56 protein-coding genes (1 of these 56 running past the window's edge) are annotated in these 56,978 nt (G+C 59.0%); 42 read left to right on the top strand and 14 right to left on the bottom strand.

The features are described from left to right. From MK745_RS16590 to rfbA, 16 genes are all read left to right on the top strand, one after another. Positions 1–158, top strand: the final stretch of a protein-coding gene (locus tag MK745_RS16590) for a glycosyltransferase family 2 protein (protein WP_243614350.1). Its footprint begins 832 nt before the window's first position; the window shows 158 of its 990 coding nt (coding positions 833–990); the start codon falls outside the window, past its left edge; it ends in the stop codon at positions 156–158. 6 nt (positions 159–164) lie between these two features. Continuing rightward, entirely contained in the window at positions 165–410 is a 246-nt protein-coding gene (locus tag MK745_RS16585; RefSeq protein ID WP_243614349.1) for a hypothetical protein, read from the top strand. Continuing rightward, positions 410–964, top strand: a complete 555-nt coding sequence (locus MK745_RS16580) for a GNAT family N-acetyltransferase (RefSeq protein ID WP_243614348.1) — start codon at positions 410–412, stop codon at positions 962–964. Before MK745_RS16585 ends, MK745_RS16580 begins: the two co-directional genes overlap by 1 nt. Then, on the top strand, positions 961–1,722 hold the full coding sequence (locus MK745_RS16575; protein WP_243614347.1) for a WxcM-like domain-containing protein: 762 nt from the start codon (positions 961–963) through the stop codon (positions 1,720–1,722). Before MK745_RS16580 ends, MK745_RS16575 begins: the two co-directional genes overlap by 4 nt. Next, positions 1,719–2,804, top strand: a complete 1,086-nt coding sequence (locus tag MK745_RS16570) for a DegT/DnrJ/EryC1/StrS family aminotransferase (RefSeq protein WP_243614346.1) — start codon at positions 1,719–1,721, stop codon at positions 2,802–2,804. Before MK745_RS16575 ends, MK745_RS16570 begins: the two co-directional genes overlap by 4 nt. Positions 2,805–2,886: 82 nt before the next feature. Continuing rightward, a complete protein-coding gene (locus MK745_RS16565; RefSeq protein ID WP_279391835.1) occupies positions 2,887–3,399 on the top strand; it encodes an acyltransferase in 513 nt (170 codons plus the stop codon). Between the two features lie 83 nt (positions 3,400–3,482). Further along, on the top strand, positions 3,483–4,952 hold the full coding sequence (locus MK745_RS16555; RefSeq protein WP_243614345.1) for an O-antigen translocase: 1,470 nt from the start codon (positions 3,483–3,485) through the stop codon (positions 4,950–4,952). Beyond that, positions 4,949–5,926, top strand: coding sequence for a glycosyltransferase (locus MK745_RS16550; RefSeq protein WP_243614344.1), 978 nt, complete (start codon positions 4,949–4,951; stop codon positions 5,924–5,926). Before MK745_RS16555 ends, MK745_RS16550 begins: the two co-directional genes overlap by 4 nt. 212 nt (positions 5,927–6,138) lie before the next feature. Further along, on the top strand, positions 6,139–7,857 hold the full coding sequence (locus MK745_RS16545; protein ID WP_243614343.1) for a glycosyltransferase: 1,719 nt from the start codon (positions 6,139–6,141) through the stop codon (positions 7,855–7,857). After that, on the top strand, positions 7,854–8,912 hold the full coding sequence (locus tag MK745_RS16540; protein WP_243614342.1) for an EpsG family protein: 1,059 nt from the start codon (positions 7,854–7,856) through the stop codon (positions 8,910–8,912). Before MK745_RS16545 ends, MK745_RS16540 begins: the two co-directional genes overlap by 4 nt. Before the next feature lie 19 nt (positions 8,913–8,931). Next, entirely contained in the window at positions 8,932–10,116 is a 1,185-nt protein-coding gene (locus MK745_RS16535) for a glycosyltransferase (protein WP_243614341.1), read from the top strand. After that, positions 10,113–10,718: a sugar transferase gene (locus tag MK745_RS16530; protein ID WP_243614340.1), complete on the top strand. Its 606-nt coding sequence runs from the start codon at positions 10,113–10,115 to the stop codon at positions 10,716–10,718. The genes MK745_RS16535 and MK745_RS16530 overlap by 4 nt, the downstream gene beginning before the upstream one ends. Before the next feature lie 48 nt (positions 10,719–10,766). Beyond that, complete coding sequence (rfbC, locus tag MK745_RS16525; RefSeq protein WP_243614339.1) at positions 10,767–11,330, top strand: dTDP-4-dehydrorhamnose 3,5-epimerase; 564 nt, start codon at positions 10,767–10,769, stop codon at positions 11,328–11,330. A 3-nt stretch (positions 11,331–11,333) separates the two neighbouring features. Then, positions 11,334–12,386, top strand: coding sequence for a dTDP-glucose 4,6-dehydratase (rfbB, locus tag MK745_RS16520; protein WP_243614338.1), 1,053 nt, complete (start codon positions 11,334–11,336; stop codon positions 12,384–12,386). Then, entirely contained in the window at positions 12,383–13,252 is an 870-nt protein-coding gene (rfbD, locus tag MK745_RS16515) for a dTDP-4-dehydrorhamnose reductase (protein WP_243614337.1), read from the top strand. Before rfbB ends, rfbD begins: the two co-directional genes overlap by 4 nt. Beyond that, on the top strand, positions 13,249–14,124 hold the full coding sequence (gene rfbA, locus MK745_RS16510; RefSeq protein ID WP_243614336.1) for a glucose-1-phosphate thymidylyltransferase RfbA: 876 nt from the start codon (positions 13,249–13,251) through the stop codon (positions 14,122–14,124). Before rfbD ends, rfbA begins: the two co-directional genes overlap by 4 nt. Positions 14,125–14,130: 6 nt before the next feature. Here the strand turns inward: rfbA and MK745_RS16505 are convergent, their stop codons facing one another. Together MK745_RS16505 and MK745_RS16500 are read right to left on the bottom strand one after the other, a co-directional pair. Further along, positions 14,131–14,562, bottom strand: coding sequence for a hypothetical protein (locus tag MK745_RS16505; RefSeq protein ID WP_243614335.1), 432 nt, complete (start codon positions 14,560–14,562; stop codon positions 14,131–14,133). A gap of 334 nt (positions 14,563–14,896) precedes the next feature. Continuing rightward, on the bottom strand, positions 14,897–15,127 hold the full coding sequence (locus tag MK745_RS16500; RefSeq protein ID WP_347813657.1) for a hypothetical protein: 231 nt from the start codon (positions 15,125–15,127) through the stop codon (positions 14,897–14,899). Between the two features lie 601 nt (positions 15,128–15,728). On the opposite strand from MK745_RS16500, the gene MK745_RS16495 reads away from it, so the two are divergent. Together MK745_RS16495 and MK745_RS16490 are read left to right on the top strand one after the other, a co-directional pair. Beyond that, positions 15,729–16,532: a class I SAM-dependent methyltransferase gene (locus tag MK745_RS16495; protein WP_243614334.1), complete on the top strand. Its 804-nt coding sequence runs from the start codon at positions 15,729–15,731 to the stop codon at positions 16,530–16,532. Positions 16,533–16,577: 45 nt separating this feature from the next. After that, on the top strand, positions 16,578–16,919 hold the full coding sequence (locus MK745_RS16490; protein ID WP_243614333.1) for a TfoX/Sxy family protein: 342 nt from the start codon (positions 16,578–16,580) through the stop codon (positions 16,917–16,919). Here MK745_RS16490 and ndk read toward each other — a convergent pair. After that, complete coding sequence (gene ndk / locus MK745_RS16485) at positions 16,916–17,338, bottom strand: nucleoside-diphosphate kinase (RefSeq protein ID WP_243614332.1); 423 nt, start codon at positions 17,336–17,338, stop codon at positions 16,916–16,918. The genes MK745_RS16490 and ndk overlap by 4 nt on opposite strands. Before the next feature lie 132 nt (positions 17,339–17,470). Between ndk and MK745_RS16480 the strand changes: the two genes are divergently transcribed. Genes MK745_RS16480 through MK745_RS16470 form a run of 3 tightly spaced genes read left to right on the top strand, consistent with a single transcriptional unit; the run spans position 17,471 to position 20,583 of the window. Further along, positions 17,471–19,321 carry an ABC-F family ATP-binding cassette domain-containing protein gene (locus MK745_RS16480; protein ID WP_243614331.1) on the top strand — a complete coding sequence of 617 codons (1,851 nt, stop codon included), beginning with the start codon at positions 17,471–17,473 and terminating at the stop codon, positions 19,319–19,321. A gap of 16 nt (positions 19,322–19,337) precedes the next feature. Continuing rightward, positions 19,338–19,949 carry a MarC family protein gene (locus tag MK745_RS16475; protein WP_243614330.1) on the top strand — a complete coding sequence of 204 codons (612 nt, stop codon included), beginning with the start codon at positions 19,338–19,340 and terminating at the stop codon, positions 19,947–19,949. A gap of 52 nt (positions 19,950–20,001) precedes the next feature. Further along, positions 20,002–20,583, top strand: a complete 582-nt coding sequence (locus MK745_RS16470) for a retropepsin-like aspartic protease family protein (protein WP_243614329.1) — start codon at positions 20,002–20,004, stop codon at positions 20,581–20,583. Between the two features lie 16 nt (positions 20,584–20,599). Here MK745_RS16470 and MK745_RS16465 read toward each other — a convergent pair whose 3' ends face one another. Together MK745_RS16465 and MK745_RS16460 are read right to left on the bottom strand one after the other, a co-directional pair. Continuing rightward, positions 20,600–21,061, bottom strand: coding sequence for a DNA polymerase III subunit chi (locus MK745_RS16465; protein ID WP_243614328.1), 462 nt, complete (start codon positions 21,059–21,061; stop codon positions 20,600–20,602). A 2-nt stretch (positions 21,062–21,063) separates the two neighbouring features. After that, a complete protein-coding gene (locus MK745_RS16460) occupies positions 21,064–22,533 on the bottom strand; it encodes a leucyl aminopeptidase (protein WP_243614327.1) in 1,470 nt (489 codons plus the stop codon). 125 nt (positions 22,534–22,658) lie between these two features. On the opposite strand from MK745_RS16460, the gene lptF reads away from it, so the two are divergent. The 6 genes from lptF to rsmA are packed head-to-tail and all read left to right on the top strand — an operon-like array spanning position 22,659 to position 30,128. Continuing rightward, complete coding sequence (gene lptF / locus MK745_RS16455) at positions 22,659–23,777, top strand: LPS export ABC transporter permease LptF (protein WP_243614326.1); 1,119 nt, start codon at positions 22,659–22,661, stop codon at positions 23,775–23,777. Further along, a complete protein-coding gene (gene lptG, locus MK745_RS16450) occupies positions 23,774–24,871 on the top strand; it encodes an LPS export ABC transporter permease LptG (RefSeq protein WP_243614325.1) in 1,098 nt (365 codons plus the stop codon). Before lptF ends, lptG begins: the two co-directional genes overlap by 4 nt. After that, positions 24,868–27,045, top strand: coding sequence for an LPS-assembly protein LptD (locus tag MK745_RS16445; protein ID WP_243614324.1), 2,178 nt, complete (start codon positions 24,868–24,870; stop codon positions 27,043–27,045). The genes lptG and MK745_RS16445 overlap by 4 nt, the downstream gene beginning before the upstream one ends. A gap of 18 nt (positions 27,046–27,063) precedes the next feature. After that, positions 27,064–28,308 carry a peptidylprolyl isomerase gene (locus MK745_RS16440; protein WP_243614323.1) on the top strand — a complete coding sequence of 415 codons (1,245 nt, stop codon included), beginning with the start codon at positions 27,064–27,066 and terminating at the stop codon, positions 28,306–28,308. After that, positions 28,305–29,282: a 4-hydroxythreonine-4-phosphate dehydrogenase PdxA gene (gene pdxA / locus MK745_RS16435; RefSeq protein WP_243614322.1), complete on the top strand. Its 978-nt coding sequence runs from the start codon at positions 28,305–28,307 to the stop codon at positions 29,280–29,282. Before MK745_RS16440 ends, pdxA begins: the two co-directional genes overlap by 4 nt. A 3-nt stretch (positions 29,283–29,285) precedes the next feature. Beyond that, positions 29,286–30,128, top strand: a complete 843-nt coding sequence (gene rsmA / locus MK745_RS16430) for a 16S rRNA (adenine(1518)-N(6)/adenine(1519)-N(6))-dimethyltransferase RsmA (protein ID WP_243614321.1) — start codon at positions 29,286–29,288, stop codon at positions 30,126–30,128. Positions 30,129–30,186: 58 nt separating this feature from the next. Here rsmA and MK745_RS16425 read toward each other — a convergent pair whose 3' ends face one another. The 6 genes from MK745_RS16425 to MK745_RS16395 all read right to left on the bottom strand — a co-directional run bounded on the left by MK745_RS16425 (position 30,187) and on the right by MK745_RS16395 (position 35,946). Further along, complete coding sequence (locus MK745_RS16425) at positions 30,187–30,747, bottom strand: DUF4167 domain-containing protein (protein WP_243614320.1); 561 nt, start codon at positions 30,745–30,747, stop codon at positions 30,187–30,189. A 218-nt stretch (positions 30,748–30,965) separates the two neighbouring features. Continuing rightward, positions 30,966–31,808, bottom strand: coding sequence for a peptide chain release factor N(5)-glutamine methyltransferase (gene prmC, locus MK745_RS16420; RefSeq protein WP_243614319.1), 843 nt, complete (start codon positions 31,806–31,808; stop codon positions 30,966–30,968). Continuing rightward, a complete protein-coding gene (prfA, locus tag MK745_RS16415; RefSeq protein WP_243614318.1) occupies positions 31,805–32,860 on the bottom strand; it encodes a peptide chain release factor 1 in 1,056 nt (351 codons plus the stop codon). Before prfA ends, prmC begins: the two co-directional genes overlap by 4 nt. A 298-nt stretch (positions 32,861–33,158) precedes the next feature. Continuing rightward, a complete protein-coding gene (locus MK745_RS16405; protein WP_243614316.1) occupies positions 33,159–33,329 on the bottom strand; it encodes a DUF1499 domain-containing protein in 171 nt (56 codons plus the stop codon). A gap of 376 nt (positions 33,330–33,705) precedes the next feature. Beyond that, positions 33,706–34,665, bottom strand: coding sequence for an agmatinase (speB, locus tag MK745_RS16400; RefSeq protein ID WP_243614315.1), 960 nt, complete (start codon positions 34,663–34,665; stop codon positions 33,706–33,708). A gap of 114 nt (positions 34,666–34,779) precedes the next feature. Next, the gene (locus MK745_RS16395) at positions 34,780–35,946 is read right to left on the bottom strand and encodes a M20 aminoacylase family protein (RefSeq protein ID WP_243614314.1); all 1,167 of its coding nucleotides are present in this window, start codon (positions 35,944–35,946) and stop codon (positions 34,780–34,782) included. A gap of 63 nt (positions 35,947–36,009) precedes the next feature. Between MK745_RS16395 and mazG the strand changes: the two genes are divergently transcribed. From mazG to MK745_RS16375, 4 genes are all read left to right on the top strand, one after another. Next, positions 36,010–36,852, top strand: a complete 843-nt coding sequence (gene mazG, locus MK745_RS16390; protein ID WP_243614313.1) for a nucleoside triphosphate pyrophosphohydrolase — start codon at positions 36,010–36,012, stop codon at positions 36,850–36,852. Positions 36,853–36,931: 79 nt separating this feature from the next. Next, complete coding sequence (locus tag MK745_RS16385) at positions 36,932–37,945, top strand: Fe(3+) ABC transporter substrate-binding protein (RefSeq protein WP_243614312.1); 1,014 nt, start codon at positions 36,932–36,934, stop codon at positions 37,943–37,945. A gap of 192 nt (positions 37,946–38,137) precedes the next feature. Continuing rightward, a complete protein-coding gene (locus MK745_RS16380; protein ID WP_243614311.1) occupies positions 38,138–38,587 on the top strand; it encodes a GNAT family N-acetyltransferase in 450 nt (149 codons plus the stop codon). A gap of 3 nt (positions 38,588–38,590) precedes the next feature. Continuing rightward, positions 38,591–39,997, top strand: coding sequence for a protein adenylyltransferase SelO (locus MK745_RS16375; RefSeq protein ID WP_243614310.1), 1,407 nt, complete (start codon positions 38,591–38,593; stop codon positions 39,995–39,997). 2 nt (positions 39,998–39,999) lie between these two features. Here the strand turns inward: MK745_RS16375 and MK745_RS16370 are convergent, their stop codons facing one another. Further along, on the bottom strand, positions 40,000–40,875 hold the full coding sequence (locus MK745_RS16370; protein ID WP_243614309.1) for a DMT family transporter: 876 nt from the start codon (positions 40,873–40,875) through the stop codon (positions 40,000–40,002). 98 nt (positions 40,876–40,973) lie between these two features. Between MK745_RS16370 and MK745_RS16365 the strand changes: the two genes are divergently transcribed. The 3 genes from MK745_RS16365 to MK745_RS16355 are packed head-to-tail and all read left to right on the top strand — an operon-like array spanning position 40,974 to position 43,837. Beyond that, entirely contained in the window at positions 40,974–41,675 is a 702-nt protein-coding gene (locus MK745_RS16365) for an endonuclease/exonuclease/phosphatase family protein (protein ID WP_243614308.1), read from the top strand. A 57-nt stretch (positions 41,676–41,732) separates the two neighbouring features. Further along, positions 41,733–42,995 (top strand): cation:proton antiporter, encoded by a 1,263-nt coding sequence (locus tag MK745_RS16360; protein ID WP_243614307.1) that lies wholly within the window; start codon positions 41,733–41,735, stop codon positions 42,993–42,995. After that, positions 42,995–43,837 (top strand): PhzF family phenazine biosynthesis protein, encoded by an 843-nt coding sequence (locus MK745_RS16355; RefSeq protein WP_243614306.1) that lies wholly within the window; start codon positions 42,995–42,997, stop codon positions 43,835–43,837. The genes MK745_RS16360 and MK745_RS16355 overlap by 1 nt, the downstream gene beginning before the upstream one ends. Positions 43,838–43,840: 3 nt before the next feature. Here the strand turns inward: MK745_RS16355 and MK745_RS16350 are convergent, their stop codons facing one another. Next, positions 43,841–45,214: a DEAD/DEAH box helicase gene (locus MK745_RS16350; protein WP_243614305.1), complete on the bottom strand. Its 1,374-nt coding sequence runs from the start codon at positions 45,212–45,214 to the stop codon at positions 43,841–43,843. 320 nt (positions 45,215–45,534) lie between these two features. Between MK745_RS16350 and MK745_RS16345 the strand changes: the two genes are divergently transcribed. After that, on the top strand, positions 45,535–45,951 hold the full coding sequence (locus MK745_RS16345) for a Fur family transcriptional regulator (protein ID WP_243614304.1): 417 nt from the start codon (positions 45,535–45,537) through the stop codon (positions 45,949–45,951). Between the two features lie 162 nt (positions 45,952–46,113). Here MK745_RS16345 and MK745_RS16340 read toward each other — a convergent pair whose 3' ends face one another. Further along, positions 46,114–48,537 carry a GcvT family protein gene (locus tag MK745_RS16340; RefSeq protein WP_243614303.1) on the bottom strand — a complete coding sequence of 808 codons (2,424 nt, stop codon included), beginning with the start codon at positions 48,535–48,537 and terminating at the stop codon, positions 46,114–46,116. A gap of 246 nt (positions 48,538–48,783) precedes the next feature. On the opposite strand from MK745_RS16340, the gene MK745_RS16335 reads away from it, so the two are divergent. The 7 genes from MK745_RS16335 (at position 48,784) to MK745_RS16305 (ending at position 56,513) form a co-directional block, all read left to right on the top strand. After that, positions 48,784–51,201, top strand: a complete 2,418-nt coding sequence (locus MK745_RS16335) for a GcvT family protein (RefSeq protein WP_243614302.1) — start codon at positions 48,784–48,786, stop codon at positions 51,199–51,201. A gap of 90 nt (positions 51,202–51,291) precedes the next feature. Then, the gene (locus MK745_RS16330) at positions 51,292–51,888 is read left to right on the top strand and encodes a nucleotidyltransferase family protein (RefSeq protein ID WP_243614301.1); all 597 of its coding nucleotides are present in this window, start codon (positions 51,292–51,294) and stop codon (positions 51,886–51,888) included. 107 nt (positions 51,889–51,995) lie between these two features. Continuing rightward, on the top strand, positions 51,996–53,126 hold the full coding sequence (locus MK745_RS16325; protein WP_243614300.1) for an ABC transporter substrate-binding protein: 1,131 nt from the start codon (positions 51,996–51,998) through the stop codon (positions 53,124–53,126). Between the two features lie 61 nt (positions 53,127–53,187). After that, positions 53,188–54,108: a branched-chain amino acid ABC transporter permease gene (locus MK745_RS16320; RefSeq protein WP_243614299.1), complete on the top strand. Its 921-nt coding sequence runs from the start codon at positions 53,188–53,190 to the stop codon at positions 54,106–54,108. Further along, positions 54,105–55,088: a branched-chain amino acid ABC transporter permease gene (locus MK745_RS16315; RefSeq protein WP_243614298.1), complete on the top strand. Its 984-nt coding sequence runs from the start codon at positions 54,105–54,107 to the stop codon at positions 55,086–55,088. The genes MK745_RS16320 and MK745_RS16315 overlap by 4 nt, the downstream gene beginning before the upstream one ends. Beyond that, a complete protein-coding gene (locus tag MK745_RS16310; RefSeq protein WP_243614297.1) occupies positions 55,081–55,830 on the top strand; it encodes an ABC transporter ATP-binding protein in 750 nt (249 codons plus the stop codon). The genes MK745_RS16315 and MK745_RS16310 overlap by 8 nt, the downstream gene beginning before the upstream one ends. After that, complete coding sequence (locus MK745_RS16305) at positions 55,827–56,513, top strand: ABC transporter ATP-binding protein (protein WP_243614296.1); 687 nt, start codon at positions 55,827–55,829, stop codon at positions 56,511–56,513. The genes MK745_RS16310 and MK745_RS16305 overlap by 4 nt, the downstream gene beginning before the upstream one ends. The last annotated feature ends 465 nt before the right edge of the window (positions 56,514–56,978 follow it).

Here is a 56,978-nt window from a genome sequence, read left to right as displayed (position 1 = left end):
GGTTCCTACGACTTCCGTTTAATGTGGTCTATTTGCCGCATAAGCTTGTGCAGGCATTCCGGTTAGCTCTGCGCCAACGTGACCCGAACTATCTTCTGGGCTACGTCGACGCGCTCACATCGACCCGCACCGGCGGGAAATGGCAGCGACAGGGCTGAGCGAGCATGGAAGGGAATGCGATGAATTCTCACCACCCCTGGGCAGATACGGACAAGGCGCAGCACAAATACTGGCTGGACCTGAACGGCCCGCCCGAGGCCAGTGCTTACGACGTTATCGTCCTGACCGTGGTACATGACGCATTCCGCGCGGCAGGACCGGACGCTTTGCGCAACCATGGCCGCGGCGGGGCCCTGTTCGGCGAAGTCAAAAGCGTGTTCGCGCGCGACGACAGAGATTTGAGGCTGTGATGGTTCCCGAAAACCTCGCCCGGGTCGAAGGGCCAAACCTGAATCTTCGCCTGATCTGTCCCGATGATGCGGACTATGTCCATGCTCTGCGCACCGATCCGGCCTACAACCGGCATCTCTCGGAAGTACGCGGCACGGTAGAGGATCAGCGCCGCTGGATCGAAGGCTACAAGGTGCGTGAGGCCGAGTTACGCGAGCTATACTATGTGATCAAGCGCAAGGACGACACCCGCTGCGGGCTGGTCCGGCTCTATGACATCGTCGCCGACGGTTTTACTTGGGGGAGCTGGATTCTCGATCACAACAAAACACCCAAAGCCGCGCTGGAGAGTGCGGTTTTATCCTTTGGTGTCGGATTCGATTGCCTAGGGGTGTCGCAAGCACTGGTCGATGTGCGAATCGGCAACGATAAGGCGCTTGCCATTTACCAGAGGCTCGGAATGACCATACTACGTCGCGACGATCATGACATCTATTTAACATATTCGCGCAACCGTTTCGAGGCTGACCGAGACGAATATCTGGCGATCCTTGAAGATGAGCGTGCGAGATGACCAACCAACCCGTTGACTGTATCATCCCCCACAGCGCGCAGATTGCCACAGGGGTGACACTCGGCCCAAGAGTCGTGCTAGCCGGTAACGGAATCGTCCTTCGCCAGAATGCACGGCTGGACGCTGCCGCCGTGATCGGGGCCGATGTAACGATCGGCCAGGGTGCATGGGTCAGGGCAGGCGCCGTTGTGCTTCGGTCAGTCCCACCGAATGCCATCGTCGAAGGCAATCCAGCCCAGGTCGTAGGCTATCTTGACGGTGATGGTTCCCGACGGAAACCCGATCCCAAGCACATCGACATTCACGCCTTTGGCCATCTGCCGCGTCCATCGAAGTTCGACCTTGACGTCGGAAAAAGTGCCTTGTTCCTCATGCGGCGTATCACCGATGCGCGGGGTGCCCTGACCGTGGGGGAAGTCCCGACCGAAGTCCCTTTCTCGCCTGCGCGATATTTCGTTGTGTTCGACGTCCCATCCATGGAATTGCGCGGCGAACACGCGCACAAGCAGTGCCAGCAGTTCCTGATCTGCCTGCATGGCTCCTGTCGTGTCCTCCTCGATGACGGTCAGTCCCGCTGCGAAGTGACCCTGGATCGACCCGACATGGGGGTGTTCATGCCGGAAATGATCTGGGGCACACAGTACCGATACAGTCCCGACGCCGTCCTGCTAGTTTTCGCTTCTCGCACATACGAAGCCGAGGATTATCTGAGAACCTATGACGAATTCCTTGCAGAACTGGAAAGCCGCAGACCATGAACGTCCCCTTCCTTGACCTTGGCGCCGCCTATCGCGAACTCAAGACCGAGATTGATTCGGCCATACAACGCGTTCTCGACTCCGGCTGGTACATCCTTGGGCCCGAGGTCGAAGCGTTCGAGGCCGAATGGGCGGCATATTGCGAAGCTGATCATGCGGTGGGTTTGGCCAACGGGCTTGATGCGCTGATCCTCGCACTACGGGCGCTTGACATCGGCTCGGGGGACGAGGTGATCGTACCCTCCAACACTTATATCGCGACATGGCTGGCGGTCACGGCAGTCGGAGCGCGGCCAGTGCCGGTGGAACCCGACCCCGCCACGCACAACATCGACCCGGCCCGCATCGCCGATGCGATCACCCCGGCCACTCGAGCGCTGTTGCCAGTCCACCTTTATGGCCAGCCAGCCGACCTTGACCCGCTCCTTGCGCTGGCCCGCCAGCACGGCCTTCCGGTGATCGAGGATGCCGCCCAAGCCCATGGCGCGCGCTACAAGGGTCGGCGCATTGGTGCGCTTGGCGATGTGGTGTGTTGGAGCTTTTACCCCGGCAAGAACCTGGGTGCCCTGGGCGATGGCGGTGCTGTCACCACGAACTGCCCCGATCTGGCCGACCGCATCCGCGTGCTGCGCAATTATGGTAGCCGGGTGAAGTATAAGAACGAGGTCCTGGGCGAGAATTCCCGCCTCGATCCGATCCAGGCGGCGGTGCTGCGGGTCAAGCTGCCGCATCTGGATGCCTGGACCGACCGCCGCCGCGCGATTGCGGGCGCCTATGCCGAAGGGCTGCGGGACACCGAGCTGATCCTGCCGCATGTTCCGGAATGGGCTGACCCGGTCTGGCACCTGTATGTCGTCCGCTCGCCCGACCGCGACGGGTTGCAGCAGCGGCTGACCGCAGCGGGGGTGGGCACGCTGATCCACTACCCGATCCCGCCGCATATGCAGGCGGCCTATGCGCGTTTGGGCCTCGCGCCCGAGGCCCTGCCGTTGGCACGCGATCTGGCGGGCGAAGTGCTAAGCCTTCCGATGGGACCGCAATTGTTGCTGGCAGATGCGGTGCGGGTTGCCGCAAATGTTTAGGCTCTTGCTTTCCCGGATAGCAAGGCGATTGCGTTTCGGTTTCTGCCGGCTGTTGCAATTTGTGAGAATTGCGGCGTACAGCATGGCCTCAACTAACAGACTGCATGGCAGAGGCCTGCGAATATTTCAACCCGTACATGCAATTGGGCAAGGCAAGATCAAGATCGGAAGTAATGTTGTTATCGGAGTACTTCAATCTCCGGGTTACCTCAGCGACTCGTGCCATATTGAAGCACGGACAGAAATTGCCGAAATCATAATTGGTGATGATACTTTCGTGAACAATGCCTTCACGGCAATTGCGGAAACTACTAAGATCGAAATCGGCTGCCGTTGTCTTATCGGCCCTCGCGTCACCGTTTTTGATAGTGACTTTCATGGACTTCAGGTTGCGGATCGAATGAACGCGAATGCAACTATTCAGAAACCCGTGAAGATTGGCGATGACGTTTTTATCGGAGCGGGTGCGTTTATTCTTAAAGGGGTGTCGATTGGATCGGGTACAGTGATAGGTGCCGGCGCTGTTGTTGTCTCTGACATACCCGAGGCTGTGATTGCCGCTGGTAACCCCGCAAGAATATTGAGAGCACTGTGAGCGGAGCAAAGCAGCTTTTGCCTAGAAGACATTCACCCGAGACCGGTCAGAACTCGTCTGCCTCGCGCGGCCTGATCAGATCCATGCTCGTAATCGGCTCTGCGCAAGCCGTGAACATCCTGATTTCGATTTTCCGCATGAAATTACTTGCCATTTTACTTGGCCCAAGTGGTGTTGGGCTATTTAACATCTACAATACTCTGCTGCAGATGATGCAGCAGGCTGCCAGCCTTGGGATGGCTCAAAGCGGCGTGCGGGAAATCGCAGCGTCGCGCGGGGAAGAAGAAACGTTGAGCCTTATGCGCCGCGTCCTCTTTGCAGCGCATCTCGTGCAGGGCATGCTCGCTATGCTGGCGGTATGGCTCTTGCGCGTGCAGATTTCCACCTGGCTCTTCAGTGATGCATCCCGGGCGACAGAAGTCGGGCTGATCGGGATAGCGATCCTGCTGGCACTTCTAGGTACGGCGCAGATCGCGATCCTGCAAGGGATGCGTCGAATCACAGACCTCGGGCGTGTCACGGTGTTTGGGGCCTTTGTCGCCACTCTGGTTGGCCTCGCCGCCGTCTGGATGCAGGGCGAAAACGGACTAGTGTGGTTCATTCTCGTTCAACCACTTGCTACGGTTGTGATCGCGCAGTTCTACACACGCCGGCTGCCCAGAACTTCAGCAAGACACATGTCTCTGGCGGACACTTGGGCTGCATGGAAGACCATGGCGAAACTCGGGATCGCGTTCATGCTGGGAGCCTTGGCAACCACAGCAACGGTTCTGCTGGTGCAAGGGCGGATTTCGCAGGAATTGGGGCTTGACGCCGCTGGGCATTTCGGCGCTGCGTGGGGTATCACAATGACCTATGTGGGGTTCCTGCTCGGGGCAATGGGTGCCGATTACTATCCCCGTCTGGTCGAGGTAATTCACGACCGCACAGCGGCAATGCGCCTGATGAACATCCAGTCACAGCTCGGGCTTGCTATCGGAGGGCCAGTGCTTTTGCTGCTGATCGGCGTGGCCCCTTGGGTGATCACCCTGCTTTATTCCTCAGAATTCGCGCCTGCCGTCACGTTGCTGCAATGGCAAAGCTTGGGAAATGTATTTAAGTTGGCCAGTTGGGCGTTAGGATTCTCCATAGCGGCATCAGCACGCAGCAAGACTTTCCTGATCGTCCAGGTGAACTTCAACGTTCTCTTCCTTCTGATACTTTGGCCGACCCTCGCACATTCCGGCATCATCGCTGCAGGCCCGGCGTTCACATTCGCATATATCTTGCATTTTCTTGTTTTGAGCATTCTTGTCCGCCGCATCCATGGCTTCCGCTGGGAGGCGCTTTCTCTAGGCCTGCTCGGCTTGCACGTCGTCTTGGCTGTGGCTCTTTTGGCACTGGCGCTGACAGCCCCCTACGTGGCAGCGGTCACTTCGGTAATTCTAGCAGCGGTAACCGGGATGATTGGGCTACGTGTTGTGCTGATCAAGATCGGCTCAGAGAGCCGCCTTGCCACTCGCCTGACCTCGTTTTTCGCCAGAATCGGCTGGCCCATCCGGAGCACAGCATGACAGTCGCCACCCCGGGCCGCCCGCTGGTCACTTTCGCACTCTTCGCATACAATCAGGAGCAATATGTCCGCGAGGCAGTGGAGGCTGCGCTTTCCCAAACCTATTCGCCGCTCGAAATCATCCTGTCGGATGATTGCTCTTCTGATCGCACGTTTGAGATCATGGAAGAGATGGCGCGGGAGTATCGAGGACCGCATCAAATAAAGATACGGAGAGGGGAAAAAAATATCGGATTGCTCGCCCATGTATTGACCGTGGCACAGATCGCCAAAGGTGAAATTTTCGTCGTTGCAGCTGGCGATGATATCTCGTTGCCGAGTAGATCCGCAAGAATTGTTCAGGCGCTCTCGGGAACGGAATATCTCGCCTTCTCAAGCGATGACACGATTATCGACGAAAATGGTGTTGAGCGCGATTGGGACAAGGAAAGGTTTGACCGTAGACGATCTTGGCATTCTGCCAATCAAGCGTGGCTCCATGGAGCAACTGCGGCTTACACCACAGAGTTTCTCAAGGAATTACCGATCCCTGATGTCCCTATCTTCTACGAAGACATGGTGTTCATCGATCTAATCAACATCTTTGGCGGAAGGTCATTTAGATCAAACGACAACTTGTTGAAATATCGGCATCACTCTAGGAATCTGTCGAACCGGAGTCAGATAACGTCTTCGATCGGAGAGATCGAGGAGCAGACTGTACTGCGCTGGCGTCGAGAAAGAGATGCAAAGAAGTACTGCATTGACTGTATTAAAGAAACTTCCGGCAGGTGCTGGATCAATAACGAAATCACAGAACGCATCGACCTTGAGCATGCCTATCTTAGCCGCATTGCCGATTGGAGAACAGCGAAGCCCATAGATCGACTTGAGTTGCTTTTTTTTGCGATCCACACCGGAAATGCCAAATCCGCCTTGCCGCGTATCTTTGGCGAAAGAGTATTTTTTTTCCTTAAGCGGTTCAGGAGTGTTTAAAGAAGAGTGTGTATTATGAAGTTCAGACGTGCATTTACATTTTCCTTCCCAATCCGCCAGGCGACAGGTGTTGATTCCAGAGTTTGTCATTACTGGTGCTGCGATTGCCGTCCGACCTACCGTGCTCGTACGTTACATGCGGCGCGCCAGCTTCATCAATCACCGCACCGATGCGACAATTACAGCTCCTCATGCCTGGCGGACAACGTGATATGACAGGCTCGCCCTCTTTTTTCATAGTTGGCGCACCGAAGGCGGGAACAACCTCGCTGAACGAATATCTTGCCCAGTATCCGGACATCTTCATTCCGGCGGCGAAGGAGATGCACTTCTTCGCCGCCGATCTGGAGCAGAAAAAACGCAAGGAGGCCGCGCTGACGCGCGCGGCTTATTTGTCGCATTTCGACGCGATGACTGATGAAAAAATCGCTGGTGAAGCGTCGGTTCTCTACCTGAAATCAGAGACAGCGGCGGAGGAAATCCGTAATTTCTGCCCCGAAGCGCGGATCATCGTGATGTTGCGCCAGCCAGCCGAATTGATCCATTCGCTGCATGCCCAACTGATCTCGCAGGGGGACGAAGACGTCAAAGACTTCGCTGCAGCACTTGATCTGGAGCCGGATCGAAAGGCCGGCCGCAGGCTTCCCAAGGGCGTGAAGGTGCCCGACGACGGGCTGTTTTACCGGGAGGTCGCGCGCCTCGGCAGCCAACTTGAGCGGTACCTGACAATTTTTCCGGCCGAACAGGTTCACGTGATATTCTTCGAGGATTTTTCCGCAGATCCACAAGGCGAAGTCGACAAGGTGCGCGCCTTCCTTGGGTTGCCACCCGTAATCACGCCCATCGACACATCAGTCCGCAATCCGGCCTCACGCCCGCGCTCGCGGCTTCTCACCCGGTTCCTCTATCACCCGCCGCGCTGGGCGATAGTACTGGTCAAACGCCTCGCGCCGCGCGCGGCACTAGTGGCTCTGCGCGACCGGATTCGTCGGTTAAACGACGCGAAGGCCCAACGTGCCCCGCTTGCGCCAGGGCTGCGCGACGCGCTTACTAGAGAATTCGAACCCGAGATCGCGAAACTGGAATCTCTGACAGGGCGCAACCTTCGCGACTGGCGACCGACCGAAAGGGCCGTGCATCCCCGCATCAGCGCCGTCATTCCCTGCTACAACTGCGCCGCCACCATCGAGCGCGCGGTCCAATCGATACTCGGCCAGACCGCGCCTGTAGCCGAGATTATCCTAGTTGACGACGCAAGCACGGACGACAGCGCCGAAATTCTATGGCGGCTTGCACAGGCGCACGATTGTGTCCGCGTGATCACCCTGCCGCAAAACGCTGGCCCGTCTCATGCCCGCAACGCCGGTTGGGATGCGGCTCAAGGGGACTGGATCGCTTTCCTCGATGCCGATGACGCGTGGCACCCCGAGAAGATCGCACTGCAGGTCCGGACGATCCGCCAACGGCGCGGGCTCGCGCTTGTGGGCCATGGCTGCGAGGTCGGGGAGCCGGGGCAACCCTGGGCAGATCTCGCGTCGCTGGACGAGGACGCCCTGTCACAGAAGGTCCGTCTGCTCGGCAAATGGCGACTGATGGTCTCCAACCCTTGGCCCACACCTTCGGTAGTGATCAGGCGAGATATCGCGGAACGGTTCGATGAAGATATGCGACGCGCTGAAGACTACCTGCTGTGGTCGCGGATCGTGATGAGAGGTGGTGCCGGTGCGCGTATCAACCTCGACCTTGCGCGACTCTACAAACCAAAATTCGGTGCAGCAGGGTTGAGTGCCGATCTGTACGCATCTGAGGTGGCCGAATTGAAGGCGATCGGTCGCTTGAGGCAGGCGAGGCTCCTATCGTTCCCCGTGGCTGTTGGTTGGAGTGCATTCTCCCTGGCCAAATACCTGCGCAGGCTCGTGAGATCGAGATGATCTACACGTTCTCGTATATGGTGTTAGGCTTATCCGCCCTAGTATCAGTCTCGCGGCAATGGAGACTGGCCAAAGCTCTCGCTTTTATTGTTCTGGCCCTTTGCACAATCCTTGCTTTCGCGCGCGGCGATGTTGGGACAGATACGCTCGCCTATGAGTCACTCGTAACTGTGTTTGTGCAAAGTACCGGTTGGATCGGAATCGAGCCAGGCTTTATTGCCTATGTACGTTTGGCAGAAAACATCAGTGACAATACCGTTCTGATCACGCGCGGTATTTCTCTGATCTTTGGCGGGTTAACCCTAATCTTCTGCATACGCGCAAGCCGAGACGAGTTGTTCGTTATGCTTGCTTATTTTGCGCCGAACTACTTTTTCCAGATGAGCATGAACGGTCTCAGAATCGGGATTGCAACGGTTGCTTTTCTTTGTGCCGTGCAGTTGATCCGCCGCGGCCGCAAAATGCACGCGATGGTTTACCTAGGGGTGGCCGTCGCATTCCATGTGTCCATCGTGTTCGCGATCGTGCTGATGTCGTTCACGCTCATCAAGGTGTCTCGGGCAAGAAGCCTGATGATGCCGGTCATGGCTCTTGTGCTTACCCTCGGTCTTGTAGCCGTGGCGCAGGAATATATCGGCGACAAGGTCGGTGCATATACCGAAATCGTTTCCCCTGGCCTGTTTTCAGGATTGTCCCCGATCGCGCGCATCTTTGTGATTGTGATGGCGGCTTTGTCCCTCCCGCTGGCTGCTGCGGAAAAGAAATGGGCCTTTGCCACGATCCTTCTGGCAACCCTGCTGTCGTATGCGATGTCGACCCAGAGCTACGCGGGCCTGCGTTTCCTTGAGATCATCGCATCGGTGGTACCGTTTCTCTTCCTGATGAAGCTAGACCAGTCGACTCCGCTTAACCGTCGTTTCTGCCTGGGACTGACGATTGCAGGTATTCTGGGCGGTCTTAATACGCTGCGCGGTTTCTATGCCTCACAAGGCCTTGGTGGGGCGCCGTTCATTCCATATCACTTCTTTAACGAAACGATTATCAACCGTGGATAAGCATTTTAAAGGTACTTTGATGAACGATCACCAGAACATGGCAAGCCCGATGATATCCCAGCCGCGCATTGTGATTGTTATGCACTCGGTACTCAATCTTAAGTTCTTTTGGGTTCCGATCCTAGAATCTATGGCGACCGAATTCGACGTCGTGCTTTATATACGCAACGATGCGCCGGAAATCTTGAAGCAGCTAGACCTGCCCTGCAGGGTCGTGTTCATACCCATCGAGCGACAAATTGCACCCTGGAAAGACCTGCGTGCCTTGTTCGCAATTTGGCGCCAACTGCGCCTAGACCAGCCAGATTTGTTGCAGACCGTAACACCGAAAGCCGGCCTTCTCGGGATGCTGGCAGGGCGGGCAGCAGGGGTTCCGATTCGTGTTCATACCTTTCAGGGGCAAGTCTGGGCCACTGCGTCGGGACTTAAGCGGACGATCTTTCGTCTCATCGACACGTTCATCGCTCAACTGTCCACGACCATTCTTGCCGACAGTCGAACCCAACTGGACTTTCTACGCGAGGAGGGCGTCTTGCGCTCCAGCAAGTGCCGGGTCCTGGGGTCTGGGTCGATCTCTGGCGTGGATCTTGAGCGGTTCAATCACAACATGCCCGAAGACCCCGCGTTGCGCGCCGATCTCGGCCTGACAGACGATGCCTTCGTTTTCCTCTACGTGGGGCGGCTGCAGCGCGACAAGGGGCTCCATGTGCTGGCTGACGCTTACGCCGACGTACTCGCCCGTGCAACGCGCCCCACTCGCTTGGTCGTGGTCGGACCGGACGAGGAAAACATCGGTCCGGCGCTGGAGGAGAAGCTCGGGGACGCTTTGGTGCTTCGACCATACACAAGCAGACCCCAGGACTACCTCCGGCTTGCGGATGCTGCCGTGCTCCCGAGCTTCCGCGAAGGCTTCGGCTCGTCCCTCATCGAAGCGGCGGCCATGCGGCTTCCCTCGGTGGCTTCGCGGATCTACGGCATCAATTGCGCGGTGATTGAGGGCGAGACTGGGCTTCTGTTCGAAGCGGGAAATGCCGGGGAAATGGCCAGTGCGATGCTTCGCCTGATCAATGATCCAACCGAGTATGACCGCCTCGCGGACAAGGCCCTGGACCGGGTGAAACGGGAGTTCGACCAAAGGGTGGTCGTCTCCAACCTGATGGATTTTTACCTTGGCGAGCTCGCCGGTAGGGGGAAAGTGACATGACTCCGCTAAAGCGGTTGACCGACATCTTATTCGCAGCGGCCCTTGCCATCGTTCTAGCGCCTGTTCTTCTTGTGACCGGGCTTGCGATCTTGGGAATGGATGGCCGACCAATCTTCTACATCTCGGATAGGGCAAAGGGAATGGGTCGCACCTTTCGGCTCGTGAAGTTCCGCACCATGCGTCCAGATCCAACGGATTCGGGTGCTTCCGGGGGACACAAGGCGTCGCGGATCACCCGAAGCGGGTCCTTCCTGCGCAAGTCTCGCCTCGACGAAGTGCCCCAACTCTGGAACATCATTAAGGGTGACATGAGTTTCGTTGGCCCTCGCCCACCGCTAGCAGTGTACGTCGAGAGATTCCCAGATATATATAGCAACGTGCTAAAATCTCGCCCTGGCGTGACGGGTCTGGCGTCGATCTATTTTCATGCCCACGAAGAGTTCTTATTGGCGAATTGTAAGACACCAGCGGAGAACGAGCACATCTACCAGACACGCTGCATCCCGCGAAAAGCGCATCTTGACTTGCTTTATGCGAGAAATCGGAATTTCTGCTTTGATGTGTGGTTGATGCTCGCGACGGTATTCAAAAGCCTGCGATGACCGATGTTATTGATTGATGAGCCAAGTAAATGATCAAGGGACAAAGTTATGCTTCAATCTGAAGATCTTGCCTTGAATGGCGTCTTAAAAACCGTGGCCCATAGGTTTGGCGACCATCGCGGTTTTTTTCAAGAAACCTACAGCCATCGCGCCTATGCAGCCATGGGTATCGATGTCACTTTCGTGCAGGACAATCACTCGCTGTCTGCGGCCACGGGCACCATTCGGGGGTTGCATTTTCAGACGCCGCCGCATGCACAGGCCAAGTTAGTACGCTGTGGGCGCGGCGCGATTTTTGATGTGGCGGTCGATATCCGGCTGGGCAGCCCAACCTATGGCCGCTGGGCGGGCTATACCTTGAGCGCGGAAAACGGTGTGCAGCTTTATATTCCGGTGGGCTTTGCCCATGGCTTTGCCACGCTCGAACCCGACAGCGAGATTATCTACAAATGTAGCGATTATTACGCTCCGGAAACCGAGGGCGCGCTGCGCTGGGATGACCCGGATATTGGCATCGCATGGCCCCTCACCAGCGCGCCGGTGCTAAGCGAGAAAGACGCCGCCGCCCCGCTGCTTGCCGGTTTTAACAGCCCATTCACATTTGAGGGATAAGAGATGAAGCTACTGATCACAGGGGGGGCGGGGTTTATCGGCTCGGCCGTGGTGCGCCTGGCGGTGGCGCGCGGGCATCAGGTGGTCAACCTAGATGCGCTGACCTATGCCGCCGATCTGGCCAATGTAGCGTCGGTGGCGGATAGCCCGCTTTACGCCTTTCAACAAGCCGATATCCGCGATCGTGCGGCGCTGAATGCAGCCTTTGCCACGCACCAGCCCGATATCGTGCTGCATCTGGCGGCCGAATCCCATGTCGATCGCTCTATCGATGGGCCCGCCGATTTTATCGACACCAATATCACCGGCACGTTCAATATGTTGGAGGCGGCGTGCAAATATTGGCGGGCGGCGGGGCGGCCCGATGGGTTTCGCTTTCATCACGTCTCGACAGACGAGGTGTTTGGCTCGCTGCCCGCAGACCCGGCCGTGCAATTCACCGAGACCACAGCATACGACCCACGCAGCCCCTATTCCGCCTCGAAAGCCGCGTCGGACCATCTGGTGCGCGCCTGGTTTGAAACCTACGGCCTGCCCGTGGTGCTGAGCAACTGTTCCAATAATTACGGGCCCTATCACTTTCCGGAAAAGCTGATCCCGGTGATTATTCTGAACGCGCTCGCGGGACGGGCGCTGCCGATTTACGGCGATGGCAGCAATATCCGCGATTGGCTTTACGTCGAAGATCACGCCGATGCGCTCTTGTTGGTGGCCACCAAGGGCGCGCTGGGGCGCAGCTATAACATCGGCGGCGAAAACGAGCGCACAAACCTGCAGCTGGTGCAAACGATCTGCGCCATCCTCGACCGTTTGCGCCCGCGTGAAACCGGCACATACGCCGATCTGATCACCTTCGTCGCTGACAGGCCCGGCCATGACGCTCGCTATGCCATCGACCCCACGCGCATTCGCCGCGAGCTGGGCTGGCGCCCCAGCGTGACGGTGGAAGAGGGGTTGGAACGCACAGTGAGCTGGTATCTCGAAAACGACGCATGGTGGCGGCCACTGCTAAACCGCCACGGCGTGGGCCAGCGGCTTGGAACCGGCGCGACATGAGCAAGCTGCTGGTTTTTGGCCGCACGGGTCAAGTGGCGCACGAGCTGCAGCATTTGGCATCAGGTCAGGCGCTGGATCTGCTGGCCTTGGGGCGCGATGCGGCCGATCTGGCACAGCCCGGCGCATGTGCTGCGGCCATCCACTCCCACCGCCCCCGCGCGGTGATCAATGCCGCGGCCTACACGGCCGTTGACCGGGCCGAGGAGGAAGAGCCATTGGCCACCGCCATCAACGGTGCGGCGCCGGCGGAAATGGCCCTGGCTTGTGTGGCGCTGAAGATTCCCTTGGTGCATATCTCCACCGATTACGTGTTTCCCGGCACCGGCCACCACCCTTGGGAGCCCGGTGATATCACACTGCCCGCCAATGCCTATGGCCGCAGCAAATGGGCGGGCGAAGAGGACATTCGCGTCAGCGGCGTCACCCACGCCATTCTGCGCACCTCTTGGGTGTTTTCCGCCCATGGCGCGAACTTTATCAAAACCATGCTGCGCCTTTCTGACACCCGCGACCAGATCAGCGTAGTCGATGACCAAATCGGCGGCCCCACGCCCGCGCGGGCTATTGCTGCCGCCTGTCTGGCCATCGCCGGGCAGCTGCAGGAGGCGCCGGAAAAAACTGGCACCTATCATTTTAGCGGCGCGCCCGATGCCAGCTGGTGCAGCTTTGCCCGCGCGATATTCAGCCTAACGGGCCGGCCCACCCGCGTGCAGGCAATTCCCACCAGCACCTATCCCACGACAGCCGCGCGCCCGCTGAACAGCCGCCTTGATTGCAACACCACCACCTCCGTTTTTGGTTTGGCGCGCCCAGATTGGCACGCGGGCCTGAAGGAATGTTTAACAGAGTTAGGAGTATCCACATGACCAACCGAAAAGGCATTATTCTGGCTGGTGGCTCGGGCACGCGGCTTTACCCCATCACCATGGGTGTGTCGAAACAACTGCTACCGATTTATGACAAGCCAATGGTGTATTATCCCTTAACTGTGCTGATGCTCGCGGGCATCCGCCAGATCATGATCATCACCACACCGCACGACCAAGAGCAGTTCATCCGCACCTTGGGAGACGGAAGCCAATGGGGTATCTCATTGGAATACAAGATACAGCCCAGCCCCGATGGGCTGGCACAGGCCTTTATTCTGGCCGAAGAGTTTTTGGCAGGTGCCCCCGCGGCTATGGTGCTGGGCGACAATATCTTCTTCGGCCACGGTCTACCAGAGTTGCTGCAAGAGGCGGGAAATACCACCACCGGCGCCACGGTGTTTGGTTATCGCGTCTCCGACCCCGAGAGGTATGGCGTTGTAGATTTTGACCGCAGCGGCATGGTCAATAGTATCATCGAAAAGCCAACCGTACCGGCCTCCAACTATGCCGTTACGGGGCTGTATTTTGTCGATAGCAGCGCCCCAGAACGTGCAAAAGCCGTGCGACCTTCGGCCCGTGGCGAGTTGGAGATCACCACGCTCTTGGAAAGCTACTTGCGCGATGGCCAATTGACAGTGCAGAAAATGGGCCGTGGCTATGCGTGGCTTGATACTGGCACCCATGACAGTCTGCTCGACGCCGGCAACTTCGTGCGCACACTCACAAAACGACAAGGTCAGCAAGTTGGAGCCCCTGATGAGGTAGCCTTCGAAATGGACTGGATCAATATATCTCAACTGCAGTCCCGCGCGCATAAGTTCGGCAAGAATGACTACGGGGACTATTTGTTAAGTCTAACAAAAAAATAGTTGGTCTTATTGGTCGCAGGGTCTTCCAGAAGAAGAAGTTTTAAATACTAGGGCGGTCAGATCAGTGTTTTGGTAAGGCCCGAAGAATAAGTTTCCGTTCGTTAACACGTTCTGTCCAGCGCCATCTGTTACCGGCGCAACGAAGCTACTCAAGCGTTCAAATAAGTTGCGGAGTCTGGGATTGTTCGATGGTTTTGCCATGAGGGTAGAAATTGCGGTCAATGTGAAACTATAGCGTTCCATGTGACCAATATGACGAAAAGCATTTATTGAATCTTGCGGGTTCTGGGGCATATTTCCAAGTGGTGCAAATCCAAGTAGAGCCAGCATCAACGCAACGGCGGCGGCATCAATCTCGCGGTCGAAATCGCAACGATGATATATTTCGCACAACTCACTAATAATTTCTGCCTGCATTTCGTTAATTTGACGTGACATATTTTACACAACTCTTATTTGCACGCTTAAAGTCCAATTTCTCTAATTACTTGTATAGTTATGCGCCCCGAAACATTGATCCTTCTCCGCGAATGCAGACAAATCTACACTAACTATCACGATTTAATCAATCTCAGATACACCTGAGCTTTAGAGTCGGGATTGGCTTTGATGACTGCTATGATGGACGGGGCGCCGAGACGTTAGCAAGGGAACTCCTAAAAGAAGGCGATGCGCTTGATGAGCCAGCACATCTAGTGCTGGGAAGTGTGTGTGCCCTACAAGATAAGGTGATCGAGCGGCTTAAGTAGCAGCTTAATCATAGAGCTAAAAATTAGCGGTCGTTCCAGCCGCGATACCAATCGACGAAAGATTTGACGCCATCGCGTATATCAGTGCGCGGCAACGCGCCCACAAGCGCCTCGATCAACCGCGCATCGGCCCATGTCGCATGCACATCCCCTGGCTGCATCGGCATGAGGTTGCGTTCCGCCGTGCGCCCGGTTGCCGCCTCGATTGCCTCAATGAACGCGCCAAGAATCTCTTGGAGGTAGCAAATGTGCATTCCCCGCTGTTCTTTTTCCTCGACCGGCTAGGAAGACACTCCTAGAGTAATCTGGGAACATTTTGAGAACGGTTTCACCTCCGTCTCACAGATGTCTCACAAATCAGGAAATACGCCATCGCCAACCCAAAAGAAAATGACGTAAATTCAATAGCTTATGCAACCTGTGTGAAATTAGCTCCGATCCCTACCGCCGGAGCCATAAAAAGCCCTTAAGTCTTAATGACTTGAGGGCTTTTTTATTTCGAAACACGGCTTTTCATTGAACACTGATCTCTTCGTGTAAACTGGCCATTTTCGGCATGGTTTCGGCAAGGTGTTTCCACCATTCCGGCAAGAGAACGGCGCAAAGGTCTGCTCAACTGAAGTGAGAGGCAACCAATGGAGAGAGCAGTGCCCTACACCAAACCGCACCCGCAAGCCCCGCAGAACCAGCCCCCTTCTGGCCCGACCGGGACCAAACCAATTCCTGCACAGAAACCGATCTTTAGTGATTGGGCTATGATCTAATCGCTTCGCGCCGACCTGTGGGAGTTTTCAGGCTTTAGAAGTCACGCAACCTGTGCCAGAACGCAGAGAACCTGCTTTGGAGGACGGATGCATGGGGATTTTGAACCGGCTATTTTATAAGAACCGAAAATTCTACGACGACGATTTTGACTGGGACAATTACACAGCCGACTCATACGAACGCAGAGTCAAAGGCGACATCGAGACCAAGCACCATGCGAACGCAGGACAAGATGAGCTAAGCTATGACACGGTCACGGGAAAAGTGACGGTACGATCTGGATCGTTGCACGCAAATCATCTCCTGATCCTTGAAGCGATCGGTCAGCTTCAACCGGACTCCGTACATGAAGTCGGCTGTGGCGGAGGTGATCACGTCGCGCATGCCGACAAGCTCTATCCAAGTATCCGTGTCACCGGAAGCGACCGGGGCGCCAGTCAGTTGGATCTGGCCAAACGGCGTCACCCGGATTTGGAAGGCAAACTCGGTCTTCAAGACATTACCATGCCCTTTTCGTCGCAATGGCCCCAAGCCGAGTTGGTCTATAGCCAGGCGGTGTTGATGCATATCCACACCGCTGTCAGTCATCTGGTCGGGCTTTCCAACATGACGCGCATGGCATCGAAATACGTGCTCCTGATGGAGAACTATCAATGCCATAACTTCATCGGCGACATTCAGGCACTTTGGAATGGCGGGCATATCCCTTGGGAAAGCCTCAACATTCATCGTTTCAACGGAAGTACCGGTGCGCGCGCGATCCTGTTGTCGAAACAGAAACTCGACATGCCAGTTGTCACGAGCGACGAAGAGATCCGCGACGGCCTCGTGCCTTCACAACGGCGCCTCAAACGGTCTGACGAAGACAGCAGCCGCGGTATCTTTGGCTACTAATCGCACCTTGGTGCCAGAAGCGGGATCACTTATTATGCTCTGCCCATGACAGATCCCGTTTCAAGCATAAGGAACCTCGGCCCGGCTGTAGAAGACGCTTGCAAACGCGCGGGTATTCATTCGGCTGAGGATCTTCGGGAACTTGGTGCAGAAGAGGCCTACCGGCGCCTGATCCAAACCGGCACGCGGCCACATTTTATCGGCTTTTATGCGCTTGTCATGGGGCTTCAAGGTCGTCCTTGGAATGATTGCCAAGGGAAAGAAAAAGATGCGTTGCGCGCAGTTTTCGATCGCCTGAAGGCTGAGGAAAAAGAAAAAGGCCGCTCCGAAATCGAAGCGGCCCTGAACGAGATCGGGGTTATCCCCCGAAATCAAACCAAAGCTTAACCGACCAGTTCGAGGCCCGAGAAGAAGTAGGCAATCTCGACAGCTGCGGTTTCCGGCGCATCAGAGCCGTGAACCGAGTTTTCGCCAACAGATTCTGCGAACTCGGCACGGATGGTCCCTGCCGCGGCGTCTGCCGGGTTGGTTGCCCCCATCACTTCACGGTTCTTTGCGATAGCGCCTTCACCTTCGAGAACCTGAACGACAACCGGCTCGGACGCCATGAACTCGCACAGTTCGTCATAGAACGGACGTTCGGCGTGTACGGCATAGAAGACGCCGGCCTGTTCCTTGGTGAGATGAATGCGCTTTTGGGCGACGATGCGAAGGCCTGCATCCTCGAACTTGGCATTGATCTTGCCGGTAAGGTTGCGCTTGGTGGCATCGGGTTTGATGATCGACAGCGTGCGTTCGGTAGCCATGAGTGTTGCTCCTTTTGACGGTGCGGGCGACATGCCCGACCCCATGTTCGAATTGGCGCTCCGATAGCATGCTGCACCCGACTTGAAAAGCAGTGATTGACGCGCCTGCGCCGATGGGCGAAACCGCCATTCATGCTGCGAATAGACTCCATAACCTACGCCGTTGCGGGCCGAACGCTCCTCTCCGAGGCCTCTGCAACCATACCCACTGGGCACAAGGTTGGTGTGGTCGGTCGAAACGGAACAGGCAAGACGACGCTGTTTCGCCTGATACGGGGGGAGTTGGCGCTTGAAGGTGGCTCCATCAGTCTGCCGTCTCGCGCACGGATCGGGGGCGTAGCACAGGAAGTGCCCTCCTCCGAGACATCGCTGCTCGACACCGTTCTGGCGGCAGACACCGAACGCAGCGCCCTGATGGCAGAGGCCGAGACAGCCGAGGATCCCCATCGCATCGCAGACATTCAGACGCGTCTCGCGGATATTGATGCCTGGAGCGCCGAAGCGCGCGCGTCCTCAATTCTCAAGGGGTTGGGCTTTGATATCGAGCAACAGGCAGAGCCTTGTTCTGCGTTCTCGGGTGGCTGGCGGATGCGTGTTGCTCTTGCCGCGGTTCTGTTTTCCCAACCAGACCTGCTCTTGCTCGACGAGCCGACAAACTACCTCGATCTGGAAGGTGCGCTCTGGCTCGAAAGCTATCTCGCGAAATATCCTCATACGGTCTTGATCATTAGTCATGACCGGGGGCTACTCAATCGCGCGGTCGGTGCCATCTTGCATCTCGAGGATCAGAAGTTGACGCTCTATCAAGGTCCTTACGATCAGTTCGCGCTCCAACGCGCAGAACGGCTTGCACAAGCCGAGGCGCAAGCCAAAAAGCAAGAGGCGCGGCGCGCGCATCTGCAGTCCTACGTGGACCGGTTCCGCTATAAAGCCGATAAGGCCAAGCAGGCACAATCTCGTCTGAAAGCACTCGAAAAGATGCAGCCGATTTCCTCGCCGCAGGAGGCCGCACTGCGCCGTTTCGCGTTTCCATCGCCAGAAGAACTCTCACCGCCGATCATACGCATCGAATCGGGATCCACGGGCTATGGTGAGACCGCGGTCCTAAACCGTCTAGATCTGCGCATCGACCAGGATGACCGGATCGCGCTTCTCGGGAAGAACGGTCAGGGCAAGTCGACTCTTTCCAAGTTGCTTTCGGATCGTTTGCCGCTCATGGACGGCAAAATGACCCGCTCGACGAAACTCCGGATTGGATATTTCGCGCAGCATCAGGTCGATGAACTCTATGTTGATGAGACACCTCTGGACCATCTTCGTCGAGAACGACCTTCTCACACACCGGGGCAGCTTCGCGGAATCCTTGCTGGGTTTGGCCTTGGTGCAGATCAGGCAGAAACCGAAGTTTCGCGTCTGTCCGGCGGGCAGAAAGCACGCCTTTCTCTCCTGCTTGCGACGCTCGACTCGCCGCACCTTCTCATTCTCGACGAACCCACGAACCACCTCGACATCGAGAGCCGCGAAGCCCTCGTCGATGCCTTGACCGACTACACCGGTGCAGTGATCCTCGTGAGCCACGACATGCACCTTCTCTCCATGACGGCCGACCGCCTTTGGCTTGTCTCAGATGGAACTGTGCGTCCTTATTCTGGCGATCTTGAGGCCTACCGTTCAGACCTGCTTTCAACAGAGAAACCTGCCTCGAAAGAAAAACCCAAGGCCCCCGTTCCTAAACGTGCCTCTCGCGATACCGTGCTCGCGCTACGCGCAGATGTGCGCAAATGCGAAGACAGAGTCGAGAAGCTTACGGAGATGCGCGAAAAGCTCGACGAAAAACTCGCCGATCCAGCCCTCTACGAGGGCAACAAAGCGGCTGAGATCGCCAAATGGCAGCGTAAACACACTGAAGTCATCGAGGGACTTGAGAAAGCAGAGACGCTCTGGATGGCGGCCTTGGAAAAGCTTGAAACAGCAGAAGCCTGACGGTTAGGCTCCTGAGATGGATAGCGCCGCACTCATTACCTCATTCGTGACACTCTTCGTGATCATCGATCCAATCGGACTTGCGCCGCTCTTCGTCGCGATGACCCATGACATGGATCGCCCGCAAATGCGCTCGATCGCGTTTAGGGCCTGTGCCATCGCCTTTGGCATCCTTGCGCTATTTGCATTCTTCGGAGAGGCCGTCCTTGGATTTGTCGGTATCTCCATGCCTGCTTTTCGGATAGCTGGAGGCATCCTTCTGTTTCTGACTGCGCTTGATATGTTGTTCGAACGCCGCACCAAGCGCCGTGAAGATCAGGCTGATGAACGCCCGGATCCTTCGGTCTTCCCGCTTGCCATACCCCTAATTGCCGGCCCAGGGTCTATCGCCACGGTGATCCTGCTTGCAGGTCAACATCCGGGCGTCGACGCAACCTTTCTCGTTCTAGGTGTCGCGCTGGCGGTTCTCTTCGTGGTGCTCGGTCTGTTTCTGACGAGCGGCCTTCTTGCGAAAGCACTTGGAAAGACCGGCGTGACAGTGGCAACGCGGCTACTTGGCATGTTGTTGGCTGCGCTGGCCGTGCAATTCGTACTTGAAGGGCTGCGCGATTTTGGATTTGTCGCATAACCCCTTTGGAATGCGTTTTCCTTTGCCTATATGACTGTCTGAGGATGGTGACATGAGCAGCTGGCAAACCGGACAACTTACTTATCTTGTTATACTCGGCGCAGCCGTGTTGTTCTGGTTCGTGACCAATCACCGACAGAGCTTTCGCAAGACCATCCAGCAAGCCATGGCTTGGGGACTGATCTTTATCGGAGCCATCGCGGCCTATGGCATGTGGGGCGATATCCGTTCGACGATCATCCCTCAGGCCACCGTTTTTTCGGAAGAAGGCCGCGTCGTGATCCCAAAGAGCCCAGATGGGCACTTTCGCCTAGAACTCGCCATCAACGGTGCAGCGGTGACCTTCATTGTTGATACCGGGGCGAGCAATATAGTGCTGAGCCAGGAAGACGCATCAAAGGCTGGGTTCGAGCCGGAGTCCCTACCCTATTTCGGACGCGCTCTGACGGCCAATGGCGAAGTCAAGACTGCGCCCGTTGTGCTTGAAGAAGTACGCCTCGGAAACCTCGTCGACAAACGCGTCCCGGCACAGGTCAATGGTGGCGAGCTCGATCAGTCGCTTCTCGGCATGAGCTATCTCAGCCATTGGCGAGAAATCACAATCAGCAACGGGACATTGATCTTGCAACGCTAAGGTACTGACGGCACCGCTAGGTTTCGGCTTTTTTCTCCCAGCGTCCGCTTTCCTCCGACCAATACTGTGCCGCGCAGCCCGCCCCGGTTAACGATTTCCATTGATCACGCGCGTGCTGGACAGCCGCGTCATCATGCCCATCAAACAGGATACACGCCCGTTCGCAGCCATTGATCTCGTCTGGGGACAAGTCCGCCCCGTCGATGCTCATCAAACAAGACGCCGCATTGCTGTTCTCAGGATTGGTGCAAAGGAGCACTGGCTGATCCGCGTCGTACGGACTGCCAGCCTTCCCATGCGCAAGAAAGCTCTCATCGCCGCCTGATAGCCAGAGTTTCTGATCGAGCCAATCGAGCCGTTGGTCGTCGTTACCTCGCACAAGAACACGCCACCCTTGCTCGCGAGCCTTCCCAATCAGGCTGACAAGGGTCACATCCGCAGGATTGCGGGTCAGGTGATAGAAATAGACCGCGCCCAACTTTACTCCGTCTCGTATCTATCTGCGATCAGCCGATTGAGTGCCAAGACGCCCCAACCGGTTGCCCCTTTGGGCGCATATGCCGTATCGCTTTTCACACTCGCGACTCCTGCGATATCAAGGTGAATCCAAGGCATGTCGTCCTTGATAAACCGGTGCAGAAACTCTGCCGCGGTAATCGAGCCCGCAGGCCGTCCACCGACGTTTTTCAGATCGGCAATACGCGATTTGAGTTGATCGGCGTAGCCTTTCCCAAGCGGAAGGCGCCACGCGCCTTCGCCCTCTCCTTCTGCGGCGTTGAGAAAGGCATTGCAGAATTTAGTATCGTTCGAGAATACGCCCGCGTTCTCATGTCCAAGACCGATGATGACCGCACCGGTCAAGGTCGCAAGATCGACGATCCCGGCAGGATTAAAACGCTCTTGCGCGTAGTGGAGAACGTCGCAAAGAACGAGGCGTCCTTCTGCATCGGTATTAATAACCTCGATCGTATCGCCTTTCATCGATGTTACGACATCCCCGGGGCGCGTCGCGCTCCCTGACGGCATGTTCTCGACTAGGCCGACGAGGCCGACCACATTCGCTTTTGCTTTGCGTAGCGCGATGGCACGCATCACACCAGACACGACGCCAGCACCGCCCATGTCCATTGTCATGTCTTCCATGCCCGCCGCAGGCTTGAGAGAAATGCCACCTGTGTCAAAGACAACACCTTTGCCAACAAGAGCGAGAGGCTGCGAGTCTTTCGCACCGCCATTCCATGTCATCACGACGACTTTAGAAGGACTTACCGATCCTTCGCCTACTGAAAGCAATGCGCCCATTCCAAGCGCCTGAAGCGCGTCTTCTTCCAACACCTCGACCTCAAGCCCGAGTGTTTCCATATCTTTCAGACGTTTCGCAAACTCGGTTGTCGTCAAGACATTCGCGGGTTCATTGACCAGATCTCGGGTAAAGAAGACGCCTTCGGCAACTGCAAGTGCCGGTTCGGCAGCAGCGGCAACCTCTGCGGGTTTACTCACCATCACTTGCACCGCACCGCCGGTTCGGCCCGCGTCGCTCTTGTGGTCTTCAAACGCGTAGTCCCGCAAGGCAACGCCTAATGCGATTTCAGAGGCTTTCCGATGCCCGCCTGCACAGAGCAGAACATCTGATGTTCCACGCACCCGCCCAAGAGAAACACCTGCTTTGCGCGCCTCGAGCGCGGAAGCACGACGCGAAAGGAACACCACGTCGAGCGCTTCTGCCGACATCCCGACCGGGAAAGAAATCACATGCGCATCTGCCACTTTGGCCGCCGCTCCCTTCGCTTCGATCAGGCGCGCCAGAGCCCCTTTTGTAAGCCGGTTGATCCGACGCGCCGCGACATCCATACGGCCTTCAGGATCGACGATGATCGCGACGCGCCCTTGCGCGTCGGCGATCGTGGAGGTGTCAACTTCAATGAACGTAATGGGAACCGGTTTCGACAAGGTGCTACTCCTTCATTCTGACCGAGTCCTACCTTGGGCTCGGGCGGTTGACCAGATAGCAGTTTTCCCGGCTCACCAAATCCTCTAGTGTCCGCGTGGAATTTAAGAAGGTAAGGAGATCAGGCGTGAGCAGATTCGACAGATACATGCTGTCGCAGCTTCTCGTTCTGTTTGGCTTCTTTGCGTTGGTTCTTGTGCTCGTCTACTGGGTCAATCGCGCTGTGGTGTTGTTCGATCAGCTGATCGTGAACGGCCAATCTGCGGGCGTTTTCCTTGAGTTCACCTTTCTGAGCCTGCCGAATGTCATCCGACTTGTTTTGCCGATGTCAGTCTTTGCGGCAGCGGTCTACGTCACCAACCGGCTGAGTAGTGAGAGCGAACTCACAGTGATGCAAGCCACAGGCTTTAGCCCTTGGCGACTCGCCCGTCCGGTCTTTGTGTTTGGTGTGCTTGTTGCTCTGATGATGAGCATGTTGATGCATGTGCTCGTGCCTCGCAGTACTGCGCAACTCAATTTCCGCCAGAACCAGATCACAGAGAACGTAACCGCGAGGTTGTTGAGTGAAGGCACGTTCTTGCATCCGACCGAGGGCATTACCTTCTACATTCGCGATATTACTCCGGACGGCGTCCTACGCGATGTCTTCCTCTCGGATCGCCGAAAGCCCGGCGAAGTCTCGACCTATACCGCTGCCGAAGCCTATCTTCTGAATTCGGAGACCGGGGCAAAGCTGGTCATGGTGGATGGATTGTCGCAGATTCATGTTGAGGCTGACGACCGCCTATTTACCACGAACTTCTCTGACTTCACTTATGACATCAGTCGGTTGATTGTAGACAAGACCAAGCGAAAACGCGCTCTTGAGCATATCGGGACGGCCGAGCTTCTTCTACATAGCGAAGCTGTCTCCGAAGAATTGAACACGTCGCGCGGTTGGATCCTTGAAGAAGCGCACGGACGCTTCAATCGTCCGTTGATGGTTCTTTCTGCCGCAATCGTCGGCTTCGCGACCCTGCTTCTCGGCGGATTTAGCCGGTTTGGCGTTTGGCGGCAGATCATTGTGGCGTTTGTCTTGCTGATTTCTCTGGAGATCATCCGAAGCGCCACGCTTGATCCCGTTCGATCGGACGGACAGCTCTGGCCCCTGATTTACTTGCCGTCACTCCTCGGCTTTGCTTTGAGTTTCGGTCTCCTGTGGTTTTCCGCGCATCCGCTGCGGCTACGAGCGGGGGCCACAGCATGACGATCCACTATTATTTCGCACGCAAGTTCCTTTGGACGGTCGCAGGTATCGGCGCCATTTTCTTTGCCCTATTGGCGCTTGTTGACCTGATGGAGCAACTCCGGCGTTTCAACGTCGATGAGATTGGTTTTGGTGCGATTTTGAGGCTCACGCTTCTCAAGTCACCCGAAGGCCTCTATCAAATCCTTCCGCTGATCGTCATTCTTGCTGCGATCGCACTTTTCATCGCCCTCGCCCGATCGAGTGAACTGGTTGTGGTCCGTGCAAGCGGACGCTCGGCGATGATCACGTTGCTCTCTCCTATCATCGTCGCGCTTCTCTTGGGACTTGTGTCTGTCTCAACATTCAACCCAATCGTAGCCGCGACAACGGACCGGTATCATCAACTTGCTGAGCGATACCGTTCTGGCGAAGCCGCTGCCCTCTCGATTTCAAGCGAGGGCCTCTGGATGCGCCAAGGCGGCGCCAACGGCCAAGCGGTGATACATGCCACTTCGACAAATCCAGACGCAAGCGTGTTCTTTGACGTTTCAATCGTTACCTACGATCCAAGCGGTCGGGTCTCGACACGAATCGAGGCCGAGAACGCACGCCTCTCCGATGGCGCATGGCGCCTAGAGAATGCCAGTGCCTGGCCGTTGACGCCTGGGCTCAACCCAGAAACTGGCAAGCGCACGCATGATGTCCTGATGCTTGACAGCACGCTAACGCTCGACCGGATTCGGGACAGTTTCGGAACACCATCCGTGATTTCCGTCTGGGATTTGCCGGAGTTCATTCAAGACCTTGAAGACGCTGGGTTTTCTGCCCGACGGCATGCGGTTTGGTTGCAGATGGAACTGGCGCAGCCACTCTTCTTGGCCGCCATGGTTCTTGTCGCGGCGGCCTTCACAATGCGACATGCGCGCTTCGGGCGCACCGGATTGGCGGTTCTGATTGCTGTCATGACAGGGTTTGCCTTGTATTACGTGCGTAATTTCGCGCAAATACTCGGGGAAAATGGACAAATCCCGGTCGCATTGGCCGCGTGGGCGCCGCCTGTCGCAAGTGTCTTATTGGCACTGGGACTTTTGTTGCATATGGAGGACGGATGAAGGCTGCCCTTCGAACACTTTCGCTGGCCGCATTGGTTGGCATCACGGCTCCGGCATCGGCTCAGACGGGCGATACCGGGGGCAATATGGTCTTGGTTGCCGATACCGTCTACGTGACCGGCGCGGATCGCCTTGTTGCGCAGGGCCGAGTCGAAGCTCTTCAAGGCGATGTGCGGATACGTGCCTCCAAAATCGAATATGACGGCGCCCGCAACAAGGTCACAGTGACCGGCCCGATCTACATCGAGCAAGGCGAGATCGTCCGCGTTCTTGCTGATTACGCCGAGCTCGACACTGGGTTTCAGAACGCCCTTTTGAAGAGTGCCCGTGTCGTTCTCGACCAACAACTTCAGATGGCGACGACACAGATGAGCCGCGTTGAAGGCCGCTACAACGTCCTTCACAAAGCCAAAGTGAGTTCATGCCGGGTCTGCGAAGACGGCGAAGCTCCCCTTTGGCAGATTCGAGCGCAGCGCATTGTGCACGACCAAGAAGAGCGCCAAATCTATTTTGACAACGCGCAGTTCCGCGTTCTTGATGTTCCAATCTTCTATTTCCCGCAGCTGCGTCTGCCTGATCCGACGCTGAAACGCGCGAGCGGATTTCTGATCCCAGAGTTCCACCAGAACAGCAAACTCGGGTTCGGCATCAAAGTGCCGTACTTCCTAACTCTCGGGCCACACCGCGATCTGACTTTGACGCCCTATCTCGGGAAGAACACCAAGACGCTCGAGTATCGCTACCGCCAAGCGTTTCGAAACGGTGGTATCGAAGTCAACGGGGCGTTCTCAGATGACTCGATCCATCCGAACCAACCGCGCTACTTCCTGTTTGCGGACGGGTATTTCACCTTGCCCAATGACTACCGCCTAAGTTTCGATGTCAAATATGCGTCGGATGATGCTTATCTGCTCGACTACGACTACTCGGACTACGACCGTCTGAATAGCAACGTTACGGTCGAACGCACTCGCCGTGACGAGTACACGCGCTATGCTGTCCTCCACGTACAGTCGCTGCGCGCAAGCGAAGACAACAATACCATTCCGACGATTATGGCCGTCGCAGAAACCGAACGGCGGTTCTTTCCCGAAGCGCTTGGCGGGGAAGCCCGGCTAAATCTCGAGTTACGAAGCCATCAACGACAATCCACCCTCCCGATAGACGGGCCGGATACCGATCCGATTTCAGGACCGATTGTTGATGGTCGCGATGTTCAGCGCGCCACGGCAAGCCTGTGGTGGAGACGCAACTGGACCCACTCGAGCGGCCTGCGCACAGGGATGACGGGTGAGCTTGTCTTCGATGGCATCAAGACATCGCAAGATACAGCCCTCGAGGGGACGGAATCCCAACTGACACCCAGCTTTGCCGCCCATATGCGTTACCCTATGGCACGTGTTTCGGCGAACGGTGTCACGCAAGTTCTCGAACCTGTGGCCCAAATCGGCTGGAGCGGTGGCGATCCGCTGATTGCGACCGTGGCCAATGATGAAAGCACGCGGGTAGAATTCGATGAAGGCAACCTGCTTTCTCTGTCGCGTTTCCCGGCCGGGGATCGGCGCGAACGCGGAGCCACCGCAGCAGTCGGCGTGAACTGGTCGCGATTTGATCCAGAAGGGTGGCAAGCGCATTTCTCGCTTGGTCAGGTCTACCATAGGACCGCGCATCCCGACTTTACGCAAAGCTCCGGTCTCTCAGGCACACGCTCCAATCTGCTCGTCGCGGGCCAACTGACGACGCAAGATGGCCTTTCGCTGATGGCGCGCGGGCTGTTTGACTGGTCGGGCGGGTTGAGCAAAGCCTCAGCGCGCCTCGGATGGTCCAACCGCAAGCTCTGGCTTGATGCCAGTGTGATTTGGCTCGAAACTGACGTTGCCGAAAACCGCGCATCCCGCCTTTCGGAGTGGGTCTTGGATAGCCGCTACCGCCTTCACCGAAACTGGACGGCCCTCGCTGACTGGCGTTATGATGTCGCCTCAAGCCAATCCGCCGCAGCGGGGATCGGCCTCGAATATCGCAACGAATGCGTCAAGATCGGCCTTTCCATCTCGCGCAACTTCACAACATCCGCTACCGTGCGACCGAGCACCGATATCGGACTGACTGTTGCCCTCCTTGGCTTCAGCGCCCGATCGGCAGATAAAAGCTATAACCGCACGTGCCGTAACTAACGCAGGACCAGAATTCTCATGAAAGCGCCCCGCGCCCTCTCCCGCCTGTCCGCCCTCATGTCCACGCTGGCCCTGTGTATCGGCCTCTCAACACCGGCCTATGCGCAAAGTGCCTTCTCGCCAGCTGTCTTTGTCGGTGAGAAAGTCGTTACCTATTTCGAGATTGAACAGCGCACGCTGCTTCTGGCCCTTATGAAGTTCCCCGGCGATCCTCGTAAAGAAGCGCGCAAACAACTCGTCGATGAACGCCTTCAACTCATGGCTGCTGAACGTATGGGGATCGCTCCAAGCGAAGGCGGCATGGACGCGGCGCTGAAATCATTTGCCGAACGTCTCAACATGGAGCCGGCGCAATTGATCGAAGCGCTTGCGAACGAGGGCGTCGAAGAAGAAACTCTCCGCGCATTTCTTTATGCGCGCATCTCGTGGCAAGGCGTGGTGCAGACCCGGTTCGGGAGCAGCGTCGCCGTCACAGAAGATGAAATCAACCGAGCGATTGCCTCAAACACCGGCGCTGGCGGTGTGAACGTTCTGCTTTCGGAGATCGTGATTCCCGTGACTCCGCAGACCGCCGAACAGGTCCAGTCTCTCGCGCTTCAACTTAGCCAAATCAACAACCAAGGTGACTTCGAAGAAGCCGCGAAAACCTATTCACAAGCGGCAACCCGCGAAGATGGGGGCCGCCTGAACTGGATCTCGATCACCAAACTGCCGCCTCAACTGCGCCCTGTTCTCATGGCGCTTGGTCCAGGCGATGTGACGGACCCGATCCCGCTTCCGAATGCAATGGCTGTGTTCATGATGCGTGGCAAGCGTGAGACTAGCATGCCCGCGCCAAATTACTCTGCGATCGAATACGCCGCCTATATGATCCCCGGTGGCTATAGCGAAGACGCGCTTAAGACTGCGGCCGAGATGAAAGACCGCGTGGATACCTGCGATGACCTTTATGGGGAGGCCTATGGCAAACCCGAAAACGTGCTTGTCCGTGAAGCCCTCGCGCCTGGAAAACTTCCCCGCGACTATGCCCTCGAGCTTGCCAAGCTTGACGAAGGCGAAGTCTCGACGGCACTGACCCGCCCGACGAGTGATGGTGGACAAGCTCTCGTCTTCCTGATGATGTGTGGTCGCACGGCAGAACTCAAAGAGGAAACCGTCTCTCGCGAAGATGTCGCGCAATCGCTTCGGGGTCAGCGCCTGATGTCTTTCGCGGATGGCTACCTCGAGCAGCTTCGGGCCGAGACGACGATCGTACAGAAATGACCGCCGCCCCGATCGCCCTAAGTTGCGGCGAACCGGCAGGGATCGGTCCGGAGCTCGCCGAGAAAGCGTGGGACGTCCTGCGTGACGACGTGCCGTTCTTCTTGATTGGCGACCCGCGCCACCTCCCCGGCACCGTGGCGCACCGACTGATTTCCGAACCTTCCAAAGCACGGAAGGTGTCCGCAAAGGCGCTTCCGGTTTTACCGCTCGCCTTCGAAGGGGATGCGGTGCCTGGCGAACCGGATCCTCTGAACGCGTCAGGTGTCATTGATGCGATCGCATGCGCGGTTGATCTTGCAAAGGAAGGGCTTGCATCCGCCATATGCACGGCGCCAATCCACAAGAAGGCGCTTAAGGACGGGGCGGCATTCGCCTTTCCCGGTCATACAGAATTCCTCGCGCACCTTGCGGGCGTTGATCGGGTTGTGATGATGCTTGCCTCTGACCAACTCAGGGTGGTCCCGACGACGATCCATATTCCCTTGTCGGATGTACCGCACGCCCTTACGGCCTCCCTCCTCGAAGAAACGCTGCGGATCACAGCCACGGGTTTGACAGACCAATTTGGGATCGACGCACCCCTTATTGCGGTCTCGGGCCTGAACCCGCATGCTGGTGAAGGTGGCGCAATGGGCACAGAAGAGATTGAATTGATCGCGCCAGTTGTGGAACGCCTCAAGACAGAAGGTATGAACCTGACCGGCCCTCTCCCGGCCGACACCATGTTTCACGCCGCTGCGCGTGCGCGCTATGACGCCGCGGTGTGCATGTATCACGATCAGGCCCTCGTGCCGATTAAGACCCTCGACTTTGACAAGGGCGTCAATGTTACGCTCGGGCTCCCCTTTATTCGCACCTCTCCCGATCATGGCACCGCCTTCGACATCGCCGGAATGGGAAAGGCCAATCCATCGAGCCTCATCGAAGCGTTGCGTATGGCACAGCGTATGGCGCAATCGCGAGCAGGAGCCTGATCTATGAGCGCGATCGACACCCTGCCCCCATTGCGCCAAGTGATTGCCGATCACGGCCTCTCCGCGCGTAAATCGCTAGGCCAGAACTTCCTTCTCGACCTGAACCTGACAGCCAAGATCGCCCGACAAGCTGGTGACCTGAGCGAATGTGATGTGCTTGAGATCGGACCCGGACCAGGGGGGCTGACGCGCGGGCTTCTTTCTGAAGGTGCGCGCAAAGTCCTTGCCATCGAGAAAGACACACGCTGTATTCCAGCGCTCGAAGAGATCGCGGCAGCCTACCCTGGTCGTCTCGAGGTCTTGAATGGAGACGCGCTCGAGATCGACCCACTTGCCCATCTAAGAGCGCCGGTGCGCGTCGCGGCGAACCTTCCGTATAATGTAGGGACGGAGCTTCTCGTGCGTTGGCTGACACCACCCGAATGGCCACCCTTCTGGCAAAGCCTCACCCTGATGTTCCAGCGTGAAGTGGCAGACCGGATCGTGGCGCAGCCGGGTTCAAAAGCCTACGGACGTCTCGCGATCCTGTCGCAATGGCGCGCAGATGCGAAAATCGTTCTGTCTCTGCCGCCCGGTGCCTTCACGCCACCGCCAAAAGTCAGTAGTGCGGTCGTCCATCTCAACGCCCTACCCGCTCCCCGCTACCCGGCGAACGCGGCAACATTGAGCCGCGTTGTCGCCGCTGCCTTCAACCAAAGACGGAAGATGCTGCGCGCCGCGCTGAAGGGGACGGCTCCGGACATCGAAGACAGGCTCATTGCAGCGGGAATCAAACCTACAGAACGCGCGGAACAGGTCTCAATCGAGGCTTTCTGCGCACTCGCACGCGAAGTCGACAAATCATAGATGACAAAAAGCCCGGACAGATCGTCCGGGCTTTCTCTCTGGCGGCGAAATGACCGGCTTACTCAGCCGCTTTCGTATCGCCGTCATTATCAGCGCTCTGCGTCGCTTCCGAAGCCTTTTTCTTGGAAGAACTTCTTGGCTTACGCGCAGGTTTCGGTTTCTCCGCAACCTTAGTCTCGGGGGTCTCGACAAGACCGCCATCTGCGGACACGTCAATCACTTCAGGTTGCGGTGTCTCGCCGGGATCTTGCGCCTTTTGGCCGCCGTTGTTGGACTCGCGTTCTTGGCGGTCCATCCGTTCTTGGCGCTCGCGGTCACGCTCTGCCTGACGCTCACGATTCTGACGCTCCTGTTCCTCGCGGCGCGCGTCCATTTCGCGCTGTGCTTCGGAAAGAAGACGTAAGTAATGTTCCGCGTGCTGCTGAAAGTTCTCGGTCGCAACACGGTCATTGGCCAACTGCGCGTCCCGGGCAAGCTGGTTGTACTTGTCGATAATCTGCTGCGGGGTGCCTCGCACCTTGCCCTCAGGGCCTGAGCTGTCAAACACGCGGTTGACGATATTGCCCGAAGGACGGTTGCGGTTATTCTTGTTCCGCGAACGGGATTTGGAAGATCTCATGTGTTTTGCTATCCAGCCTTGAGTCTATGACGGTCGATCAGCCCGTTTCGCGCCTCTTGCGCTCAGTGGTTCCGGACGACGACTTTCTGGCTTGGTGTTCGCAGGGACAGGAGCAAAGTCCGTCGCCTTGTGAACACCCCCTGAGTAATGGCATGACCCTGTATACACAAGGGCTTTCTTACGAGTTTACTGGCAAACAGTGGGCTTTTTGCCGCAGTTTATGCCCCTTCGGCGACAATCACCCGATCCCGCCCATCCATATCGGGCAAGCAGGAAACAGTCCTGAAACCGGCCTTTTGGAAAATCTCGGTGACGGCGTCGCCCTGCTGCCAACCGATCTCAACCAAAACCCGCCCATCAGGACGCAGATAGGACCACGCCGAAGACGCGATCTTACGATAGGGATCCATCCCGTCGCCGCCGGGTGACAGCGCAATATGAGGATCGTGCTCAAGAACCTCGCGCGACAGTTCCGCCATCTCGTCCTCGGAAATATATGGCGGGTTCGATAGGATTAGATCGCAAGGCGCAAGACTCTCCGGAAACCAACAATCTTGCGACGACAGTTGAACAAACCGAAGACGATCAAGCACCCCGTGCCGTGACGCGTTCTCTTGTGCAACGGCGATGGCCTCTGGGCTGACATCGGTTGCGACCGCGTGGGTTTCGGGCCATTCCGCAAGAAGGGTCACGGCGATGATCCCGCTACCAGTTCCAAGATCTACGAACCGCTCAACCGGCCCCGTCTCAAGCGCCGCTGCGATCAAGGTTTCTGTTTCCGGGCGCGGATCAAGCGTATCGCGCGTGATCGTAAAGGACCGGCCCCAGAACAACCGCTCGCCAATGATTTTCGCGACAGGTTCTCCTTTGACCCGACGTGCGATCATCTCGTCAAAAAGGTTTGGGTCTGACAGCACCATATCGCCCTCGAGAAAAATACGATCCGGCGCAATATGAGATGCCGCCGCAAGGAGCGCGCGAGCGTCCCTCGGGGCGCCTGCAATTCCTGCCTCCAAGAGCCGCCGAACACCCTCGGCCAGCGCGTCCCGAAGTGTCGTCACCCTTCCATCTCCGCAAGCATCCGCGCTTGATCATCTGCTGTGAGGGCGTCGATTACTTCGTCCAGATCGCCCCCCATGACCGCATCCAGCTTGTAGAGCGTCAGATTGATCCTGTGGTCCGTCATTCGTCCCTGCGGAAAATTATATGTCCGGATACGTTCCGAACGGTCCCCGGAACCGACCTGGCTCTTGCGGTCGGCAGACCGTTCACTGTCGATCCGCTGGCGTTCTACATCGTAGAGACGTGTTTTTAGAACTTGCATCGCGATCTCTCGATTGCGGTGCTGGGACTTCTCAGAAGAGGTCACGACAATCCCTGTCGGCAGGTGGGTGATCCGCACAGCGGAATCCGTCGTGTTGACGTGCTGCCCGCCCGCACCGGAAGAACGCATCGTATCAATACGAAGGTCGTTTGGGTCGATTTGGATATCGACATCCTCCGCCTCGGGCAGAACCGCAACCGTCGCTGCGGAGGTATGAATACGCCCGCCGCTTTCGGTCTCAGGTACCCGCTGGACCCGGTGTACGCCGGACTCATACTTCAACCGTGCAAAGACGTTCTCGCCCTTTATGTGGCCAACGACCTCCTTGATCCCGCCAAGCTCTGTCTGTTGCTCTTCGATTATTTCGAACTTCCAACCACGGGCTTCGGCATAGCGTTGGTACATCCGAAGCAAATCCCCCGCAAAGAGCGCAGCTTCATCCCCTCCCGTGCCAGGTCGGATTTCGATCATCGCGGGCCGAACATCTGCCGCATCCCGAGGCAGAAGTGCGAGCTGAAGCGCATGCTCGGCTTCGGGTAGCTTTGAACGTAACTCTGGAAGCTCCTCCTCGGCCAGTTCCCGCATGTCCGGATCCTCGAGCATAAGCTCAGCCTCCTCTAGGTCAGACTGAAGGCGTTGGTACGCGGCAATCTGCTCGACCACGGGCTTGAGGTCGGAATATTCTTTGGCCAACGCGGCGATATCCTCGCCCGCTGCCCCTTCTGCCATCTTTGCCTCGAGATACTCGAAGCGCTGGCTGATCTGTTGAAGACGTTCTATCGGAACCATGAGGTTAAGTGGGCCAATCCCGCAACTTGGTCAAGAGGCGCATTTCGTGTAACATGGCAAGATGAGATCGCTCGTTTTCATATGCTCTCTTCTCGCCGCACCGGCCTTCGCCGATTACAACATGAACGGCAAGACCGTCGAGTGCTATTGCACCGATACGGGCGGTGCGCGGATCGAACTCGGCGAAACCATCTGCCTTCAGGTCGACGGCCGCATGTTCACGGCGCAATGCCAAATGTCGCTCAATGTCCCGATGTGGCGAGAAATATCCCCCGGATGCCTATCCTCGCGCCTTCGGTCAATAGGCGGTCAGAGCGTCGATCCATCGCTCAACACGTACGGCATTGACGCCGAAATCCCGGCGACCAAATCTTGATCTCGCATGGATCAATAGCTCTTCACCGGCCTGCAACACCGTCGTGTAATCTGGAAATCCAATCATACGTGACCGCGTGATATAGGTGATCATTCCCTGCTCCACAGTACCGGCAAGGCGCTTGGTCCGCGGATCTGAGTCGACGATCCGGTCAAACCGCCGCAAACCAGATCCACCGGTTATCACACAACGAAACACGCCATTGTTAAAATCCCGGTCTTCACGCATCTCCGGAGCAACATGCCACCGCTCCACCGCGGATGGGGCGAGGCGGATGTGGGCTAGGAGGATGAGGGGGAGGAGGCAGACTCCGATCCAGAGCATCTGGGCACCACGTGACAATAAATTCGATCAAAATAACCGGGTCGGGCACTCGTTAACACACAGACTGATACGATCGACCCGTACAGATAAACTTAACCGTGGATTTTGCGGTTGAGAAGACAGGAACAGGGCAAATTGATGTTAATTAGCGTCTACCCGCCGCCCAGAGGCTCAGCAACTCGGTCGCGACATGGGCGCCGGCGATGGCCGTAGCGCCTGTGGTGTCGAAGGGCGGGGACACCTCGACGATATCACCGCCCACCATGTTGATCCCAGCCAGATCGCGCAGCATCATCGCCACCTGCCCAGAGGTCAGGCCGCCCCAGACGGGCGTCCCGGTTCCAGGCGCGAAGGCCGGGTCCAGAGCATCAATATCGAAGGTGAGGTAGGTCGCAGAATCGCCCAGTATCTCTTTGATCTTGTTCACAGTTTCCACCGGGCCTCGCTCATGCACCTCGCGGGCGTCGATGATGTTGACGCCGAGTGTGTCTTCGTTGGTGGTGCGGATGCCGACCTGCACAGAGCGGGCGGGATCGACTAGGCCGAGCTTCACGGCCTTGTAGAACATCGTGCCATGGTCAATGCGCTCCATGTCGTCATCGGCCCAGGTATCCGTGTGGGCATCGAACTGTAGAAGCGACAGCGGTCCGTATTTCTCGGCGTAAGCCTTGAGGATCGGGAAGGTAATGTAGTGATCCCCGCCAAGCGTCACGCTTGCCGCACCGGCATCAAGAATGCCGCGAATATGCGCGGTGAGCGTATCGGGAAAGTCAGACACCTTGGCATAGTCAAAGGCCACATCGCCGTAATCGACAATAGAGCAGTCCTCTAACACGTTGAAATTCCAACCATAAGGCGCATCCGGGCTTTGCAGCGCGGACGCTTCACGGATGGCGCGGGGTCCAAGGCGGGTGCCGGGGCGATTGGTCACGGCTTGATCGAAGGGCACGCCGGTGACAGCGATATCCACCCCCGTCAGATCCTTGGTATAGCGGCGACGCAGGAAGGATGTCGCACCGCCAAAAGTGTTCTCAAAACTGCATCCGCGCAGATCCGAACGGGTAAACGCCTCGTCAACTTTGGTTTTCGCGTCTTCGAGTGCCATGATCTGATCCCCCTATTTGATCAAATTTTTGACCTGCCTCACGCCCAAGTCAAGCGGCAAAAACCAACGTCGGTATTACGTCGGTATTGCGTCTGTATCGCGGTGGTGCGCGTTTTACCCCTCGAGCGGCAAGGCCCGTTCAACAAGGCGGGCAAAGAACGACGCGCCGATGGGTGAGACCTCATCGTTGAAATCGTATTTCGGGTGATGCAGGCCGGCACTTTCGCCCTGACCGATGAAGAGATAGGCGCCCGGACGCTTCTCGAGCATGTAAGAGAAATCCTCGGCACCCATTTCCATCGGGCGGTTGGCCTCGACGGCTTCGGTCCCGGAAATCTCGGCGGCCACAGCGGCGGCGAAGCCCACCTTGCCGGCGTCATTGATCGTCGCCGGATAGTGCATCTCGTAGCGCAGAGTCGCCTCGACTCCAAAGGACGCCCCCTGCCCGGCAACGATCTCTTGCATACGGCGGCGGATCATCTCCTGCACCTTGGGATCGAAGGTCCTAACGGTGCCGTTCAGATAGGCGGTATCGGGAATCACGTTATCGGTCGATCCTGTGTGAATCTGGGTCAGGGAGACCACGGCCTCTTGGCGCGTGTCATGATTGCGGCTCAGGATCGTCTGCAATGCCTGCGCGATTGCGACGGCAGCGGCCACGGGGTCGATACAATCCTGCGGAAAGGCCGCGTGACCACCTTTGCCGCGAATGTCGATGTGAAATTCGTCCACGGCGGCCATGATCGGCCCCGGGGTCGTCTCGAAATGACCGACCGGCAGATCGGGCAGGTTATGGAGCGCATAGACCTCGTCGATGGCAAAGCGTTCCATGATCCCCTCCTCGACCATCACGCCCGCACCACCGCCGCCTTCTTCGGCGGGTTGAAAGATCAGCGCGACACGGCCCGCGAAATTGCGCGTCTCGCAGAGGTACTTCGCAGCCCCCAAAAGCATGGTCGTATGTCCATCGTGGCCACAGGCATGCATCGCACCTTCGTTGGTCGAGGCATAGTCGAGACCAGTGGTTTCGGGCATTGGGAGCGCATCCATATCAGCGCGCAGACCGATGGTGCCGCCCTGCCCTTTGCCTTCAATGATGGCAACAAGGCCGGAGGTTGCGATTCCATCGTGGATCGCGTCGACACCAAACTCCCGCAGGCGATCCATGACAAAGGCGGCTGTCTGATGACAGTCAAACTCGATCTCGGGATTCGCGTGCAAGTGCCGCCGCCACCCCTGCATTTCCTCGGCATTGGCTGCGATACTGTTAATCACGGGCATGGGGTGGACTCCGGTTGGGGGATCAATTGATATGCACTCAACATCGGATCGGAGAAACGTGCAATGGCCGAAGACCCCCTCATCCTCAACCCGAACGGCGGAATGCCGCGCCTCCTTGAGATCATGCGGCGCTTGCGCGATCCGGAAACGGGATGCCCGTGGGATATCGAGCAGGATTTTGCCACCATCGCCCCCTACACGATCGAAGAAGCCTATGAGGTGGCCGATGCAATCGAGCGTGAGGCCTGGGACGAGTTGAAGGGGGAGCTTGGGGATCTCCTGTTCCAATCGGTGTTTCATGCACAGATGGCGACAGAGCGCGGGCTGTTCACCTTTGACGAGGTGGCCGACACGATGTCGGACAAGATGGTGGCGCGTCACCCGCATGTCTTTGGCGACGAGGACCGGGAGAAATCCGCAGAGCAGCAGACCCGCGATTGGGAGACCGTCAAGGCGGCAGAGCGTGCCGCGAAAGCGCAGCATGGGACGCTGGATGGCGTTGCGGTTGGTTTGCCCGCGCTATTGCGGGCCTTAAAGCTTCAGAAACGCGCGGCGCGAGTCGGGTTCGACTGGCCCGATGCGGGGCATGTGATCGACAAGATCGCGGAAGAAGCCGGCGAGCTTGTCGAGGCACGCGACAGCCTGAGCCAGGCGGAAATCGAAGAAGAGATGGGCGACCTTCTGTTCGTGATGGCCAACCTCGCCCGGCATTTGGGGGTCGAACCGGAAGGCGCGTTGCGCGCCGCCAATGCGAAATTCACCCGCCGGTTTGAGGGGATCGAGGCGCGACTTGCGGAGATGGGCAAGCGGCCCGAGGACAGCACTCTTGAGGAGATGGACGCGCTTTGGAACGCGGTGAAGGCCGAGGAGAAGCGCGCCAAGGCAGATATCGAAATACCTGAATAAAACATTCAGTTATTGATCCTGACAAAAATACTCTGTATCGAGGCGCGGAATGAAACTCGCGAGCGAATTGAGGAGTCCCATGTTTCAGACATTCAAAACCGCATGGTTTGCAGTTGCCGCCGCATCCGTCGCAGCACCGGTGCTGGCCGAAGAGGTCAACGTCTATTCCTACCGTCAACCGCACCTGATTGCCCCGCTCACCGATGCCTTTACCGAGGAAACCGGGATCACGGTCAATGTCGCCTACCTCAAGAAAGGTATGGTGGAGCGGATGCAGGCCGAGGGCAAACGCTCTCCCGCCGATCTTGTGTTTACCGTCGATATCTCGCGCTTGTCGGCCGTTGTCGGTGCTGGGTTGACCCAACCGGTCGCTTCCGACGTGCTGACCGAGAACGTTCCGGCGCAGTATCGCGATCCGGACGGTCATTGGTTTGGCCTGACGACACGGGCGCGGATCGTCTATGCCTCGAAAGACCGCGTCGCGGCGGATGAGGTGACAACCTACGAAGACCTTGCCGATCCGAAATGGAAGGGCCGTATCTGTACGCGTTCGGGCATGCATGCCTATAACATCGCGCTGACGTCGGCCGTGGTGCATCACCATGGTGAGGATGGGGCCAAGACGTGGCTCGAAGGCATCAAGGCCAACCTCGCGCGCAAGCCGCAGGGCAATGACCGCGCGCAGGTCAAGGCAATCTGGGCGGGCGAATGCGACATTGCCATCGGCAACACCTATTACATGGGCAAGATGCTCAACGACGAGGAACAGAAGGCCTGGGCCGAGAGCGTCAACGTGTTGTTCCCGACCTTTGAGGGTGCGGGCACCCATGTGAACATCTCGGGTGTGGCGATGGCGAAGAACGCGCCGAACCCGGAGAACGCGCTCAAGCTGATGGAGTTCCTCTCTTCCCCGACGGCGCAGGAAATCTATGCCAAGGCCAACTTCGAATACCCGATCGCACCGGGCACCGAGGCAGATCCGCTTGTGCAAAGCTGGGGCACGTTTGAGGCCGATGACGTCAACCTGATGACGCTTGCGGCGCAACGGCCGGCGGCACTTCGGATCACTGAAGAAGTCGACTTCGACGGCTGATCGGCCATAGATCGGGAATAGAACGAGGCGGCGTCCGAGAGGGGGCCGCCTTTTCCTTGCGCGACGATCCGGGCGATTCTTTGCCTTTTCGCCGGGGCTTGCGTTTACTTCTGTGCCCTGCCCTGCCAGTTTCGCCCCGCACGCAACCTTGCGGTGCCTGATGACCTCCCAGACGCGCCGAAAGGGCCCACCATGACGACAGCCCTGCATCTCGCACGCCCCGAGCATATCGAAGCCCTCTTGCCGCTTGTCGCCGCCTTTCACGAAGAGGCCGCGATCGTGCAAAGCGAAGAGATGCGCCGTGCGGCGATCCAGCCGCTTTTGGACGGCTCACCACTTGGGGCGGTCTACCTTATCGGGCCGAGACGGGCGCCGATTGGATATATCGTGGTGACCTTCGGCTGGAGCGTGGAGTTTGGTGGTATGGATGCGTTCGTCGATGAACTTTATATTCGGCGCGCCGTGCGCGGGCGTGGAATCGCTACTGAGGTTCTAAGCGCGCTGCCGCTTGCGCTTGGTCAAGCGGGGGTGCGCGCGATTCACCTCGAGGTCGATCAGGACAACACCGCGGCACAGAAACTCTATACACGCAGTGGGTTTCGCGCACGCGACCGCTATATGCTGATGACACGGAAACTGTGACCCATGACCCTGACCATTCCCTTTGACAACAGCTATGCCCGCCTGCCCGACCGTCTTTTTGCACGGGTCAAACCGGAACCGGTACGTGGGCCAGAGCTGCTTGCCTTTAACCATCCGCTGGCAGCAAGCCTTGGCATGACCGGGGATGACGATATTGAAGAGTTGGCGCAGGTGTTTGGCGGCAATCTGATCCCCACGGGCGCAGAGCCGATTGCACAGCTATACGCCGGGCACCAATTTGGCCATTGGAATCAGCAGCTTGGCGATGGGCGCGCAGTTCTTCTTGGCGAAGTGGACGGTCAAGACCTCCAACTCAAGGGATCAGGCCGCACCCCGTTTTCGCGCAATGGCGACGGACGCGCATGGCTTGGTCCGGTGTTGCGCGAATTCGTGGTGAGCGAAGCAATGCACGCGCTTGGCATTCCGACAACGCGGGCACTTGCCGCCGTGGCAACCGGTGAAATCGTCCAGCGCGAGCGCGGCCTGCCCGGTGCGGTTCTCGCCCGCGTCGCGGCAAGCCATATCCGCGTCGGCACCTTTCAGGCACTGGCCGGGCGGCAAGATCTTGAGGGCTTGCGCGCGCTTTATGAGCACGCGGTCGCGCGCCACTACCCCAAGGCCGATGGGCCGCTCGCCTTTCTTGAAGCGGTCATCGAAGCCCAGGCCCAACTTGTTACGCAGTGGATGTCGGTCGGCTTTATCCATGGGGTGATGAACACCGACAATTGCGCGATCTCTGGCGAAACAATTGACTATGGGCCATGTGCATTTATGGATGAATATCATCCTCTTATGGTCTTTTCTTCAATCGACCAACAAGGCCGATATGCCTATGCGCGTCAAGCCGAGATCATCGTCTGGAACATGGCGCAACTGGCTTCGTCCCTCGTACCGCTGATGCCGGATGCGGATGCGGCGGTGGCAGATTTCACCAAGGCCGTGCATGCCATGCCTGCCCGACTCGAGGCGCTTTGGACCGCAGCGCTTGGGCGCAAGCTCGGGATTGCCGAGGCGCGTGCCGAAGATCTTGAGCTTGCCGCGCGCCTCTTGAAGCTCATGACGGATCAGAGTGCGGATTTCACCAATAGCTTCGCGGCTCTCGCCGATGGCACCGCACGCGATCAGTTCACAGACCGTGCGGCGTTTGACGCATGGGCGCAGGACTGGCAGGCACGTATTGCAGAAGAGGACGATCCGGAAGGCGTCATGCGGGCGGCGAACCCGGTTCTCATCCCTCGCAATCACCGTATCGAAGAGATGATTTCGGCCGCCGTCGAGGGCGATCTCGACCCGTTTTCGCGACTCATGCAAGCCTACGCGGCACCGTTCACCGCAGACCCCGAATTTGACGATCTGCGCCGCCCACCAGCAGAGTCCGAGCGCGTGCACCGGACCTTCTGTGGCACCTGAGGCTAGCGACGGTTGATGAAGACGAGACCAAGCGCCACAAGGCCAAGCGCGATCCAGATCGACGGGCCAACGCGTTCTCCGAGCAGGAGCCAGCCGAGCAGCACGCTGAAAACCGGCGACAGGAAGCTAAACGAGGCAACGCCCGAAGCCGGATAGATCGACATCAGCCAAAACCAGATCAGGAAGGCGATGGCGACGACTCCTATGCCTTGGAACAGCAGGCCCGCCACATGCAAAGGTTCGACCTCGCGCAGGAGCGGACCAAAGAGGGGCGCGACGGCGAGAAGCATCACGGCAGAGACCAAGAGTTGCCAGAAAAGCTGGGTCTCGGGTCTCTCCTGCGCGAGCGGTGTCAGGCGCACGGTCAACACGATCCCGCCCCAGCCAAGCGCTGCGCCGAGCGCCAGGAGATCACCGAGGAGCGAGGCTTGCCCGCCATTGCGATCCGCGAGCGCCACAGCCACACCTGCCATGGCGAGACACAACCCCACAAGCCGCGTCGGCGTCAGGCTTTCGCCGGGTAGCACGAAATGCCCGACAAGGGCGAGCCAGACCGGCATGGAATAGAAGATCACGCTTGCGCGCGCGACGGTCGTAAGATCAAGAGCGAGGAACAGGCATATGAATTCAAACGTAAAAAATCCACCGACCAGAAGACCCGACTGTACCAGATCGCGCGAAAGGCGCAGCGGTTTACGCCTCAGGGTGATCCAGAGAACGATACAGGTCAGCCCGATCAGGGACCGTATCCCGGCGGCAAAGATCGGGCCGAACCCTCCGTTCGTCACCTTGATGACCACCTGATTGAAAGACAGGATGATGGCAAAGCTGAACAGGGAGATCGCGCCGAACGTGTCGATATGTGATTTGCGCTCCATGCGCGCAGTCGCTCTAAATTTGACCACTAAGTCAAGCGAAACCGCGCGTCTTTTTCCCGGCGTCTGGTCTCTGTCGGCGCGGCGTGGCATGAAAAGCCATGACCACCCTTCGGATCGCCTCATACAACCTTCAGAAATGCGTCGGGCTCGACATGCGGCGGCGCCCGGATCGCGCGCTTGGGATCATCGATGCGCTTGGGGCCGAGATCGTGGTGCTGCAGGAGGCCGACAAGCGGTTGCCGCCCCGACCTGCCGCGCTGCCCGATGAGATGGTTGCTGCACATGGTTGGCGGGTGCTGCCCTTCGGTCAGCCCGGTGGATCGCTTGGCTGGCATGGCAATGCGATGCTGGTGCGCGGCGAGGTCGAGGTTGTGGACACGGCGCATATCGACCTACCGGGGCTGGAGCCGCGTGGTGCGATCCTTGCCGATCTCAAGACGCCGATCGGGCCGCTGCGGATCGTCGGCTCGCATCTCGGGCTGCTCCGGCGCTATCGGTTGATGCAGCTTGGGGCGATTTCGCGGGCATTGCGCACGCGTGGGGCGTGGCCAACGGTGCTTGCCGGGGATCTGAATGAATGGGGTGCGACCTCAGCGCTTGATGCCGCCCTGCCTCAGCTCAAATTCCTCGAACCGGCGGCGCATAGCTTCCCTGCCCCGCGTCCCATCGCGGCACTGGATCGGTTTGCCCTCAGTCCGGAGCTTACGGCGGTTGGACATGGCGCCTATCGCAAGCGGCCTGCGGCGATGGCCTCGGATCACCTGCCGGTCTGGGCCGACATCGCGCCACGCCACGCTTGAGCGTCCCGAGCGGCGCGTGGTAAGCGGGAGGGGCGGTTTTTCAAAGGCGTTCCCGATATGAGTTTTCTTCAGATCACCTCGCTCCTGATCGTCCTCGCCGGGGCGTTCGGCGCGGTCAATTACCTGTTCCTGCGACTTCCGGCTGCCATCGGGATCCTTGTCGTCGCCCTTCTGGCGAGTTTCGCGCTTCTCGGTGTGGACCTTGCGGCGCCATCGCTTGGTATTGCCGACAACATGCGCGCGGTGATCCTTGGTATCGACTTTTCCGAGGCGCTCTTGGAGGGGATGCTCGGCCTCCTGCTCTTTGCCGGGGCGCTGCATGTGAAGCTCTCGGACCTGCGCGCGCAGTGGGTCCCTGTTGCCCTCATGGCCACGCTGGGTGTTGGCCTCTCGACCGCAATCGTCGGCTTTGGATTCAGCTGGATCACCGGCATGCCGCTTCTCGTCGCGCTCACGTTCGGGGCGCTTATTTCACCGACCGATCCGGTTGCCGTACTTGGCGTGTTGCGTGAGGCTGAGCTACGTAAGTCTCTGGAAACAAAGATCGCCGGCGAGAGCCTGTTCAACGATGGTGTGGGCTATGTGGTGTTTCTCGTGATTTCGGGCCTCGCCTTCTCCGGCATGGGCCATGGCGATCACGGCGGTGAGCATGACGCTCTTGAAGGTGCCGCGATCCTGTTCGCGCAAGAAGCCCTTGGTGGCGCGGTGCTTGGGATCGTCCTTGGTTGGCTGACCTTCCGCGTGATGCGTCTCATCGACGATTATTCGCTTGAGGTTCTGCTAACCCTTGGGCTTGCCTTTGGCGGCTATGAGCTTGCCGTGGCGCTCCATGTCTCGGCGCCAATCATGGCGGTCTGCGCCGGGCTTCTCATAGGCGATATCGGCGCGACCCATGGCATGAGCGCGCAAACACGGGAATATGTTGATGCATTTTGGAAACTCATCGACGAAATCCTGAACGCGGTCCTCTTCCTGCTTATTGGTCTGGAGGTCTTTGCCGTGGCCTTTGATGCCTCCTACCTCGTGGCCGGCGTGCTTGCCATTGGCCTTGCCCTCGTCGCGCGGCTTGCTGCCGTCGCGGTTCCGGTGTTGACCCTCAAACCCTTCCGCGACTTTAGCCAAGGCGTTGTGCCGATCATGACATGGGGCGGCCTCAAGGGCGGGATTTCCGTGGCCCTTGCCCTGTCGCTTCCCGACAGCGAATGGAAGCCCCTTATCCTCACCGCGACCTACATCGTGGTGGTGTTCTCGATCATTGTTCAGGGACTGACCGTTGCCCCCCTTGCCAAGCGCGTCGGACGCGCCCCGGAGTTGATGTGATGCACGATTATCTCGTCTATGACGTCTTTACCGAAACACCCTTTGGCGGCAATCAGCTCGCGGTGTTTCCCGAGGCAAGCACTTTGCCGGAAGACGCGCTTCAGAAGATCACACAGGAGTTCAATTTCTCCGAGGTGACCTTTGTCTATCCGCCCGAAGACCCAGCCCATACCGCGCGTGTCCGGATCTTCACGCCGACCATGGAGGTTCCTTTTGCGGGCCATCCGACGATTGGCACGGCGGTCGCCCTTGCCAATATGGGACATGGGCCGGAGATGGTTCTTGAGCTTGGGATCGGGCCGATTGCCTGTCACGCAACGACAGATGGCGCGCGGTTCACCACAGAAGCACCACTTGAAACCATCGCGCATCCAAAGCCGGACCTTATTGCCCGTGCCCTTGGCTGTGCACAGGACGCGATCCTGACCGAGACACATCCGCCTGTCATGGCGTCGCTCGGTCTTGCGTTTACGATCACGGAACTCGATTGCCGCGACACGTTGGCCGCGCTTGATACGGATATTGGAGCGTTTCGCGAAGGCAACGCCGCCTATCCATCCGGCCTTGATTTCGCACAGTTCGCCTATGTGCGCGAAGGCGATATCGTCCACGCCCGCATGTTCGCGCCGCTCGACAACATCCCCGAAGACCCGGCAACGGGAAGCGCCTGCGCCACGCTCGGCGCGCTTTTGGCGGAACGCGAGGGCCAGGACATGACCCTGCGCATTCATCAGGGCGACGACATGGGCCGCCCCTCGGTGATCGGGGTCACAACGCTGGGCCGTTCGGTGACGATCAGCGGGGGCGCCTGCAAGGTGATGCAGGGCCAGCTGATCCTCTGAGGCTTACGCGGCGCTCTTGCCGCGTCCACGCCCTGCACCGCCACCACCACCGCGACGACGACCACCGCCCCCGCCGGGTTTGCTGCCACCGGGCTTGCCGCCGCCATTCCAGACGCGGCGCGGCCCTTTGCTTTTGGGCTTGGGCCCATCCGCGTTCTGGCCTTGCTTCTGGCCCTGCGCCTGACGCTGGCCTTGTTTCCGGCCCTGCTTCTGGCCCTGTTTCTGACCGGGCTTTTCCTCAAGGCCCATCCAAGGCCGCCCCGACAGAACCGGGATCGACATCTTCAGAACCTTCTGAATCGCCTTCAACTCGTCGATTTCGTCCGGTGCACAGAAGGCCACGGCGGCCCCATCCATCCCGGCGCGCGCGGTGCGGCCGATCCGGTGCACATAGTTCTCCGGCACATTCGGCAGATCGTAGTTATAGACATGGCGCACCTGCGGAATATCGAGGCCGCGCGCGGCCACATCGGTCGCGACAAGCACCATCGTCTCGCCCTCGCGGAACGCCTTGATCGCGCGTTCACGCTGGCCTTGCGATTTGTTGCCATGCACCGCCGCCGCCGCGTAGCCTGCCTTGACCAGCGCCTTCATGAGCCGGTCGGAACCGTGTTTCGTGCGCGCAAACACAATTGCAGCCTCGTCGCGATGTCCGTCGAGCAACTCGATCAGAAGGCCGGTTTTCTCGGCCTTGGCGATATAGTGAATACCTTGCGTGACCTTGTCGGCGGTCTTGCCCGGAGGGGCGACCTGCACCCGCTCGGGGTTGTCGAGATAGGTGCCTGCGATCTCTGCCATCTGTTTCGGCATGGTGGCCGAGAACAGCATGGTCTGACGCTTTTTGGGAAGCCATTCGGAGATCTTGCGCAGCGCATGGATGAAGCCGAGGTCGAGCATCTGGTCCGCCTCGTCCAGGACAAGGAAATCCGTCGCCGACAGGTCCAGAGCATCGCGCTCCATCAGGTCGATGAGGCGGCCCGGCGTCGCGACGATGATATCGGTGCCTTTTGCCACGCGGGAAATCTGCGGGTTGATCGAGACGCCGCCCACCACGAGGCCAACTTTCATCGGCGTGCCTTCAACGAGGACCATGAGGCTATCACGGATCTGGTTGGCCAATTCACGGGTCGGTGCGAGGATCAGCCCGCGCGCGGTCTTCGGCTCGGGCTTGCGGCCATAGGACAGGAGGCGCGCGACGAGCGGCAGCCCAAAGGCAAAGGTCTTTCCGGTGCCAGTCTGGGCGAGGCCCATCACGTCGCGCCCTTCAAGCGCATGAGGGATTGCGCGCGCCTGAATCGGCGTCGGCGCGGAAATCCCGGCCTTCTCAAGGCGCGAGATCAGGGTCTTGGGCAGGCCAAGATCGGTAAATTCGGTCATAGGTTCAGCTTTCCGGCGCATCGCACGCGCGATACGCCCATGCCCCCGGTAAGGGGGTGTTTTCGGTGGATGGACAGGAGCCGCCCTTGCACCCGCATGGCACAACGCGTCCCGCCCTCGCCCCACGCGTGATATTGGGATCGGATGGATTTCGCCTTTGGTCGCGGCCTATGGCCCGACGGCTGCTCACGCGGCAGAAGGCGTCTTGCTGCCTCACATGGGGCTTGGACGCGCAGCTGTCAAGCGTGAAAAAGGCTGGCACGCCCCGGCGTGGGACGCTAGAAATCAAACGCAAAGACCAACCGCCCCGGGATCCGCCCATGCCTGACACGATCATCTCCCGCTGCGAAGCTCAGGGCTTGCGCATGACAGAACAGCGTCGGGTGATCGCCACGGTCCTGCAAGAAAGCAAGGACCACCCGGACGTGGAAGAGCTCTATGCCCGCGCATCGGCGCGTGATGCGGGGATCTCTCTCGCCACGGTCTATCGCACGGTGAAGCTTTTCGAGGAGGAAGGCATCCTTGAAAAGCTCGAGTTCGGAGACGGGCGTGCGCGCTATGAAGACGCCGAGCGCGCCCATCATGACCACCTGATCGACCTCACCACCGGCAAGGTTATCGAATTCTGCGACCCCGAGATCGAGGCGCTTCAGGAAAAGATCGCCGAGAAGCTCGGCTATGATCTCAAAGGCCACCGGCTCGAACTTTATGGCGTACCGCGCAAGCCGCGCCCCTGATCTTCTTCTTTGTGTAAATACTCCGGAGCGCGAGGCAGCGCCTCGCCAGGTCGCGTTGTCTGAGCCTGCTTTGCAGGGTCAGGACGTTGCGACCATCGCAGGCCCCGAAGGGCCTGCAAGACCTGCGCGCGCCCTTGGGCGCGCTCAACCTGATACCAGCACTTAGGCGCGCAGACGTTCGCCCTTGGGATCAAACGGCGGCTCATCCAAGATCACCGCCTTGTGCGGCTTGCCAAGCACCATGACTTCAACCGCATCGCCCGGTGCGCCCTCTTTCACGAAACCAAGCGCGAGGGACATGCCGACCGTATAGCCATAGGTGCCCGAGGTGACGCGGCCAATGCCGACGCCATCCTTGAAGATCGGCTCGCCCCCGGTCGCATCGGCGTTGGAGGCGGTCACATCGCCCTCATCGAGATGCAAGAGCACAAGCCGCTCTCGCGCGGGTTTGGCCAAGGTTTCGGCCACGGCGTCTTTGTGAAGAAAGTCTTTCTCCATTTTGCAGAGCCTCTCAAGGCCAACTTCCTGCGGGAAATATTCAGGGCTGTATTCGCGGCTCCAGGAGCCATAACCCTTCTCGACCCGCAGCGACATGAGCGCACGCCCACCAACCGGGCCAGCCCCGAACTCCGCGCCCGCCTCAAGCAGCGCGCTGTAGAGACGTAGCTGATCCTCGGTCGCGCAATGCAGCTCCCAGCCAAGATCGCCGGTAAAGGAGACCCGGATTGCCAAGGCGCGCACGCCCGCGATCTCGATCCACTTCGAGCGCATGAAGGGGAAATCCTCGGTCGCAAGCGAGGCATTGGTCATCCGTTGCAGGATCTCGCGCGACTTTGGCCCAGCGACGTTGAAGCCGCACATGTCTTCGGTCAGACAGTCAAATGTCGTCCCCTCCGGCAACGGCACCATGTCGAAGAATCGCTTGTGATAGCGTTCCGCCATACCCGAGCTCACCACATAGAATTCGTCCTCGGCGGTGCGGGTCACGGTGGCGTCGCCCGCAATCCCGCCACGCACCCCGATCAGCGGGGTGAGACAGGACCGGCCCACGGCTTTGGGCATGGTGTTGGCAAAGACCGCGTTGAGCCAATCCTCGGCCCCCGGCCCCTTGACGCGATACTTGGCAAAGTTCGAGATATCGATGATCCCCGCCTTCTCGCGCAGCATCCGGCATTCCGCGCCCACCGGTTCCCACCAGTTCTGGCGGGTGAAGCCATTGGTGTCCTTGGTGCCTTGCGTGTCCGAGAACCAGAGCGGATGTTCCCATCCGTAGTTCAAGCCAAAGACCGCGCCCCTCTCTTTCTGGGTCTCATAGGCGGGACGGGTGCGCAGCGGCCGGCCCGCCTCGCGTTCCTCGTTCGGGAAATGGATTGCGAAGCGATGCGCGTAGACGTCGCGCACCTTGGCTTTGACGAAATCGGGGTTGTTCGCCCAATGGCCGAACCGCGCCACGTCCCACGGGAACATGTCGTATTGCATCTCGCCCTCGATGATCCACTGCGCCGCCATGAGACCCATGCCCGCCGATTGCGAAAAGCCGGGGATGATACCGCCGCACATGAAGTAATTGCGCAATTCCGGCACCGGCCCAAGGATCACGTTGCTATCGGGCGACCAGATCATCGGCCCGTTGATGACCCGCTTGATCCCCGCTTCACCGACGAGCGGCACCCGGTCAATCGCGCGCATCATGTTTTCTTCGATGCGTTCAAGGTCATCGGGGAAGAGATCATGGGCAAAGTCGAGCGGCGTGCCCTCCTCGGCCCAGAACCGCATATCCTTTTCATAGGCCCCTATCAGAAGCCCCTTGCCCTCTTGGCGCAGGTAATACTCCCCGTCCCGATCCGCCACAGACGGCAGACGGCGATCCATCGCGGCAATCTCGGCAATGGTCTCGGTGACGAAATACTGGTGTTCCGTCGGCTGAAGCGGCACCTCGATTCCCGCCAGCCTCGCAACTTCTCGCCCCCAGAGGCCAGCGGCATTGATGACCCAGTCCGTGCGGATATCGCCTTTGGGCGTCTTCACGATCCAGCTTCCATCCGGCTGTTGCTCGGTCGCTGTCACGGGGGTGAAACGGTTGATCTCTGCCCCACGCTGGCGCGCGCCCACGGCATAGGCGTTGGTGACGCCCGACGGGTCCACATTGCCGCCATCGGGTTCCCACATGATGGTGCGGATGCCGTCGAAATTGACCAGCGGGTGCAGCCGCTCGGCCTCGTCGCGGCTGATCTCGTGGAAATTCATGCCATAGAGTTTGGCCTTGGCCGCTTGCAGGCGCAGCTGATGTTCGCGGTTCTCGGTCTGGGCGAGGTAGAGCGAGCCGGGACGAAACACGCCGCAGGACTGGCCCGTTTCGGCCTCAAGCTCGTCATAGAGGCGCATGGTGTAGTGCTGAATGCGGCTGATATTGGCGCTGTCGTGCAGCCCGTGGATATTGGCCGCCGCGTGCCAAGTCGATCCCGACGTGAGCTCGTCGCGTTCAAGCAAGACAACATCCGACCAGCCGAGTTTTGTCAGGTGATAAAGGATCGAGCAACCGATCACGCCGCCGCCGATCACGACAGCCCGGGCTTCTGTGCGCATGGGACCTTCCTTTGGGTCTTGTCCGAGGTTTCAAGGAAAGGTGCCGCTCTGTGTCTGTCGTTAATTGCCCCAAAGCGACGGATTCAGTCGTTTTTCAGCAAAGATCGCAGAAACCGGGCTTCATCGCCTGTGCGCGTGGTGCTGTCGCCCCCATCATTCTACAAGCGACACTCTCTGTCGTTTTCCGACTTGCGCCCCGCCCCCCGGCGCGAACAGGATGGCGGCAACCAACAAGGAGGCGCCCCCATGAAAACCACCACACGCGTAGTCGTCATCGGCGGCGGTGTCGTCGGCTGTTCCGTACTCTACCACCTGACCAAGCTTGGCTGGTCGGATGTCATGCTTCTGGAACGCTCGGAACTCACCTCAGGCTCCACATGGCACGCGGCGGGCGGGTTTCATACGCTCAACGGCGACACCAACATGGCCGCGCTTCAGGGCTATACGATCCGGCTCTATAAAGAGCTTGAAGAGATCACCGGAATGTCTTGCGGTCTGCACCATGTGGGCGGCGTGACTCTGGCGGATAACAAGGAACGCTTTGACATGCTCGTCGCGGAACGGGCCAAGCATCGCTTCATGGGGCTTGAGACCGAGATCGTGACCCCCGAAGAGATCGCCAAGATCGCCCCGGTGACCAATATCGACGGCATCATTGGCGGTCTTTACGATCCGCTCGATGGTCACCTCGACCCGTCCGGGACGACCCATGCCTATGCCAAGGCCGCGCGTATGGGCGGGGCGACCATCGAGACCCATTGCAAGGTGGTTGAGACCAACCAGCGCCCGGACGGCACTTGGGACATTGTGACCGACAAGGGCACGATCCATACCGAGCACGTGGTCAACGCCGGTGGTCTCTGGGCGCGCGAAGTTGGCGCGATGGCAGGTGTCTATTTCCCGCTGCACCCGATGGAGCACCAATATATCGTCACCGACGAAGTGCCGATGATCGCCGAGATCATCGACGGCGGCGGAGAACATCCGCATGTCATGGACCCGGCGGGCGAAAGCTATCTGCGTCAGGAAGGGCGCGGCCTCTGCATCGGATTCTATGAACAGCCCTGCAAGCCTTGGGCGGTCGATGGCACGCCTTGGAATTTCGGACACGAGCTTCTGCCGGATGATTTCGACAAGATCGAAGAGTCGATCGACTTTGCCTATCGCCGCTTCCCGGCGCTGGCCGAGGTCGGCGTCAAATCCGTGATCCATGGCCCCTTCACCTTTGCCCCCGATGGCAACCCGCTTGTCGGGCCGGTGCCGGGGATGCGCAATTACTGGTCCGCCTGCGCCGTGATGGCCGGTTTCTCGCAAGGCGGCGGCGTTGGCCTGATGCTCGCACAGTGGATGGTCGAGGGTGAATGCGAGCGCGACACTTTCGCGATGGATTGTGCGCGCTATGGCGACTGGATTACGCCGGGCTACACGCGGCCCAAGGTGATCGAAAACTACCAGAAACGCTTTTCCGTTTCCTACCCGAACGAGGAACTTCCCGCCGCGCGCCCATTCCGCACCACGCCGATGTACGATGTCTTTGACCAGATGGGGGCCGTCTGGGGCGCGCAGTATGGGCTCGAGGTTGTGAACTATTTCGCGCTGGGCGATGAGCCGCGCTATGAGACGCCCTCCTTCCGCCGCTCCAACGCCTTCGCGGCGACTGCCCGCGAGGTCAAGGCCGTGCGCGAGGCGGTGGGGATCAACGAGACCCACAATTTCGGCAAATATCGCATCACTGGCCCCGGCGCGCGCGATTGGCTCGACCGGATCATGGCGGGGCGCGTGCCGAAACCGGGGCGCCTGTCGCTCACGCCGATGTTGTCGCCCAAGGGCCGTCTGATCGGGGATTTCACGATTTCCTGCCTCTCTGAAGAGGTGTTCCAACTGACCGCGTCCTACGGATCGCAGGCCTATCACATGCGCTGGTTCGAGCGGAACGCGACCGACGGGGTGCAGATCGAGAACATCTCGGATCGCGTTACCGGGTTCCAGATCGCCGGGCCAAAGGCGCGCGACGTGCTTCAGGCCTGCACGCGTCAGGACATTTCCGACATGCGCTTCATGGATGTGCGCCGGATGAGCGTCGGCATGGCCGATTGCGTGGTGCAGCGCGTATCCTATACCGGCGATCTTGGGTTTGAGATTTTCTGTGACCTGCCCTCGCAGCGCGCGCTCTGGCAGGTGCTTTGGGCCGCAGGGCAAGAGCATGGGATGCGCCCCTTCGGGATGCGCGCGATGATGTCGCTGCGCCTCGACAAGTTCTTTGGCTCGTGGCTCTCGGAATTCTCGCCCGACTACACAGCGGCGGAAACCGGGCTTGATCGTTTCATCGCCTTCAAGAAAGACGCCGATTTCATCGGTCGTGCGGCGGCAGAGGCCGAACGCGAGAGCGGCCCCGCGCGCAAGCTCTGCGCCTTCGAGGTCGATGCCTCGGATGCCGATGTCCACGCCTATGAGCCGATCTGGCTCGATGGCGCGGTCGTGGGCTTCTGCACTTCGGGCGGCTATTCGCACCATGCGGAAAAATCCATCGCGCTCGGATTCGTGCCGATCGAACGCGCACAGACCGGCCTCGAAGTCGAGATCGAAATCCTTGGCGAGATGCGTCCCGCCCGTCTTCTCGAAGCGCCGCTCTTCGATGCCGATGGCGCAAGGATGCGGGGCTAGGCCTTCCCCCGCATCTTCTTCTCTGCAAAAATACTCCCGCCGGAGGCGTCCTGACCGCGCCTCCGGCGGTTTTCTATCTATTGAGGCGCCATGCTTTCCATCCTGATCCTCGCTGCCGGAGCGTCCTCACGCATGGAGGGCCGTGACAAGCTTACCCTACCGATCGACGGCGTGCCGATGCTCGCAACGATGATCCTGCGTGCGGAGCGGACACGCGCGCCAGTGCTGGTCGCCCTGCCCCCCGACAAACCGGCGCGCGCGGCGATTGTGGCCGATTGCGACGCTGCGCCCGTGACAGTGCGCGATGCACATCTCGGCATGGGGGCGAGCATTGCAACCGGCACCGCGCTGCGGCCAAGGCAGGCGACCGCGTTGATGATCCTGCCCGCCGATATGCCCGGCCTGAGCACAGACGACCTGATCGCGATGAAGGACGCTTGGGCCGCTGCGCCTGCCAACGCGATCTTGCGCGGCACGGGTGCAGATGGCGCTCCGGGCCACCCCGTGATCTTTCCCGCCGCCTGTTTCAACGCGCTCGAGTCATTGACCGGCGATCAGGGCGCGCGGGCGGTCATTGCGGGTCATGACGGGCCGGTCCTCGACATTCCCTTGCCAGGCGATCATGCACAGCTTGATATCGACACGCCCGAGGAATGGAGCGCCTTCCTCAGCCGCTCTCAAGGTTGAAACCCGCGCTCTTTCGTCGTTTTCGACGATTTTGCGCTTGGAATATCCGCCCCCAGCGCGAAAGATGGCCCGGAATGACAAGACAAAGACACGACAGGGAGACAGACATGAAGAAACTACTGCTCGCAACCGCCTCTGCGGCCTTAATGGCCAGTGCGGCCATGGCCGAGGTCAAGGTTGGTATGATCACCACGCTTTCGGGCGGCGGTGCTGGCCTTGGCATCGACGTGCGCGATGGGTTCATGCTCGCCATTGAGCAATCAGGGCGCGACGATATCGAGGTGGTGATCGAAGACGATCAGCGCAAACCCGATATCGCGGTGCAGCTCGCCGACAAGATGATCCAATCCGAAAAGGTCGACGTGCTGACGGGCATTATCTGGTCCAACCTTGCCATGGCAGTGGTCCCGGCCTCGGTGGCACAGGGCAAGTTCTATCTTTCTCCCAATGCCGGGCCCTCCGCGCTCGCGGGCAAGGGCTGCCACGAGAACTACTTCAACGTCGCATGGCAGAACGACAACCTGCACGAAGCCGCGGGTGCCTATGCCAATACGGCAGGCTACAAGAACAGCTTCATCCTCGCGCCGAACTACCCGGCGGGCAAGGATGCGCTCACCGGCTATAAACGCTTCTTTGGCGGGGATCTCGCGGGCGAGGTGTATACCAAGCTCGGCCAGACAGATTACGCCGCGGAGATCGCCCAGATCCGCGCAAGCGGCGCCGACAGCGTGTTTTTCTTCCTGCCCGGCGGCATGGGGATTTCCTTCCTCAAGCAATATGCTGATTCCGGTGTGGACCTTCCGGTGGTTGGTCCGGCCTTCTCGTTTGATCAGGGCATCCTTCAGGCCGTGGGCGATGCGGCGCTCGGCGTTGTGAACACATCGCAGTGGAATAAGGACATCGACAACCCGACCAATGCTGCCTTTGTTGAGAGCTTTTCGGCCAAGTATGGCCGCCTGCCCTCGCTCTATGCGAGCCAGGGGTTCGATACCGCGAACCTGCTGATCTCCGCCGTGGACAAGGCCGATGTGTCCGATGCCGACGCCTTCCGCGCAGCACTTGAGGCGGCGGAGTTCGACAGCACGCGTGGCGCGTTCAAGTTCGGCCCGAACCACCACCCGGTTCAGACGATTTATGCCCGCGAGGTCATCAAGGAGGGCGAGGTCTATACCAACAAGATCCTCGGCCCTGCGCTTGAGGATCATGCCGACGCCTATGCGGGCGCGTGCAAAATGTAAGATTGTCTTGGGGCCAGCCTGAAACTGTCAGACTGGCCTCGGACCCAAACGACGCATTACCATGTCTTTCCTACTTATCGCGGAACAGGTCCTCAACGGCCTGCAATTCGGTGTCATGCTCTTTCTCATGGCGGCGGGCCTGACGCTCATCTTCGGCGTGATGGGGCTGATCAACCTTGCGCATGGCTCGCTCTATATGGTCGGGGCCTTTGCTGCGGCGGCCGTGGCCGGGGCGACGGGGTCGTTCCTCCTTGCGCTCATCGCGGCGCTTGCGGCGGCGGCGCTGGCAGGCGCGATTGTCGAAATGGTCGTGATCCGCAGGCTTTATGCCGCGCCGCATCTCGATCAAGTGCTCGCGACCTTCGCGCTGATCCTGATCTTCTCGGAAGGCACGCGTTTCGTCTTCGGTTCCTTTCCCCTGTTCCTTGATATTCCCGACGCGCTTTCCGGCCCGGTGACGCTTCCGGGCGGCATCGAATACCCGCTCTATCGCCTCAGCCTCATCGGTGCCGGGCTTGCGGTGGCTGCGGGGCTTTGGTTTCTCACCGCACGCACCCGTATCGGCATCCAGATCCGGGCAGGCGAGAACGACCGCGAGATGATCGCCGCGCTGGGCGTCGATATTTCCAAGCTCTACACGCTGGTCTTTGCCCTCGGCGCGGGGCTTGCGGGGCTTGCGGGCGCGCTTGTCGGCGCGATCCAGTCGGTGCAGGTCGGCATGGGCGAACCGGTCCTGATCCTTGCCTTCGTGGTGATCGTGATCGGCGGCATCGGCTCCATCAAGGGCGCCTTCATCGGCGCGCTTCTTGTCGGACTCACAGATACGCTCGGCGGGGTGTTCCTGCCGGAGTTGTTCAAACTTTTCATGGCCCCTGACACCGCGACGCAGACCGGCTCGGCGCTGGCCTCGATGGCAATCTACATCCTGATGAGCCTTGTCCTGATCTGGAGGCCTTCGGGCCTATTCGGGGTGCGCCTATGATCGCAGAACGCCCCCTCGCCGTCCTCGTGCTTACCGCACTGCTCGCGGTGCCGCTTTGGGCGCTCGCCGTGGACGAGCCCTTCACCATCACGCTTGCGACCCGCGCCGCGATCCTCGCGCTTGCCGCCGTGGGCCTCAACATCGCGCTCGGCATGGGCGGCCTCGTGAGCCTTGGCCACGCGGTGTTCTTTGGGATTGGTGGCTATGCGATGGGCATCCTCGCCTATCATGCCCAGACCTATACGCCGCTCGAGATTTTTGGCCTGTCAATCGAAGGCACGAAATCCATGCCAGTGATCTGGCTCGTTGCGACGCTCGTCTCGGCGCTCGCGGCTTGGGGAATTGGGCTCCTGAGCCTGCGCACGAGCGGCGTTTACTTCATCATGATCACCCTCGCCTTTGGGCAGATGTTCTATTATTTCGCCATCTCCTGGAGCGCCTATGGCGGCGAGGACGGGCTTTCGATCTATGTCCGCAATGGGTTTCCGGGGGTGAACACACTCGTCCCGATCCAGTTCTTCGCTCTCTGCTTTGCCCTTCTGTGCGCTGCGCTTTTCCTCAACGCACGGCTTCAGGCCGCACCCTTTGGCCTTGCGCTCAACGCCGCGCGACAGGTGCCCGCGCGGGTTGAGACCGTGGGGCTGAACCCGGTGCGGCTCAAACTCGTGGCCTTTGTCGTCTCTGGCGCGATCACCGGGCTTGCAGGCGCGCTCTTTGCCGACCTTAACCGCTTCGTCAGCCCGACCATGTTTTCCTGGCAGCTTTCGGGCGAATTGATCGTCTTGATCGTGATCGGCGGCGTCGGGCGCCTGATGGGGCCAGTGATCGGCGCCTGCCTTTTCGTGACGCTTGAGCATTGGCTCGGTGGGATTACGGAATTCTGGCATGTGTTCCTTGGTGTGATCCTTCTCCTGATCGTGCTTTTCGCACGTGGCGGGCTTGTCGGCCTGCTTACTGGCAAGGAGGGGCCGCATGTCTGACCCGATCCTTGCCACACACAGTCTTTCGCGATCATTCGGCGCCCTCAAGGCGACCGATAATGTGTCTATCGACCTGCGCGCGGGTGAGATTCACGCGATCATCGGCCCCAATGGTGCCGGGAAGTCCACACTCATCCAGCAAATCAGCGGCGTGCTCGCCCCAGATCAGGGGCGCATCGAGCTATTGGGAGAGGACATTACACGCCTTTCGACCGTGACGCGGGCACGGGCCGGGCTTGGCCGCACGTTCCAGATTTCTGCGCTCGCGATGGAAGACACGGTGTTTGAGAACGCCATGCTCGGCGCCCTTGGCGCACGCGGCAATCCGTGGTCGTTCTGGCGTGCCGCGAAACGCGACACTGCCCTTTCCGAGACGGCGCTTGCCGCGCTTGAACAGGTCGGCCTTGCAGAGGCGCGCGATATGCGCACCGCGGACCTCAGCCATGGCCAGCGTCGCCAGCTCGAGGTGGCTGTCGCCCTCACCCTTGCGCCACGCGCGTTCCTCATGGACGAACCCATGGCCGGCCTCGGTGCAAGCGGCTCGAAACAGATGACCGGTTTCCTCGACGGCCTGCGCGCAGAGGCACCGATCCTCCTTGTGGAGCATGATATGGATGCCGTTTTCGCACTTGCCGACAGGATCAGCGTCCTCGTCTATGGCCAGATTATCGCGACCGGCACGGTTGACGACATCCGCAAGGACGCCGCCGTGCGTGCGGCCTATCTGGGGGAAGACCTATGAGCCTTCTCAATGTGTCCGGCCTTTCGCTCCGCTACGGCAGCTCGCAGGCGCTCTTTGACATCAACCTCTCCATTGACGCTGGCGAGGTTGTCGCGCTCATGGGGCGCAATGGCATGGGCAAGACGACCACAGTCAAGGCGATTTGCAGAATGCTGCCCTCGACCGGCGGGCTGACCTTCGATGGTCGCGACTTGCAACGCCTGCCGAGCCACAAGGTTGCGCGGCTGGGTGTCGGGCTGGTGCCGGAAGGTCGGCGCTGTTTTCGCGATTTGACGGTGCGCGAGAACCTCCTTGCCACGGCGCGTCCCGGTCCGTGGTCCCTCGAAGAAGTCGCCTCGCTTTTCCCGAGGCTCGGAGAACGCAGCACCCAACGCGCGGCCTCGCTTTCGGGTGGAGAACAACAGATGCTCGCAATCGGACGCGCTCTGATGACAAACCCGCGCCTGTTGATCCTTGACGAGGCGACAGAAGGCCTTGCCCCCATTATCCGACAGGAGATCTGGGCCGCGATCGCCCGGTTGAAACGCGAGACGGGCATGGCGATTTTGCTTATCGACAAGACCCTGCGCGAGTTGAAACAGGTCTCGGACAGGGCCGTGATCGTCGAGCGCGGCGCCACTGTCTGGAGTGGCGCTATGGGCACCCTGCCCCATGAGGTCACCGAACGATACGTCGGCGTCTGACCGGCCATTTGACCGCGCTTTTCCTCGAGATCAGGAAACCTGTGCGCCTCGCGGCGGAAACTGGCTGCAAGGCACGATTTGGCACCGGAATCGCAAATAATGTTGCGCGCGGGCCACGGTTCTTGAACTATTCGTCGAGATCGTGAACATCATTGCTTGAGTCCTGCGCCAACGAAAGCGCATTACTTGCAAGGCTTCGCGTCTTGTCAGGCTTCCGCTTGGGGGTCTGGAAAAACCAAGAACTGAGGCGGACTGCCTGAGCGAGTGGAAAATGACTCAATCAGCCCGCCCCAAGCCGACAGGGCAATTCAGACGAACCGCCCTGCCTAAAGGAAAAGCTGATCCGCCCCACTTGAGTGGTCCAATTTGATTGTTAGTGCATGATCGGCCTTTGGTCCATCTGGATGATGGTTTCGGGGGCCGGTGGGCGATAGCCCAGAGCACTGTGGGGTCGTTTCGTATTGA

Source organism: Shimia aestuarii (assembly GCF_022814865.1).
Classification (GTDB): Bacteria; Pseudomonadota; Alphaproteobacteria; order Rhodobacterales; family Rhodobacteraceae; genus Shimia; species Shimia aestuarii_A.
This window is presented reverse-complemented; position numbering and strand designations above follow the sequence as displayed.

Excerpts from the sequence above, each read along its gene's own strand:
- MK745_RS16385 (WP_243614312.1), top strand. The coding sequence starts at position 36,932 with ATGTTTCAGACATTCAAAACCGCATGGTTTGCAGTTGCCGCCGCATCC.
- MK745_RS16355 (WP_243614306.1), top strand. The coding sequence starts at position 42,995 with ATGCACGATTATCTCGTCTATGACGTCTTTACCGAAACACCCTTTGGC.
- pdxA (WP_243614322.1), top strand. The coding sequence starts at position 28,305 with ATGACCGCCGCCCCGATCGCCCTAAGTTGCGGCGAACCGGCAGGGATC.
- ndk (WP_243614332.1), bottom strand. The coding sequence starts at position 17,338 with ATGGCTACCGAACGCACGCTGTCGATCATCAAACCCGATGCCACCAAG.
- MK745_RS16545 (WP_243614343.1), top strand. The coding sequence starts at position 6,139 with ATGACAGGCTCGCCCTCTTTTTTCATAGTTGGCGCACCGAAGGCGGGA.
- mazG (WP_243614313.1), top strand. The coding sequence starts at position 36,010 with ATGGCCGAAGACCCCCTCATCCTCAACCCGAACGGCGGAATGCCGCGC.
- MK745_RS16540 (WP_243614342.1), top strand. The coding sequence starts at position 7,854 with ATGATCTACACGTTCTCGTATATGGTGTTAGGCTTATCCGCCCTAGTA.
- MK745_RS16565 (WP_279391835.1), top strand. The coding sequence starts at position 2,887 with ATGGCCTCAACTAACAGACTGCATGGCAGAGGCCTGCGAATATTTCAA.
- MK745_RS16375 (WP_243614310.1), top strand. The coding sequence starts at position 38,591 with ATGACCCTGACCATTCCCTTTGACAACAGCTATGCCCGCCTGCCCGAC.
- MK745_RS16585 (WP_243614349.1), top strand. The coding sequence starts at position 165 with ATGGAAGGGAATGCGATGAATTCTCACCACCCCTGGGCAGATACGGAC.
- MK745_RS16480 (WP_243614331.1), top strand. The coding sequence starts at position 17,471 with ATGCTGCGAATAGACTCCATAACCTACGCCGTTGCGGGCCGAACGCTC.
- MK745_RS16425 (WP_243614320.1), bottom strand. The coding sequence starts at position 30,747 with ATGAGATCTTCCAAATCCCGTTCGCGGAACAAGAATAACCGCAACCGT.
- lptG (WP_243614325.1), top strand. The coding sequence starts at position 23,774 with ATGACGATCCACTATTATTTCGCACGCAAGTTCCTTTGGACGGTCGCA.
- MK745_RS16550 (WP_243614344.1), top strand. The coding sequence starts at position 4,949 with ATGACAGTCGCCACCCCGGGCCGCCCGCTGGTCACTTTCGCACTCTTC.
- prfA (WP_243614318.1), bottom strand. The coding sequence starts at position 32,860 with ATGGTTCCGATAGAACGTCTTCAACAGATCAGCCAGCGCTTCGAGTAT.
- MK745_RS16380 (WP_243614311.1), top strand. The coding sequence starts at position 38,138 with ATGACGACAGCCCTGCATCTCGCACGCCCCGAGCATATCGAAGCCCTC.
- MK745_RS16335 (WP_243614302.1), top strand. The coding sequence starts at position 48,784 with ATGAAAACCACCACACGCGTAGTCGTCATCGGCGGCGGTGTCGTCGGC.
- MK745_RS16445 (WP_243614324.1), top strand. The coding sequence starts at position 24,868 with ATGAAGGCTGCCCTTCGAACACTTTCGCTGGCCGCATTGGTTGGCATC.
- rfbB (WP_243614338.1), top strand. The coding sequence starts at position 11,334 with ATGAAGCTACTGATCACAGGGGGGGCGGGGTTTATCGGCTCGGCCGTG.
- MK745_RS16495 (WP_243614334.1), top strand. The coding sequence starts at position 15,729 with ATGGGGATTTTGAACCGGCTATTTTATAAGAACCGAAAATTCTACGAC.
- rsmA (WP_243614321.1), top strand. The coding sequence starts at position 29,286 with ATGAGCGCGATCGACACCCTGCCCCCATTGCGCCAAGTGATTGCCGAT.
- MK745_RS16555 (WP_243614345.1), top strand. The coding sequence starts at position 3,483 with ATGCTCGTAATCGGCTCTGCGCAAGCCGTGAACATCCTGATTTCGATT.
- MK745_RS16475 (WP_243614330.1), top strand. The coding sequence starts at position 19,338 with ATGGATAGCGCCGCACTCATTACCTCATTCGTGACACTCTTCGTGATC.
- rfbD (WP_243614337.1), top strand. The coding sequence starts at position 12,383 with ATGAGCAAGCTGCTGGTTTTTGGCCGCACGGGTCAAGTGGCGCACGAG.
- MK745_RS16535 (WP_243614341.1), top strand. The coding sequence starts at position 8,932 with ATGAACGATCACCAGAACATGGCAAGCCCGATGATATCCCAGCCGCGC.
- MK745_RS16570 (WP_243614346.1), top strand. The coding sequence starts at position 1,719 with ATGAACGTCCCCTTCCTTGACCTTGGCGCCGCCTATCGCGAACTCAAG.
- MK745_RS16365 (WP_243614308.1), top strand. The coding sequence starts at position 40,974 with ATGACCACCCTTCGGATCGCCTCATACAACCTTCAGAAATGCGTCGGG.
- MK745_RS16325 (WP_243614300.1), top strand. The coding sequence starts at position 51,996 with ATGAAGAAACTACTGCTCGCAACCGCCTCTGCGGCCTTAATGGCCAGT.
- MK745_RS16310 (WP_243614297.1), top strand. The coding sequence starts at position 55,081 with ATGTCTGACCCGATCCTTGCCACACACAGTCTTTCGCGATCATTCGGC.
- MK745_RS16340 (WP_243614303.1), bottom strand. The coding sequence starts at position 48,537 with ATGCGCACAGAAGCCCGGGCTGTCGTGATCGGCGGCGGCGTGATCGGT.
- MK745_RS16345 (WP_243614304.1), top strand. The coding sequence starts at position 45,535 with ATGCCTGACACGATCATCTCCCGCTGCGAAGCTCAGGGCTTGCGCATG.
- MK745_RS16505 (WP_243614335.1), bottom strand. The coding sequence starts at position 14,562 with ATGTCACGTCAAATTAACGAAATGCAGGCAGAAATTATTAGTGAGTTG.
- MK745_RS16575 (WP_243614347.1), top strand. The coding sequence starts at position 961 with ATGACCAACCAACCCGTTGACTGTATCATCCCCCACAGCGCGCAGATT.
- MK745_RS16350 (WP_243614305.1), bottom strand. The coding sequence starts at position 45,214 with ATGACCGAATTTACCGATCTTGGCCTGCCCAAGACCCTGATCTCGCGC.
- MK745_RS16440 (WP_243614323.1), top strand. The coding sequence starts at position 27,064 with ATGAAAGCGCCCCGCGCCCTCTCCCGCCTGTCCGCCCTCATGTCCACG.
- rfbC (WP_243614339.1), top strand. The coding sequence starts at position 10,767 with ATGCTTCAATCTGAAGATCTTGCCTTGAATGGCGTCTTAAAAACCGTG.
- MK745_RS16470 (WP_243614329.1), top strand. The coding sequence starts at position 20,002 with ATGAGCAGCTGGCAAACCGGACAACTTACTTATCTTGTTATACTCGGC.
- MK745_RS16395 (WP_243614314.1), bottom strand. The coding sequence starts at position 35,946 with ATGCCCGTGATTAACAGTATCGCAGCCAATGCCGAGGAAATGCAGGGG.
- MK745_RS16360 (WP_243614307.1), top strand. The coding sequence starts at position 41,733 with ATGAGTTTTCTTCAGATCACCTCGCTCCTGATCGTCCTCGCCGGGGCG.
- MK745_RS16370 (WP_243614309.1), bottom strand. The coding sequence starts at position 40,875 with ATGGAGCGCAAATCACATATCGACACGTTCGGCGCGATCTCCCTGTTC.
- MK745_RS16490 (WP_243614333.1), top strand. The coding sequence starts at position 16,578 with ATGACAGATCCCGTTTCAAGCATAAGGAACCTCGGCCCGGCTGTAGAA.
- MK745_RS16530 (WP_243614340.1), top strand. The coding sequence starts at position 10,113 with ATGACTCCGCTAAAGCGGTTGACCGACATCTTATTCGCAGCGGCCCTT.
- rfbA (WP_243614336.1), top strand. The coding sequence starts at position 13,249 with ATGACCAACCGAAAAGGCATTATTCTGGCTGGTGGCTCGGGCACGCGG.
- MK745_RS16405 (WP_243614316.1), bottom strand. The coding sequence starts at position 33,329 with ATGATCACCTATATCACGCGGTCACGTATGATTGGATTTCCAGATTAC.
- MK745_RS16330 (WP_243614301.1), top strand. The coding sequence starts at position 51,292 with ATGCTTTCCATCCTGATCCTCGCTGCCGGAGCGTCCTCACGCATGGAG.
- MK745_RS16580 (WP_243614348.1), top strand. The coding sequence starts at position 410 with ATGGTTCCCGAAAACCTCGCCCGGGTCGAAGGGCCAAACCTGAATCTT.
- speB (WP_243614315.1), bottom strand. The coding sequence starts at position 34,665 with ATGGCACTCGAAGACGCGAAAACCAAAGTTGACGAGGCGTTTACCCGT.
- MK745_RS16315 (WP_243614298.1), top strand. The coding sequence starts at position 54,105 with ATGATCGCAGAACGCCCCCTCGCCGTCCTCGTGCTTACCGCACTGCTC.
- MK745_RS16305 (WP_243614296.1), top strand. The coding sequence starts at position 55,827 with ATGAGCCTTCTCAATGTGTCCGGCCTTTCGCTCCGCTACGGCAGCTCG.
- MK745_RS16320 (WP_243614299.1), top strand. The coding sequence starts at position 53,188 with ATGTCTTTCCTACTTATCGCGGAACAGGTCCTCAACGGCCTGCAATTC.
- MK745_RS16500 (WP_347813657.1), bottom strand. The coding sequence starts at position 15,127 with ATGCACATTTGCTACCTCCAAGAGATTCTTGGCGCGTTCATTGAGGCA.